The sequence below is a fragment of the Streptomyces sp. WZ-12 genome (assembly GCF_028898845.1).
Classification (GTDB): domain Bacteria; phylum Actinomycetota; class Actinomycetes; order Streptomycetales; family Streptomycetaceae; genus Streptomyces.
Genome location: NZ_CP118574.1, coordinates 8,912,142 through 8,969,812, shown reverse-complemented (window position 1 = coordinate 8,969,812; position 57,671 = coordinate 8,912,142). Strand labels below are relative to the sequence as shown.

Annotated in this window: 43 protein-coding genes, 2 pseudogenes and 2 riboswitches (2 of these 47 cut by a window edge); of the genes and pseudogenes, 25 read left to right on the top strand and 20 right to left on the bottom strand. The window is 71.9% G+C overall.

The features are described from left to right. The 5 genes from PV796_RS39410 to PV796_RS39390 all read left to right on the top strand — a co-directional run. Positions 1 to 94, top strand: partial view of a flavin reductase family protein gene (locus PV796_RS39410; protein WP_274918670.1) — the 3' portion only. 560 nt of this gene lie to the left of the window's left edge; only the last 94 of its 654 coding nucleotides appear in the window; its start codon lies off the left edge, out of view; the stop codon is at positions 92 to 94. A gap of 541 nt (positions 95 to 635) precedes the next feature. Further along, positions 636 to 1,163: a hypothetical protein gene (locus PV796_RS39405; RefSeq protein ID WP_274918669.1), complete on the top strand. Its 528-nt coding sequence runs from the start codon at positions 636 to 638 to the stop codon at positions 1,161 to 1,163. 104 nt (positions 1,164 to 1,267) lie between these two features. After that, positions 1,268 to 1,440, top strand: a riboswitch (M-box (ykoK) riboswitch). A 369-nt stretch (positions 1,441 to 1,809) separates the two neighbouring features. Further along, positions 1,810 to 2,262, top strand: a complete 453-nt coding sequence (locus PV796_RS39400) for a winged helix-turn-helix domain-containing protein (protein WP_274918668.1) — start codon at positions 1,810 to 1,812, stop codon at positions 2,260 to 2,262. Between the two features lie 106 nt (positions 2,263 to 2,368). Then, the gene (locus PV796_RS39395) at positions 2,369 to 2,758 is read left to right on the top strand and encodes a hypothetical protein (protein WP_274918667.1); all 390 of its coding nucleotides are present in this window, start codon (positions 2,369 to 2,371) and stop codon (positions 2,756 to 2,758) included. Beyond that, positions 2,742 to 3,143 carry an ArsR/SmtB family transcription factor gene (locus PV796_RS39390; protein WP_274918666.1) on the top strand — a complete coding sequence of 134 codons (402 nt, stop codon included), beginning with the start codon at positions 2,742 to 2,744 and terminating at the stop codon, positions 3,141 to 3,143. Before PV796_RS39395 ends, PV796_RS39390 begins: the two co-directional genes overlap by 17 nt. Before the next feature lie 71 nt (positions 3,144 to 3,214). On the opposite strand, the gene PV796_RS39385 is transcribed toward PV796_RS39390, so the two are convergent. The 4 genes from PV796_RS39385 to PV796_RS39370 all read right to left on the bottom strand — a co-directional run bounded on the left by PV796_RS39385 (position 3,215) and on the right by PV796_RS39370 (position 10,060). After that, a complete protein-coding gene (locus PV796_RS39385; protein ID WP_274918665.1) occupies positions 3,215 to 3,550 on the bottom strand; it encodes a hypothetical protein in 336 nt (111 codons plus the stop codon). A gap of 105 nt (positions 3,551 to 3,655) precedes the next feature. Continuing rightward, positions 3,656 to 5,305 carry an NRAMP family divalent metal transporter gene (locus tag PV796_RS39380; RefSeq protein WP_274918664.1) on the bottom strand — a complete coding sequence of 550 codons (1,650 nt, stop codon included), beginning with the start codon at positions 5,303 to 5,305 and terminating at the stop codon, positions 3,656 to 3,658. Between the two features lie 308 nt (positions 5,306 to 5,613). Continuing rightward, positions 5,614 to 5,787, bottom strand: a riboswitch (M-box (ykoK) riboswitch). Between the two features lie 391 nt (positions 5,788 to 6,178). Next, a complete protein-coding gene (locus PV796_RS39375; protein ID WP_274918663.1) occupies positions 6,179 to 8,980 on the bottom strand; it encodes a bifunctional acetate--CoA ligase family protein/GNAT family N-acetyltransferase in 2,802 nt (933 codons plus the stop codon). A 159-nt stretch (positions 8,981 to 9,139) separates the two neighbouring features. Beyond that, positions 9,140 to 10,060 carry a zinc-binding dehydrogenase gene (locus PV796_RS39370; protein WP_274918662.1) on the bottom strand — a complete coding sequence of 307 codons (921 nt, stop codon included), beginning with the start codon at positions 10,058 to 10,060 and terminating at the stop codon, positions 9,140 to 9,142. 119 nt (positions 10,061 to 10,179) lie between these two features. Here PV796_RS39370 and PV796_RS39365 point away from each other — a divergent pair, with 119 nt between their 5' ends. Then, complete coding sequence (locus tag PV796_RS39365) at positions 10,180 to 10,761, top strand: TetR/AcrR family transcriptional regulator (RefSeq protein WP_274918661.1); 582 nt, start codon at positions 10,180 to 10,182, stop codon at positions 10,759 to 10,761. Between the two features lie 62 nt (positions 10,762 to 10,823). On the opposite strand, the gene PV796_RS39360 is transcribed toward PV796_RS39365, so the two are convergent. Continuing rightward, entirely contained in the window at positions 10,824 to 11,528 is a 705-nt protein-coding gene (locus PV796_RS39360) for a TetR/AcrR family transcriptional regulator (RefSeq protein ID WP_446750660.1), read from the bottom strand. A 155-nt stretch (positions 11,529 to 11,683) separates the two neighbouring features. On the opposite strand from PV796_RS39360, the gene abc-f reads away from it, so the two are divergent. Together abc-f and PV796_RS39350 are read left to right on the top strand one after the other, a co-directional pair. Next, complete coding sequence (gene abc-f, locus PV796_RS39355; RefSeq protein ID WP_274918660.1) at positions 11,684 to 13,315, top strand: ribosomal protection-like ABC-F family protein; 1,632 nt, start codon at positions 11,684 to 11,686, stop codon at positions 13,313 to 13,315. A 99-nt stretch (positions 13,316 to 13,414) separates the two neighbouring features. After that, positions 13,415 to 14,026: a CatB-related O-acetyltransferase gene (locus tag PV796_RS39350; protein ID WP_446750711.1), complete on the top strand. Its 612-nt coding sequence runs from the start codon at positions 13,415 to 13,417 to the stop codon at positions 14,024 to 14,026. 324 nt (positions 14,027 to 14,350) lie between these two features. Here the strand turns inward: PV796_RS39350 and PV796_RS39345 are convergent, their stop codons facing one another. Together PV796_RS39345 and PV796_RS39340 are read right to left on the bottom strand one after the other, a co-directional pair. Then, positions 14,351 to 14,812, bottom strand: a complete 462-nt coding sequence (locus tag PV796_RS39345) for a GNAT family N-acetyltransferase (RefSeq protein ID WP_274918657.1) — start codon at positions 14,810 to 14,812, stop codon at positions 14,351 to 14,353. A gap of 42 nt (positions 14,813 to 14,854) precedes the next feature. Continuing rightward, positions 14,855 to 15,085 (bottom strand): hypothetical protein, encoded by a 231-nt coding sequence (locus PV796_RS39340; protein ID WP_274918656.1) that lies wholly within the window; start codon positions 15,083 to 15,085, stop codon positions 14,855 to 14,857. A 384-nt stretch (positions 15,086 to 15,469) separates the two neighbouring features. On the opposite strand from PV796_RS39340, the gene PV796_RS39335 reads away from it, so the two are divergent. From PV796_RS39335 to PV796_RS39305, 7 genes and pseudogenes are all read left to right on the top strand, one after another. Continuing rightward, positions 15,470 to 16,393, top strand: coding sequence for a hypothetical protein (locus PV796_RS39335; RefSeq protein WP_274918655.1), 924 nt, complete (start codon positions 15,470 to 15,472; stop codon positions 16,391 to 16,393). After that, positions 16,390 to 17,871, top strand: coding sequence for an NADH-ubiquinone oxidoreductase-F iron-sulfur binding region domain-containing protein (locus PV796_RS39330; RefSeq protein WP_274918654.1), 1,482 nt, complete (start codon positions 16,390 to 16,392; stop codon positions 17,869 to 17,871). Before PV796_RS39335 ends, PV796_RS39330 begins: the two co-directional genes overlap by 4 nt. Before the next feature lie 265 nt (positions 17,872 to 18,136). Next, a pseudogene (locus PV796_RS39325) lies at positions 18,137 to 18,262 on the top strand (thioredoxin-disulfide reductase); the annotation flags it as partial. A 198-nt stretch (positions 18,263 to 18,460) separates the two neighbouring features. Further along, positions 18,461 to 19,642, top strand: coding sequence for a CaiB/BaiF CoA transferase family protein (locus PV796_RS39320; RefSeq protein WP_274918652.1), 1,182 nt, complete (start codon positions 18,461 to 18,463; stop codon positions 19,640 to 19,642). 29 nt (positions 19,643 to 19,671) lie between these two features. Further along, on the top strand, positions 19,672 to 20,463 hold the full coding sequence (locus PV796_RS39315) for an enoyl-CoA hydratase/isomerase family protein (RefSeq protein WP_274918651.1): 792 nt from the start codon (positions 19,672 to 19,674) through the stop codon (positions 20,461 to 20,463). A gap of 56 nt (positions 20,464 to 20,519) precedes the next feature. After that, positions 20,520 to 21,683: an acyl-CoA dehydrogenase family protein gene (locus PV796_RS39310; RefSeq protein WP_274918650.1), complete on the top strand. Its 1,164-nt coding sequence runs from the start codon at positions 20,520 to 20,522 to the stop codon at positions 21,681 to 21,683. Continuing rightward, positions 21,680 to 22,807, top strand: a complete 1,128-nt coding sequence (locus PV796_RS39305; protein WP_274918649.1) for an acyl-CoA dehydrogenase family protein — start codon at positions 21,680 to 21,682, stop codon at positions 22,805 to 22,807. The genes PV796_RS39310 and PV796_RS39305 overlap by 4 nt, the downstream gene beginning before the upstream one ends. 148 nt (positions 22,808 to 22,955) lie before the next feature. Here the strand turns inward: PV796_RS39305 and PV796_RS39300 are convergent, their stop codons facing one another. Together PV796_RS39300 and PV796_RS39295 are read right to left on the bottom strand one after the other, a co-directional pair. Beyond that, a complete protein-coding gene (locus PV796_RS39300) occupies positions 22,956 to 24,209 on the bottom strand; it encodes a cytochrome P450 family protein (protein ID WP_274918648.1) in 1,254 nt (417 codons plus the stop codon). A 143-nt stretch (positions 24,210 to 24,352) separates the two neighbouring features. Next, positions 24,353 to 25,819, bottom strand: a complete 1,467-nt coding sequence (locus PV796_RS39295) for an AfsR/SARP family transcriptional regulator (RefSeq protein ID WP_274918647.1) — start codon at positions 25,817 to 25,819, stop codon at positions 24,353 to 24,355. Between the two features lie 249 nt (positions 25,820 to 26,068). Here PV796_RS39295 and PV796_RS39290 point away from each other — a divergent pair, with 249 nt between their 5' ends. Further along, positions 26,069 to 26,674, top strand: coding sequence for a hypothetical protein (locus tag PV796_RS39290; RefSeq protein WP_274918646.1), 606 nt, complete (start codon positions 26,069 to 26,071; stop codon positions 26,672 to 26,674). 154 nt (positions 26,675 to 26,828) lie between these two features. On the opposite strand, the gene PV796_RS39285 is transcribed toward PV796_RS39290, so the two are convergent. The 6 genes from PV796_RS39285 to PV796_RS39260 all read right to left on the bottom strand — a co-directional run bounded on the left by PV796_RS39285 (position 26,829) and on the right by PV796_RS39260 (position 41,687). Beyond that, positions 26,829 to 27,167, bottom strand: coding sequence for a nuclear transport factor 2 family protein (locus tag PV796_RS39285; RefSeq protein WP_274918645.1), 339 nt, complete (start codon positions 27,165 to 27,167; stop codon positions 26,829 to 26,831). Positions 27,168 to 27,180: 13 nt separating this feature from the next. Beyond that, entirely contained in the window at positions 27,181 to 28,374 is a 1,194-nt protein-coding gene (locus PV796_RS39280; protein ID WP_274918644.1) for a hypothetical protein, read from the bottom strand. 2 nt (positions 28,375 to 28,376) lie between these two features. Next, on the bottom strand, positions 28,377 to 35,708 hold the full coding sequence (locus tag PV796_RS39275) for a non-ribosomal peptide synthetase (RefSeq protein WP_274918643.1): 7,332 nt from the start codon (positions 35,706 to 35,708) through the stop codon (positions 28,377 to 28,379). A gap of 9 nt (positions 35,709 to 35,717) precedes the next feature. Beyond that, positions 35,718 to 38,885: an amino acid adenylation domain-containing protein gene (locus tag PV796_RS39270; RefSeq protein WP_274918642.1), complete on the bottom strand. Its 3,168-nt coding sequence runs from the start codon at positions 38,883 to 38,885 to the stop codon at positions 35,718 to 35,720. An 868-nt stretch (positions 38,886 to 39,753) separates the two neighbouring features. Next, positions 39,754 to 40,539, bottom strand: a complete 786-nt coding sequence (locus PV796_RS39265) for a sirohydrochlorin chelatase (protein ID WP_274918641.1) — start codon at positions 40,537 to 40,539, stop codon at positions 39,754 to 39,756. Next, positions 40,536 to 41,687: a uroporphyrinogen-III synthase gene (locus tag PV796_RS39260; protein ID WP_274918640.1), complete on the bottom strand. Its 1,152-nt coding sequence runs from the start codon at positions 41,685 to 41,687 to the stop codon at positions 40,536 to 40,538. The genes PV796_RS39265 and PV796_RS39260 overlap by 4 nt, the downstream gene beginning before the upstream one ends. 189 nt (positions 41,688 to 41,876) lie before the next feature. Here PV796_RS39260 and PV796_RS39255 point away from each other — a divergent pair. From PV796_RS39255 to PV796_RS39220, 7 genes and pseudogenes are all read left to right on the top strand, one after another. After that, positions 41,877 to 42,251, top strand: a pseudogene (locus PV796_RS39255) (molybdopterin-dependent oxidoreductase); the annotation flags it as partial. Between the two features lie 139 nt (positions 42,252 to 42,390). Beyond that, positions 42,391 to 45,009, top strand: coding sequence for a nitrite reductase large subunit NirB (nirB, locus tag PV796_RS39245; RefSeq protein ID WP_274918639.1), 2,619 nt, complete (start codon positions 42,391 to 42,393; stop codon positions 45,007 to 45,009). Beyond that, positions 45,006 to 45,404: a nitrite reductase small subunit NirD gene (nirD, locus tag PV796_RS39240; protein WP_274918638.1), complete on the top strand. Its 399-nt coding sequence runs from the start codon at positions 45,006 to 45,008 to the stop codon at positions 45,402 to 45,404. The genes nirB and nirD overlap by 4 nt, the downstream gene beginning before the upstream one ends. 123 nt (positions 45,405 to 45,527) lie before the next feature. Further along, positions 45,528 to 46,907 carry an MFS transporter gene (locus tag PV796_RS39235; protein ID WP_274918637.1) on the top strand — a complete coding sequence of 460 codons (1,380 nt, stop codon included), beginning with the start codon at positions 45,528 to 45,530 and terminating at the stop codon, positions 46,905 to 46,907. A gap of 377 nt (positions 46,908 to 47,284) precedes the next feature. After that, positions 47,285 to 48,061 (top strand): GNAT family N-acetyltransferase, encoded by a 777-nt coding sequence (locus PV796_RS39230; protein WP_274918636.1) that lies wholly within the window; start codon positions 47,285 to 47,287, stop codon positions 48,059 to 48,061. Positions 48,062 to 48,188: 127 nt separating this feature from the next. Continuing rightward, positions 48,189 to 49,832, top strand: a complete 1,644-nt coding sequence (gene qcrB, locus PV796_RS39225; RefSeq protein ID WP_274918635.1) for a cytochrome bc1 complex cytochrome b subunit — start codon at positions 48,189 to 48,191, stop codon at positions 49,830 to 49,832. A gap of 453 nt (positions 49,833 to 50,285) precedes the next feature. After that, on the top strand, positions 50,286 to 51,299 hold the full coding sequence (locus tag PV796_RS39220) for a carbohydrate-binding protein (RefSeq protein ID WP_274918634.1): 1,014 nt from the start codon (positions 50,286 to 50,288) through the stop codon (positions 51,297 to 51,299). A gap of 146 nt (positions 51,300 to 51,445) precedes the next feature. On the opposite strand, the gene PV796_RS39215 is transcribed toward PV796_RS39220, so the two are convergent. The 3 genes from PV796_RS39215 to ctaD form a co-directional block, all read right to left on the bottom strand. Further along, positions 51,446 to 51,970, bottom strand: coding sequence for a MepB family protein (locus PV796_RS39215; protein WP_274918633.1), 525 nt, complete (start codon positions 51,968 to 51,970; stop codon positions 51,446 to 51,448). A 141-nt stretch (positions 51,971 to 52,111) separates the two neighbouring features. Then, the gene (ctaF, locus tag PV796_RS39210) at positions 52,112 to 52,501 is read right to left on the bottom strand and encodes an aa3-type cytochrome oxidase subunit IV (protein ID WP_274918632.1); all 390 of its coding nucleotides are present in this window, start codon (positions 52,499 to 52,501) and stop codon (positions 52,112 to 52,114) included. After that, positions 52,498 to 54,216 carry an aa3-type cytochrome oxidase subunit I gene (gene ctaD / locus PV796_RS39205; protein WP_274918631.1) on the bottom strand — a complete coding sequence of 573 codons (1,719 nt, stop codon included), beginning with the start codon at positions 54,214 to 54,216 and terminating at the stop codon, positions 52,498 to 52,500. The genes ctaF and ctaD overlap by 4 nt, the downstream gene beginning before the upstream one ends. A gap of 301 nt (positions 54,217 to 54,517) precedes the next feature. Between ctaD and ligD the strand changes: the two genes are divergently transcribed. Both ligD and PV796_RS39195 read left to right on the top strand, forming a co-directional pair. Then, positions 54,518 to 55,012: a non-homologous end-joining DNA ligase LigD gene (ligD, locus tag PV796_RS39200; protein WP_274918630.1), complete on the top strand. Its 495-nt coding sequence runs from the start codon at positions 54,518 to 54,520 to the stop codon at positions 55,010 to 55,012. A gap of 76 nt (positions 55,013 to 55,088) precedes the next feature. Then, the gene (locus PV796_RS39195; RefSeq protein WP_274918629.1) at positions 55,089 to 55,727 is read left to right on the top strand and encodes an endonuclease; all 639 of its coding nucleotides are present in this window, start codon (positions 55,089 to 55,091) and stop codon (positions 55,725 to 55,727) included. Here the strand turns inward: PV796_RS39195 and PV796_RS39190 are convergent. Both PV796_RS39190 and PV796_RS39185 read right to left on the bottom strand, forming a co-directional pair. Continuing rightward, on the bottom strand, positions 55,705 to 56,973 hold the full coding sequence (locus PV796_RS39190; RefSeq protein ID WP_274918628.1) for an MFS transporter: 1,269 nt from the start codon (positions 56,971 to 56,973) through the stop codon (positions 55,705 to 55,707). The two genes, PV796_RS39195 and PV796_RS39190, sit on opposite strands and share 23 nt — an antisense overlap. After that, positions 56,970 to 57,671, bottom strand: partial view of an ATP-grasp domain-containing protein gene (locus PV796_RS39185; RefSeq protein ID WP_274918627.1) — the 3' portion only. The gene runs 456 nt beyond the window's last position; only the last 702 of its 1,158 coding nucleotides appear in the window; its start codon lies beyond the right edge, outside the window; its stop codon occupies positions 56,970 to 56,972. The genes PV796_RS39190 and PV796_RS39185 overlap by 4 nt, the downstream gene beginning before the upstream one ends.

The following is a 57,671-nucleotide window of genomic DNA, read 5'->3' as shown; positions in this document are numbered from 1 at the left end:
GAGCCCACTGATCTACAACTTCCGCCACTACTACGGACTCGGCCCGGAGCTCGGGCACACCTTCCGTTCCCAGACACCCCGACGACAGGACTGACCCGCCCCGCAGCCGACCAGGCGGGCGCCCGCCGCATCCGGCCGCTCCACTGCGCGGACCCGGCGACCCTGCGCGCCGCCAGCAAGAACGCCGTGGTGGCCGCGCCACGTTGGACGTCATGCGGCCAGCGGAAGCGGCGGTGGCGCAGGACCGGCTCTCCGCGGCCGTGCACACGCACGAGGTGGGCGGACCGTCGAAGGCGCACCGCATCAGGGTGCTGCGGCCGTTCTCGCGCAGAGGGGAGACGGGAGGCGGGCACCGGGGACCGTTGCGTTGCCGGCCGCAGCAGTGCCGTTGCCGGAATCCTTGCGCAGTCCTTACGCAACTCCCGCTCCAAGGCGTGGCGTTGTGGGTAAGGGGCAGAGTGCGGGCGGGCGGGGGCGTTCCCGTTGGGTTGCCGGGTTGCTGTGTGCCCGCTGAGACAGCGCCGAGGCGCCCGTGTCGACAGACCTCCCTCTTCTGTCACTCGCCTCGACCGCCGGCCTCATTTCACATGGCGGAACATCGGCCGGGGCAGCGCCCCTTGACGGAGAGACAGCGCATGACGGTCTACGAGCACCTGCCGCACCCACACATCGCTTCGCGGGACGCCCAGGGCCCGGTGAAGGTCACCGATCAGCTCCCGGCGGGCAATGCGGTCACCCGGTTCAACACGCGGATCGCGATCCTGATCACCCGGGCCGTGGGCAGCATGTGGTGTGCCTACGCGTTTGCGTTGTTCGACCTGATCAGCCTCCCGGACGCGATCAAGGGCGGGGCGTCGGCCATCGTGTCCTGGGTGGCGCAGACGTTCCTGCAGTTGGTGCTGTTGTCCGTCATCATGGTCGGCCAGAACGTGCAGGCCGCCGCGGCGGACAAGCGTGCCGCGGCGACCTTCCACGATGCGAGCGCGACCCTTCACGAGGTGGCGCACATGCAGGCCCATCTCGCCGCTCAGGACGCCCTGTTGAGCAGGATCGCCGAGCGGGTCGGCGTGGAACCCGGGCCCGTCGAGGGAACGCCCTCCGACGGCACGGCAAGCGAGGCGAATGGGGTGAATGAGGTGGCGGAGCAGGCCGCAGGCGACTGAACCGGGGGCCCCTCACACCGTCGGGTACGGAAGGGGACCGTCAAGGCTTGGTCAACAACTTGCGTTGATGTGCAAGTATCAGGCAGTCTTGTGGACGTTTGAAGAAGGCACCTCGTTCGGTGAGGCGTCTGCACGGACACAGGCCACTGACCCCACGACGTCGAGAGACGCCCAGGTTCAGGACAGGTCTCCCCGACCTAAGGGGTGACCCCAAGTGGCTTCCCCGTACGGGGATTACGCCGTGCAGTGCCAAAGCTCTGACGAGTAGGGGTGAACCGGCCGTCCGGGCCGGTCCGCTCGCTGCCGAGTCGTACGGCGCGCTCGCGCGCCCCGGCCGGAAGGAGGCGAGAAACATGGACGGCAGTAGTTGCAGTAGTTGCGATGGTTGCGGCGGTCCGGGGCACAGTAGGTCGTTTACCCATATGACTTTCTTGGCCTCCGGTATGCGGTAACCACTCCCGCTCCCGACGCGTTCGCGAACACTCCCCGCCAGCACCCGTGCGGCTTTCGCCGTCCCGGGTGGTCGGGCTGCGCGCTCGCAGGGCGGGCAGCTTCCGCACGCCCGCAACCTCTCTCCCAGACCAGGCACGTGGCGGGGTCTCGCCATGGCCTTCGCCACCACTACCCCGATCCGAGGGAAGCAGCCATGAACCTCCTGAACCTCCACCACCGACCGGTCCGTCACGCCTTGCTGGCCCGGACTTCCAACCTGCGCCGACGCCACACGACCGTTCCGCGCCCGCTGTCGTCGCCGCACGAGCCCGCGGACCTGCCCAGGGCGCCGATCCACCGCATTCGCGGCCTCATCGTCGACTGCGAGACCCGACGGGTTTCGGTCGGCGGGCAGCAACTGAAGCTCACCTGCATGGAGTTCGAGCTGCTGGCCCATCTGATGGCCAACCGGCGCCGGGTCTACAGCCGTGAGCAGCTGATGGCGCTGGTGTGGCAGCAGACCGCCGTAGGGGACATGCGCACGGTCGACGTTCACATCGCCCGTCTGCGTCGGAAGCTGGGCCCCGGGCATCGGGCGTTGATCCGCACCGTACGGCAGGTCGGCTACGCCTTCGAGCCGTCGGCCACGGCCAGGCCCCGCCCCTGACCGTCGGCCACAGACAGGGCCCCGCCCCTGATGAAGGAAGCCCGGCGACCGGCTCGTTGGGCTTCGCCGTCCCGTCACGCTGACCATGCAAGGGATACCCACCGTCATGCGATTCCTGCCCCGTACCCTCCTCAAGCAGACCAAGCGCCCCGGCACCGAGGCGACGGCCGTCCGGCCCCACGAGCTGGTCACCCTCCACGTCCATTGCGACCAGGGTGCCGAAACCCAGGTGCGCGCGCTGTGCGTGCTGGCCCTGAGCCGGCCCGGTGCGCGCGTCGAGGCCGTGCGCGTCGACCCGTCCGACGTGTTCACCACCCACCTGCAGATGTTGGTCACCCTGGACGGCACGGAGACCGGCCTGCTGGACCGACTCGTCGACATGCTCTCCGGCATGCCGCCCGTGCGCGACCTGCACTGGCACCGGGACCGGCACGACGATCCGCGTTCCCTCACCTCCGCCATGGAGAGGGGGTTGTCCGGTGCGTGCGCTCACTGAGTCCGACGTTGTCCTTCTTCCGGCGCGCACGACGACCACGGAGCTCACGGTCGCCGAAATCACCGCCGTGACGGCGTTGTTGAAGGCGGTGGCCGGCCCCATCCGGCTGCGGTTGCTACAGGCGCTGGCCGATGACCAGGAGCTCGCCGTCGGGGAGCTGACGGAATGCGTCGGCGCCCCCTACGCGGCCGTCTCCCAGCACCTCGGGCGCCTGCGGGCCGCGGGCCTGGTCGGGGTCCGCCGCAGCGGCCACCGCGTGCTCTACCGCACCACCAACCCGCACCTCCCGTCGCTGCTCGCCGCCGCCCGGCACCTGGCGGCCCGTCCGGCACCGACGGGGCCGGTCGGCGCGGTTGAGCACGCGGCGGAACGACAACACGCGTAGATACGGCAGCGAGGCGGTCGGCGACGCGGGGGCGGAGAGCCCGCGTCGCCGACCGCCTCGCTGTGTCGGCCCTATCTGCCCGGGGGTGTGGTGGCGGCGGCGGTGATGCGCTCGGCCGCGGATAGCGGCAGGTCGGCGTAGTGGGCGAGCCAGTGGGCGTCGTGGCCTTGCTGGGCGAGGAGGTAGGCAAGGTGGATGCGCGGTTCGTACCTGGCGCACGGCCCCGTGGGGCTGGGGCAGGTGTTGGGGCTGTCGAGCAGGTAGTCCCGCTCGGTGCCGTCGTGCAGGGTCAACTGGAGGTGTGGGCAAGAGTGGTGGGTGGTGTGCGGGGCGGGTCGGTCGTCGGTGGCGTGGTGCCGCCGGCGGGCCGGTGCGGTGAGCTTGGTGAGGTGCGGGAGAAGGCGCATGAGGGCCTCCCTCCTCCGTGAGGGGGCGGTGGGGGGTGGCGGCGGGTGGGGAGGGGTCCCGCCGCCACCCCGGTCGGGGGATGGTCAAGCGCCGGCGCGGGTGGGTCAGTTGCCGAGGGCGACCTGCACGATCTTGATGACGACGAGGACCATCGCGATCAGCAGGTAGGTGCGCAGGGCGCCCATGCCCAGCTTGCGGCCGGTGGACATGGCGGGTCGGGTCAGCGTGACGAGCGGCGGCATGCGCCATGACTCGCGGCCGGTGCGGTCGATCGGGTCTTCCTTGGTGGCGGTGCGCCGGCGGGTGAAGGCGTAGCCGGCGGCCAGTACCCCGGCGACGCCGCAGCCGGCCATGATGTCGAGGATCATGCTCGCGCTGATGTCGGGGAAGAGCACCGAGGCGGTCAGGATGATCGACAGTGACACCAGGACGCCGACGACCGCCGCGGTGAAGGCGTTGGTCTTGGGCCCGTTCACCCATGGTCCGAGGACCTGCTTGTCGTTGCAGAGCAGCAGCAGGAAGACCGTGGCGGAGGGCAGGAGCACGCCGGCGAGGGTCTGCACGCCCTGGGTGAGCAGGCCGAGCGGGGAGCCGGGGATCAGCACGATGGTGGCGGCCGCGGCGACCAGGCCGGCGTAGACGGCGTAGAAGCCCTTGGCTCCCTTGATGCCCCGGTGCAGGGAGTGCTTCATCCCGAACACGTCGCCGATCGCGTAGGCGGTGGACAGGGAGACGGCGAAGGCGCCGATGATCGCCGCGTCCAGCAGGGCGATGGCGAAGAGGACGCCTGCCACCTTTCCGGCCTTGGCCTCGATGCCGGTGATCAGGCCCGCGGTGTCGGTGAAGTTGCCGAAGCCCTTGGTGCCGGCGAAGGCGGCGGCGACCAGGCCCATCATGGCGGCGGCGCCGATGATCACGATGGCGATGCCGATCCACAGGTCGGCCTTCTCGTACTTCATGAAGCGCGGGGTGATGCGCTTGTCGATGACGTAGGACTGCTGGAAGAACAACTGCCAGGGCGCCACCGTAGTGCCCACGATGCCGATGATCAGCAGCATGACCGTGGCCAACTCGCCGCTGCCGCCGGGGATGACGGGGACGACGAAGCCGTGCGCCATCTGCGACGCCTTGGGGTGGAGCATGAAGTAGAGCGGGACCAGGAGCAGCGACCCGATGCACAGCGCGACGGCGATCCGCTCGAAGCGACGGAAGGAACCGGTGAACGCGGACGCGATGATGATCGCGGCGGCCAGGATCACCGAGCCGGTCTTGGGCAGGCCCAGGTAGTCGGCGGCCATGGTGATGCCGATGAACTCCGTGACCAGCGTCAGCGCGTTGAGCAGGAACAGGTCGATGACGGAGAACGCGCCCCAGAACTTGCCGAACCGCTCCAGGATCAGGCGCGCGTGCCCGACCCCGGTGACGGCGCCGAGTCGGAGCACCATCTCCTGGTTGACGTACAGGACGGGAACGAGCAGCAGCAGGGTCCACAGCAGGCTGGTGCCGTAGTTCTGGCCGGCCTGGCCGTAGGTGGCGAAGGCGCCGGCATCGTTGTCGCCGACCATCACGATCAGGCCGGGGCCGACGATCGCGAGCAGCGTCTTGAATTTGGCGGAGAGCCCCAGGCGCGGGGCGGTGTCGTCGACCCTGATGGTGCCAAGCGCACCGCGGATGTCTCCGATGTGGGCGTCGTCGAGCACCGCGCTGGACTGCGGCGGAGTCGATGGCGTGGCGGTGGTGGTCAGGTTGGTCATGAAAGCCTCCCGTCCCCCAACGGGGGAGGTTTGGGGCACGCAGCGGCGATCCCCCTGCGAACGCGCAGCACAGCGCCCCGGCACGGCCGGTGGCCGCACGGGTGCGTGGGGGGAGGGTGCTCTCGCGCAGGAGGTTGTTACTGCGTACCGGAGGTCGAAGAAGACATCGGAGATGACATACGCATATGGGGCCGACTGTGGCCCGGACTACTGCAATGGCCGTCCATGGTGTCTCTCGCCTCCTTCCGGCCGGGGCGCACGCGGGCGCCAAACGGACACGGCAAAGAGCGGACCAGTCCACGATGACTGGCTCACCCCAACTCGTCAGAGCTTTGGCACTCCACGGCGTAATCCCCGTACAGGGGAAGCCACTTGGGGTCACCCCTTAGGTCGGGGAGACCTGTCCTGAACCTGGGCGTCTCTCGACGTCGTGGGGTCAGTGGCCTGTGTCCGCGAAGACGCCTCACCGAACGAGGTGCCTCGATTCCTTCTCTTCGAACGGCTGAAATCCTACCCTCGTACTTGCGTGGGTACGCAAGTCTTTGACTCAACCTTGACCGGTGCCCGCACGGCGGGGCGGCCCCCACGGTGCCGTGCCTGGGAATTGCGGTGGGACGGGCGCGCGTGCATGGGCCGCCTGGCCGGCAGTGCGCGGCTCAACTCCTCCCATCAGAAGCCGGTCGCCGCACGACAGCCGGTGCCTATCGGGCTCGATCGAGGTCCAAGGGCGAACTCGGCCGCCCAGCGCGCCCATTCGACCCGGCGGCCACGCTCCGCCCAGCTGCCCGCGCAGCTCACCCGCACACCCCTTCCGCCAGTCAACGCGTCAACTCCCCTCCCCGCGAGGCGCGTTCAAAGACTCACCGTCCGCCTTCACGGGAGGCGGCGTAGATAGGGGTCGGTCGACCGGCGCGGCAGGAGGCGGACGCGTGCGTCGACGACGGTGCAGCCGTCGGGGCGGGCGATCACCGGGTTGCACTCGACCTCGGCCAGTTCGGGGAGGTCGCCGGCCATCTGGGAGAGGCGGACCAACAGGTCCTTGAGGGGGGCCGGATCGGCCGGTGGGGCGCCGCGGTGGCCGAAGAGGAGCGGAGCGCAGCGGGGCGTGGTGAGCAGGTCATGGACGTCGGTGTCGGCGAGCGGGGCGAGGCGGGCGGCGTGGTCGGCGAGCAGTTCGCTGGTGGTGCCGCCGGGGCCGAAGACGACCAGGGCGCCGAAGACCTCGTCCTGGACGACGCCGGCGAGGAGTTCGGCGCCGCGTTCCGCCATCGGTTGGACCAGTGCGCCGGTCATCGCCGTGCCGAGGCGGGCGGCCAGATCACGGAAGGCGGTCCGCACGGCGTGCCGGCCGCGCAGGTCGAGGAACCCGCCGCCCCGCTCGGCCTCGTGGACGAGGTCGGGTCCCTGGGCCTTGAGGGCCACCGTGCCGGAGCGGCTGGCCAGTCGGGCGGCGGCGTCGACGGCCGCCTCCTCGGTGGTGACGTATGCCTGGGGAAGGCGGGGGATGCCGTAGCAGTCCAGGAGGCGGGCGGTCCGGCGGGCGTCCAGCCAGCCGCCGGTCGGGGCCTCGGCGAGGAATGCGGCGACCAGTGCGCGGGCCCCGGTGGCGTCGGCGCCGACCGGTTCCACGGGGCGCCCCGGCGGTCGGGCCAACCACTGGGCGCGCGCCACGGCATGGCGTAGCGCGCGGGCCGCCGACTGTGCGTCGCCGTACGAGGGGACGGCCCGCCCGTCGTCCGCGTGCAGCAGTCGGACGCGTTCGGGCTGGTCGGGCCGGACGGCGAGGATCGGGCAGCGGCCGCCAGCGGGCATGAGGGCGGAGGGGGTGAGTGCGGTGTTCGGGTCGGTGCCCACCCCAGTGGTCAGGGCCGTGGGGACCAGCGCGACCAGGATGGCGTCGACCGCTCCGGAGGCGGCGAGGCGGTCCAGGCATCGGCGCAGCACCTCCGCGGTGACGGCCGGCGTGGCGTCGATCGGGTTTGCGGCGGTGGCGCCTTCCGGGAGCGCGTCGAGCAGTTCCTCCGTGAGGGCCAACGCCAGTTCCGGCACGGCGAGTTCGGCGTCGGTGCAGGCGTCGGCGGCCAGTACGCCGATCCCGGCCTCGTTGGAGAGCACGGCGATGCGCGGGCCGTTGGGCAGGGGTTGGGAGTGCAACAGGGCCGCGGTGTCGAGGAGTTCGCCGAGGGTGTCGGTGGCGGTGATGCCGGCCTGTCGGAACAGGGCGCGCCGGGTCATGGTCGGGACGGCCGCGGCCGCGGTGTGCGAGGCGGCGGCCCGGCGTCCGGCCGCCGAACGTCCCGTGTCGACGGTGAGCACCGGCATCCGCCGGGTGACCCGCCGCGCGGTACGGGAGAAGGCGCGGGGGTTGCCGAACGACTCCAGGTGCAGCAGGGCCAGTTCGGTCCGGCCGTCGCACTCCCACCACTGGAGGAGGTCGTTGCCGCTGACGTCCCGCTTGTCGCCGAGCGAGACGAAGCTGGAGACGCCGATGCCCAGGCGGGAGAGTCCGCCCAGGAGGGCGATGCCGACGCCGCCCGACTGGACGGCGACGCCGGCCGTGCCGGGCAGCGGTCGGTCCGCGGCGAAGGTCGCGTCCAGGCTGACGTCCGGTTCGGTGTTGGCGATGCCCAGGCAGTCGGGCCCCGCCATCCGCATGCCCCACCGGCGGCAGACCGCCGTCAACTCCGCGGTGCGGACGGCGTCGAGGCCGGCGGTCACCACCGCCAGGGCCCTCACCCCGGCCCGACCGCACTCTTCGGCGGCCCGGGGGACGGCGGCGGCCGGCACCGCCAGGACGGCGAGGTCCGGCGGGTGCGGAAGGTCGCCGACGGACGCGTACGCCGGGAGGTGCAGGACGGCGTGGGCGTGCGGGTTGACCGGGTGGAGGAGTCCGCGGAAGTGGCCCTCGCGCAGGTTGTGCAGGATGGCCCGTCCTACGGAACCGGGCTTGGTGCCGGCTCCGATGACGGCGACCGAACGGGGCCGAAGCAGCGGGCGCAGACTCGCGGTGCCGGCGGTGCGGCCCCGCAGGTCCACGGCGGAGCGGTACCTCTCGTCCGGTTCGAGGCGGATGACGCCGTGCACGGTGGTGTCCTCGTACCGCCGGGTGACGTGCAGGCCGAGGTCGGCGAGGATGCGGTGGATGGGGTGGTTGTCGGCGAGCACGTCGGCGGTGAAGGCGGTGACGCCGTTCTCCCTGGCGGTGTGCACGAGGTGTTCCAGCAGCAGGGTGCCCACGCCCCGGCGGTGGAAGTCGTCGGCGACGGCCAGCGAGATCTCGGCGGTGGTCGAGGTGCACGTGCTAGGGGTGGTCCGGGCCGTCTCCACGGTGGCCGGAACGCTCCCCCCAGCGGTCCGGGCGGTCTCCGCCGGGATCGGCGCATCGCCGGTTTCGTACTCGGCGACGCCGACCAACCGGTCGCCGTGCAGGGCGACGAGGGTGCGGTGCCCGGGGCCGCCGGGGGTGCAGAGCCGGTCTGCGGCCCGCTCGCCGGAGCGTCGGCTGACCATGAAGAACCGGTTGCGCAGGCTGTCCGCTGACATCTCTCCGTAGAGGCGCAGCACGTGCTCGCGGTCCGTCGGGTCCGCCGGCCGCAGTTGGACCGTGCTTCCGTCGGCGAGCAGCGCGCAGACCGTCGCGCACCCGGTGCGGACGGCGGTGGCCGTGTCCGTCATGGTGCCTTCCCCTCCCTGCGACCCGCTGTTCCGTCGCCACGGGCTGCGACCTCTTCAGCGTGCGGGCCCCGGCCCGGACTGCGGCAGGGGCCGTCCGACCCCAACTCCCGCCGGTCGGCCGGGGCCACCTGCCGTCGACGCGGGCCGGGCAGCCGTGGGTCAGGCAGCCGTCCCCGCCGTCACGTCGAGGACCACCTTGCCCGCAACGCGCCGGTCCAGCAGCGTCTGCGCGGCCTCGGTGACGCGCTCCCAGGAGTCGCGCCGGTCGACCTCCGGAGAGAGCCGGCCGGCCGCCACGAACTCCAACAGGGTGGCCAGGTCCGGGCCGGCCTCATGGACATCGCCGAACGTGCTCATCGTCTTGGCCGGTCCCACGAAGAACAGCGAGTACGGCGCGAACTCCGCCGGCTCGTTGGAAGCCCAGCCGATGGTCTGCACTCCCCCGCCCGGCGCGAGGAGTTCCCACGCGGCGGCGAGTTGGGGGCCACCGACGTTGTCGAGAACGAGGTCAACCGGCCGGTCGATGCCTTCCAGGCCGATCACCACCTCGTGGGCGCCCAGTTCGGCCAGGCCCTCGGCGCGTGCCGACGATCCCACCGAGGCGATCACGTGGGCGCCACCGAGGGCCGCCAGTTGGACGGCGTATCGGCCGACGCCGCCCGCCGCACCGGTGATCAGTACCCGCCGGCCCAGGATGGAACGGGAGCGCAGCGTGCGGAGCGCGGTGATGCCGGCCATCGGCAGCGCGGCCGCGTCGGCAAGGTCGACCTGGGCCGGGACTTCCGCCACGGCGGTGGTGTCGACGGCCATCCGCTGGGCCCATGCGCCGGCACCGAACGCCGCGACTCTGGTTCCTACGGTCGGTCCGGTCCCGTCCGCCGCGGCCCGCACGACGACTCCGGCGGCGTCGTAGCCGTGGATGGTCCCGGCCGGCCGTCGTCCGGCGAACGCGACCTCGCCGCGATTGAGGGAGATGTGACGGACGTCGAGCACCAACTGGCGTGGTTCCGGCCGGGGTTCCGCGACCGTTCCGAGGCGCAGAGCCCCGGGAACGTCGGGATCGACGACGAGTGCGCGCATGCCCATGAAGATGCCCTCCGGTAGCCGTGCGTCATCCGGACTTCCAGTCCGTTTGGTGCACGGTAATATCCGGACTGACAGTCCGTCTAGTGCGTCTTGTCTCTAGCTGTGAGGTGCAGATGACCGGAGAGCGCGCCCGCACCGAGCGTGCCGATGCGGCCCGCAACCGTCGCGCGGTACTCCATGCGACCGAGCAACTCCTAGCAGAAGGCGGCGGAGATCACGTGTCGCTTGACCGCGTGGCCGCGCTCGCCGGCGTCGGGAAGGGCACCGTGTTCCGGCGCTTCGGCAGTCGCGCCGGCCTGCTCAAAGCGCTGCTGGAAGAGCGGTCGCGCGAACTGCGCGAGGCCGTCACCAACGGGCCGCCGCCCCTGGGCCCCGGAGCGCCGGCCCGCGAACGGCTGCTCGCCTTCCTCGATGCCCTCGGCGCGATCGCCGAGGGCAACGCCACCCTGCTCTCCGCGCACGAGCGGGCCTGCGCCGAGGACAAGTACGGCGATCCCAGCTACCAGTTCTGGCACCATCATCTCAGCACCCTGTTCGCGGACGAACGCCCCGACCTCGACGCCGACTTCGTGGCCCATGCCCTACTCGCCGTCTTCGACGGCGACTTGATCCGCCGCCTGACGCCGGCGGACGACCCGGGTCGCTTCGTCCGCTCCCTCCAGCAGATGGCGTTGGCACTGCTCGACCGCGGCTGAACGGCGGCCCGCCCCCCTCCGGTGATCCATCAGCCGTAGGGATCGATCCGCTGAAGTGCCGCTCAGGCTCCGCCCGTTGGCGGGGGCTTGGTGAAGGCGCCGGCCGCTGCGGCGAGGGCCGCGGTTCTGGCGGCGCGGCCGGGGAGCTGCGGGTCGGGGGCCACGCGGAGCAGCAGCAGTTGGTGGTAGGGCGGGGCGGTGGCGGCGAGGAGGAGTTGCCTGGCGTCGGTGTCGGCTGGGAGTTCGCCGCGTTGGACGGCCCGGGCGACGATGACCTCGCAACGGGCGTACCGGTCCTCCCAGAGCCGCTGTTGGGCTTCGGCGGCCTTCTCGGAGCGGAACGAGGCGGCGATCAGCGCGGTCACGACCGGGGGTTGGGCCGTGAGGGCCGTCTGGATCTCCTCGTTCAGCGCCGTCAGGTCGCCTTCCAGTGAGCCGCTGTCCGGCGGCTGCCAGTCGTCGTCGCCCGCCGCGTCGAGGACGTCGGCGAGCAGGCCGCCGACATCTCCCCAGCGCCGGTAGACCGTGGTGCGGTGCACGCCGGCGCGGGCGGCGACGGTGTCCGTGGTGAGGCCGTCGTAGCCGTGTTCGCCGAGCTCCGCGAGGACCGCGTCAAGCACCTGCCTGCGAATACGGGCGGTGCGCCCCCCGGGGCGACGCCGGGGCGGCGTCCGGGCGCCTTCTGGCTCCGACGCTGGTCCGGGGGTTGGTTGTTGGGCTGGTTGTTGAGGCGGCTCTTGAGGTGGTGTGTTGCCTGTGGGAGTCATCACTGGTTATCCGATTGCTCAGGGGGCGGCGCTGTGCCAACATCTTAAAGCAGCAGTTGTCGCACTAGGAGAGTGACCGATGTTCCTTCAAAGCGTTCGCCCGGCCACGCGGCCCTTGATGACCGCCTCGTTCTCGAATGCTTTGGAGTCCTCTTATGCCTACCCAGATCACCGCGCTCGCCGTCAGCAAGTCCTTCCAGGGCAGGCTCGTTCTTGACTCGGTGACCTGCTCGCTCGCCGCGGGCGAACGGACCGGGATCATCGGCGAGAACGGATCGGGCAAGACCACCCTGCTGCGCCTGCTCGCCGGGCGTGAACGGCCCGATCAGGGCGAGGTCGTCGTCCAGGCCACCGGCGGCGTGGGCTATCTCGCCCAGGACGAACGGCTGGCGCCGCAGGCGACCGTCCAGCAGGTCATCGACCGGGCGTTGAGCGATCTGCGCGCCGTCGAGGAGCGCATGCGCCGCCTGGAGGCCGCGATGGCCGACGGCGACGAGTCGGTCCTGACCGAGTACGGCGAGCTCATGACCGTCTTCGAACTGCGCGGCGGTTACGACGCCGACGCCCGCGTGGAACGCGCCCTGCACGGTCTCGGCCTGGGACTGGTGGGCCGCGACCGCACCGTGGGCAGCCTGTCCGGCGGCGAACGCGTCAGGTTGCGGCTGGCGGCCGTCCTGGCGGCCGCACCGGAGGTGCTGCTGCTGGACGAGCCCACCAACCACCTCGACGACTCCGCCCTGCACTGGTTGGAAGACCATCTCCGCACCCGGCGGGGCACCACGGTGGCGGTCTCCCACGACCGGGCCTTCCTGGAGCGGGTCGCCACCAGCCTGTTGGAGGTGGACGCCGATCGGCGCCGCGTCGTCCGGTACGGCAATGGTTACGCCGGCTACCTCGCCGAGAAGGCGGCGGCCCGGCAGCGCTGGGCCCAGGCACACGACCAGTGGCGGGCCGACGTCGACCGGCTCCGCGAGACCGCGGCGACCACCGCCCGCCAAGTGGCCCCCGGCCGCCCGATGAAGGACGGCAACAAGATGGCCTACGACCGGGCGGGCGGTCGGGTGCAGCAGTCGCTGGCCAGCCGGGTGCGCAACGCCGAGGAACGGTTGCGCCGTCTTCTCGCCGACCCCGTTCCGCCCCCGCCGGAGCCGCTGCGCTTCACCCCCGTCCTGCGGGCCCGCCGCCTGGAAGGCGTCGTACTCGACGGCGCCGACCTCACCGTCACGGACCGGCTCGACCGCACGAGCCTCACCGTCAAGGCGGGCGAGCGCCTACTCATCACGGGGCCGAACGGAGCGGGCAAGAGCACCCTGCTCCGCGTCCTGGCCGGCGAAGTCGCCCCCGACGGCGGGAGCGTCACCCGCCACGGCAGGATCGGCCACCTCCCCCAGGAGCCGCGCCCGGGAAAACCGGACGAGACCGTGCTGACCGCTTTCGTCCGCGGCCGGGCCGGAGTCGGGACCGGGGAGACCGATGAGCATGCCGAACGGCTGCTGTCCCTGGGCCTGTTCGACCGCGAGCAACTCACCGTTCCCGTCGGCCGGTTGTCCACCGGGCAGTTGCAACGCCTGGCCCTGGCACGCCTGCTCAGCGAGCCGTCGGACGCCCTGTTGCTCGACGAACCCACCAACCATCTGTCGCCCGCCCTCGTCGAGGACCTGGAAACCGCACTGGACGGGTACGACGGCGCCCTCGTCATCGTCAGCCACGACCGACGGCTGCGACGGCGCTGGCGGGGCGACCGCCTGGACATACCGGCGACCGGGGCGTCCGCGACCGGGCGCTGAGCCCTCCGGCCCCGCAGACATCCCTCAGCCAGACACCCTTCAGAAAGGAAGCCCTCCGTGATGCCGCCTGTTCCCGCCGACCCCACCGTGCTGCACCCGATGCCCGACCAGCCGCGCGTGGTGCTGCTCAAGCCGCTGGTCACCTCGCCGCTGATCGAGGTCGGTGACTTCTCCTACTACGACGACCCCGACGACCCGACCGCCTTCGAGACCCGCAACGTGCTGTACCACTACGGACCGGAGAAGCTGGTCATCGGGAAGTTCTGCGCCCTGGGCGAGGGCGTGCGGTTCATCATGAACGGCGCCAACCACCGCATGGACGGCCCCTCCACGTTCCCCTTCCCCATCATGGGCGGTTCCTGGGCCGAGCACTTCGACCTCATCACCGGCCTGGAAGGGCGGGGCGACACCGTGGTGGGCCATGATGTCTGGTTCGGCTACCGGTCCATGGTGATGCCGGGCGTCCGTATCGGCCACGGGGCGATCATCGCCTCCGGCGCCGTGGTCGTCGACGACGTCCCCGACTACGGCATCGTCGGCGGCAACCCCGCCCGCCTCATTCGACGCCGCTACAGCGATCCGGACATCGAGCGCCTCCTGGCCCTCGCCTGGTGGGACTGGCCGCTCCAGCACCTCACCGCACACGTCCGCACCCTCATGTCCGGCAGCATCGACGACTTGGAGGCCGCGGCGGCCGAGCTCACGGAGTAGACGGCACAGACGGAATAGTCAACGCACGGCCCATCGTCCCAAGAGTCAACGCAAGGTTCACCGTCCCACTCCCCCAACCCTTCCCCGCGCAGAATCGAGCTGCCGCCAGCACGGCTGCTTCGCCCGTCCCCGCCCCGTTCACCGACTGGCTCCGAACCCATGCGGCCCCGCTCGCCCGTCTCGACCCCGAGGCACCGCTCGATGACTTGGCGCCGCTGCGCGCCATCATCGGCGACGCCCGGGTCGTCGCGATCGGTGAGAACTCCCACTTCATCAACGAGTTCGCTATGTGAGAGAGGTCAACGCGCAAGACGGTGCGGGGTATCACGTGACGGCCAGGCGATAGATCTGCCGTGAGCCGCCTTCCGGTCCGGGGTCGGCGGCCTCGGCCGGGCTGAAGCCGAGGCGCTCGTAGAAGACGCGGGCGCCGCTGGCGGTCGCGCCCGGATGGTCGGCCCCGAAGGTGACCACCTCAATGGTGCCCGGCCCCGGTACGAACCGGCGTACCGCGTCCGCCACCAGGGCACGGCCGACGCCCTCCCCGCGCGTCTCCTCCGAGACGACGAGCCAATGGACGTGATAGGTCGGGGCGTTGTCACCGAACAACAGGCCACCGACGACGTCCGAACCCGAGACGGCGACGAGCGCCGTGGACCGGCGCAGGTGCCTGTCCACGGCGCTGTGGAATCCCGGATCCTCAACCATCGGGCCGAACCAGTGCTCGACCTGAGCGGCCAACTCAAGAAGGCCGGGGAGGTCCTGCTCCCGCGCAAGTCTGACGATCACTCGGGCAGTCTCGCAGACCGGGCGCGCATCGTCACCGCCACGTCATGGAACGCCGGTCTGGGCCGTCGCCGGACGGCACCACCACGGCACCGGCCTCGTCGTCACCGCCGCAGCGCCGCTGATCTTCGGCGCGATCATCGCCGTCTCCGCCGTGCTGGTCACCGCCCTCACCTGACCTCGGGGGCCGACACCGCACCGGTGCCGCACACTCCGGATCGGATGCGGGCCGGACGCGCCGATCGACAGGTACGGATCGTCGAACTTCCGCTCCACACCGGGTAGTTGCGCGGGTGTCGCGCACGACGGGCGACCGGATCGAAGATCAACGCGAGGGAGAAACCCGCTCATTGATCACGACCGGTACGCGCCTGTGCAGCCGGCCAGGCGGTTCCCGGGCGGGCTTTCGTCGCGGCCCATGGTGCCGCAGCCGGCCCGGTGCGGGTGAGACCGGTCACATCGGTCTCGACGCTCCTACGCGCGGTAGTAGTGCCCAACTCGCGGGCGGCCCCTGAGGAAGCTCCGGGAAACCCGTGCCTCCGTCGGTTCTCGCTACGGTCGCGGGTCGTAGCGGGGTTCGTTGTCACCGGCTGGGGACGCGCTAACAATGTGCGAGTCGTGCAGGACGGCTGCGTCACACCCGCCGGTGTTCTCCTCGACATGAGCATGCGGGGGATCTCGATCCGGCCCCGCCGCGGTCTTCGCTGCGTGGTCCGAGTGCACGGAAGAAGGTGTCCCATTTCCAGCGTCGCCCTGCTCGCCCAGTCTTCGACGGGCGCCGCGACGGCCGCACTGGCCGGCCGGACGATGGCCTTCCTGGACTACTTCGCCGGCGTCTTCACCCTGCTCTCGCTGACCGCCGTGGTGGTGTGCGGGTTGGTCGCCACCGACCGGCTGGTGCTCAGTCCCAGGCTCCGGGTGGCGATGCAGTCCGTGCATCGGGCGGGCGCCGTCGGGGCGCTCGGCTTCCTGGGCATCCACATCGCCGTCAAGGTCATCGAGCGGCACACCGCCGTGCAGAACGCGGTGGTCCCGTTCACCGGTCGTGTCGCCCTCGCGGTGAGCCTGGGCACTCTCGCCGCCGATCTGCTCGTCCTGATCATGGCCACCGGTGTGTTCCGGGGGCGGTTCGCCGGTTGTCGCCGTCCGTGGCTGTGGCGGGTGCTGCATTCGACGGCGTATGCCTGTTGGCCGATCGCGTTGGTGCACGGGCTGGCGGCGGGGCGCCAGGCACATGTGTGGGTGCTGTGGGGGTACGGCCTGTGCGCGGCGTTGGTGGCGCTGGCCTTGCTGGTCCGCGGGCTTTCCTACCTGGGGCATCGTCGGTCCCTGGGCCGCCGGCGGCGAGGCGTCAAGGCATATCGGCCCGCTTCCGCCCGCCCGGCCGCGTTGGCCGCCTTGTCCACGCCGTCCGCCCGGCCCGTGACGAGCACCCGTCCCACTGCCTGGGCGGCCGAGTCCGCGGCGCCGGCGGTGCCCCTTCCGCGGTCCGCACGGAGCGTCGGTCCGGCCGGGCAGCCCAGGCACGCCGCGGGGCCGCGGCACCGGCCGTTCCGGCGGGCCCGACCGAGGAGCACCGAGTGAACGACGCCCCACTGGAACTGCCCGAGGTCGGCTGGATGGGATCGGCCCGGCTCACCGCCGGCCTGGATCGCCACCAGCGCCTGGATCTCGCCGCGCACACGCGGACCCATCAACCGTTGCGCCAACTCGATCGGGAGGGTCTGCTCGCACTGGCTGACGCCGTTGCGCTGCCCGGTCGCGGCGGTGCCGGCTTCCCGTTCGCCCGCAAGGCGCGGGCCGCGCTCGTTGCCGCCGACCGCACCGGTGCGCCGCCCGTGATCGTGGTCAACGGCGCCGAGGGCGAACCGGCCAGCGCCAAGGACAAGATGCTCCTCACCCGCGTTCCGCACCTGGTGTTGGACGGTGCCTGCCTGGCCGCGGTGGCGTTCGGCGCGGAGGAGATCGTGATCGCGGTCACCGCGGGCAGCCCCGGCGAGGTATCGGTCCCGGCCGCCCTCGCCGAACGTGAACTCCCCTGCCAGGCGCGGACGTTGTGCCTGCCCGAGCGCTTCGCCTCCGGTGAGTCGGGAGCCCTGATCCGTGGCGTCAACGGTCTGCCCGTGGTGCCGGCGCCGTTGAAGTCCCGCGCGGCCGACGGCGGAACAGGCGGGGTGCGCCGCCGCCCCACGTTGCTCTCCAACGCCGAGACCTGGGCGCAACTCGCCGTTGCGGCCCGGCTCGGCCCCGACGCCCATGCCGCCGTCGGCACCGCCGCCGAAGGCGGCACGGTCCTGCTCACCGTCCATCAACCGAGCGGCGATCCGCTGGTGGTCGAGGTTCCGGCCGGCATTCGGCTGGGTCTGGTGCTGGATGCCTGTGGGCTCCGGCCGGGCGCCGGGGTGCTGGTGGGTGGCTATCACGGTGCCTGGCTGCCGTCGGCGGACGTCGTCGACGCGCCGCTCTCCCGGGCCGGACTGGCCGATCGCGGCGGAACTCTCGGCGCGGGCGCGATCGTTGCGCTCCCGGACGACACCTGCCCGCTCGGCGAGGTCGCCCAGGTCGCCGCCTGGCTGGCGGCCGAGTCGGCCGGCCAGTGCGGGCCGTGCAAGCGCGGTCTGCCCGCGGCCGCAGAAGCCCTGGCCCTGCTGGCCGCCGGTGCCGCCGAGCCCTCGGTACTGGAGAACGCCCGGTCTGCGCTCGGGGCGGCCCAGGGCGGCGGCGCCTGCTCGCATCCCGACGGCACGGCCCGCTTCGTGCTCACCGCGCTTGACGTCTTCGCCGAGGACGTCGACGCGCACCTCGCCGGTCCCGGTTGCGGCCGTCCCGTGCGCGGCGCGCTGCCGCTGCCACGTGCCAACGGGGCCCGGCTGGAGGTGGATTGGTCCCGCTGCGCCGGCCATGGCCTGTGCGCCGTGTTGGCTCCCGACCTCGTCCGTCTCGGCCCGCACGGCTACCCCGCCTCCACGGCCCTGCCGGTCGCCTCCTGGCAGGAGCACGGCGCCCGTCGCGCGGTCAGCCAGTGCCCGGCCCTGGCGCTTCGGCTCCGGCACCGCGGGTGACCGGTCTGCTCGGGGAGGGAGCCGGCGGTGGTGGCGTCGGTCGGCCGTGCGGGACCGTGCGCCAAAACTTCGGGCGCGCGGATGACTTCGTGCGCCCGTAGCACACGTCCTTCCGGTGCGATGCGTTCTCACCGCTCCGGTTGACCTCAACGCCGAGCCCCTGCACATCCGTTCCGGCTCGCACCTCGGCAGAGGAATTTCTCGCCGGCTACGCCGCCCACTTGGCTGCGGCTTGGAATATTCGGCCGCCTGCTCGGCATCCGAGGGGGCGCCGCTGCGCAACGTCACCACCGGCCAGACCTCCGAACTCCCGGTCACCGGACCGTTCATCGCCATCGGCCACGACCCGCGGACCGAGCCGTTCAAGGGCCAACTCACCCTCGACGACGAGGCACCTTACCCAGCGCTCGCTTCGGCCATCCGCGGAGAAGGGGCGAGGGGGCAGTTGGACGCGCCCACCCCGTTTCATATGGAAGGGCATATGAGAAGTGGCAGCAGGAAGTATTGGACGATATGAGTTGCCTGGGCTTTGACTGGTCTCAACGGGCCGGCAGCCAGCGCCGGTTCCGAAGGAGATCGGAGGCTTGGCATGGCGGCAGGGCAGCAAGAGGCCGGTGGCGTGGGGCCGTTGAGCGGGGTGCGGGTGGTCGAGTTGGCCAGCGTGATCATGGCTCCGTACGCGGCGCAGCAGCTCGGGGACCTCGGGGCGGACGTGATCAAGGTCGAGCCGCCGGCCGGGGACATGACCCGCCACTACCCGCCGACCCGCAGTCCCGGGATGGGTGCGCTGACACTCAATCTCAACCGCAACAAGCGCAGCGTGGTGGTCGATCTCAAGGCACCGGGCGGCCGCGAGGCACTGCTCGATCTGCTCGCGACCGCGGATGTGTTCCTCACCAACGTCCGCCCGCAGGCACTGGCCCGACTCGGCCTGGGTTACGAGGAGGTGGCGGCCGTCAACTCCGGCCTGGTCTACCTCAACGCGCAGGGATTCCGCAGCGACTCCGCGCTCGGCGGGCACGCGGCCTACGACGACATCGTGCAGGCGGCCTCCGGCCTGGTGTGGCTGAACGAACAGGTCAGCGGGGTCCCGTACTTCGTCCCCACGGTCCTCGCGGACAAGATCTGCGGCCTGGTGATCGTGCAGTCGGCACTTGCCGCGCTGCACCACCGCGACCGTACCGGCCAGGGGCAGCACGTCGAGGTTCCGATGGCCGACACCATGGTGGCCTTCAACCTGGTCGAGCACCTGGCTGCGGCGACCCTGGATCCGCCGGAGGGCCCCATCGGCTATCGGCGGGCCCTCAGTTCGCAGCGCACCGCCTCCCGCACGGCGGACGGCTGGATGTGCATCCTGCCCTACAGCGACCGCAACTGGCGGGACTTCTTCGCCTTCGTCGGCCGCCCGGAACTGGCCGACGAGCCGCGCTTCGCCTCGCTCCCCGAGCGCGCCCGCAACGTCGACGAACTCTACGCGTTCGTAGGGGAATTGACCTCCCGTCACACCACCACGGAGTGGCAGTCGTTCTGCGATTCCGCCAGCATTCCGGCGGCCCCGGTGTTGAGCCTGGACGAGGCCGCCAACAGCGACTACGCCGTCGAGGGCGAGCTGCTGAAGACCGTCGAGCACCCCACCGAGGGCAGCTACCACCTCATCGGGCAGCCCGTGCGGTACTGGGCCACCCCGGCCGGTCTGCACCGGCACTGCCCGGCGCTCGGTGAGCACACCGAGGAAGTGTTCGCCGAGATCGGCCGCACCCCGGCCGCCTGAGTCCCCAACTCCCGGAATCGAGGCCCCTCGTGAGCGAGCAGGAACCGCTGCGCATCGCGCACCACCCGCACGGCATCACCGTGCTCACCTTCGACAATCCCGCCAAGCGCAACCCGATGACCAGTCGGCTGACCGAGGAGTGGCGGCGCGCCCTCCGGTCCCTGCGCGACTCCCCCGACCTGCGCGCCGTTGTGGTCACCGGCACCGGACCCGCGTTCTGCTCGGGCGCCGACCTCGGCGAACTCGGCGGCCAGCACGACCAGGGCCTCGCCGGCGCGCGGGCCCACCTGTCGGGCTTCTACCGGACCTGGTTGGCCGTCCGTGACCTGCCCGTTCCCACCATCGCGGCGGTCAACGGCCATGCGGTGGGGGCCGGACTGGCGCTGGCGCTCGCCTGCGACCTGCGCTACGCCGCCGAGGACGCGAAGCTGGGTGCGCCGTTCGTCCGGCTCGGGCTGCACGCGGGCATGGCCACCACCGCAACGCTGGCCGAGGCCGTCGGGCTGCCGCGGGCCCGTGAACTGCTGCTGACCGGGCGGCTGGTGAGCGGCGCCCAGGCCGCGGCCATGGGGATGGTGCAGTCCGCGGTCCCCGCCGCCCAGGTGCTCGACACCGCGCTCGGCGTGGCCGAGGAGATCGCCGCGGCGGCCCCCTTGGCGGTCCGACTGACCAAGAGCGGCCTGGCCCAGGGGCAACCCACCGTCGAACAGGCCCTTGCCTGGGAGGCACTCGCCCAGCCGGTGACGACCACCACGGACGACTTCCGCGAGGGCGTCCGGGCCCAACAGGAGCGCCGCCGCCCGCACTTCACGGGTGCCTGACCGCCGACCTCCGGTCCACCCCTACCCAACCACCCCTACCCGTGAGGAGTATCCGAATGGCTCTCTCCCCCCTTGCCACCGGGGCCGTGACGCTGCCCGTCGAGGCCCGGAAACTGCGGCAGGAGGTGCGCGACTTCCTCGCCGAGGAACGCGCCGCCGGCACCATCCTGGGCCGGCCCGACTCCTGGCTGACCGGTTGGGACCCCGCGTTCACCCGCCGCCTGGCCGAACGCGGCTGGGTCGGCATGGCCCTGCCGCAGGAGTACGGCGGTGGCGGGCGCGGCAACCTCGAACGCTATGTGGTCATCGAGGAACTGCTGGCCGCCGGCGCCCCGGTCTCGGCCCACTGGGTCGCCGACCGGCAGGCCGGGCCCTCCATCCTGCGCCACGGCACCGAGCATCAGCGGGAGTTCTACCTTCCCCGGATCGCCGCCGGCGAGTGCTTCTTCTCGATCGGCATGAGCGAGCAGAACAGCGGCTCGGACCTGGCCTCCGTGCAGACCCGGGCCGAACGGACCGCCGGTGGCTGGCGGTTGACCGGCACCAAGATGTGGACCGGTGGCGCGCACATCAACGACTACGCGATCGTGCTCGCCCGCACCGAGGACTCCGAGGACCGGCACGCCGGGCTCAGCCAGTTCATCGTCGACCTGCGCGCTCCGCGCATCCGGGTCGAGCCGATCCGCCTGCTCACCGGCGAGCACACCTTCAACTACTTCCATCTGGAGGGCGTCGAGGTCGGCGATGACGCGCTGCTCGGCCGTCCCGGTGACGGCTGGCGGCAGGTCACCGGCGAACTGGCCCTGGAGCGCAGCGGTCCCGAGCGCTTCCTGTCCACGCTGCCGCTGCTCACCGCGCTCGTCGGTCAGTTGCAGCGGGCCGCGTGCAGTCCCGAGCAGCACGGCCGGGTGGGCCGGCTGACCGCGCGGCTGGCCTCGATCCGGCAGCTCTCGCTGGGGGTGGCCGCCGCCCTGGAGGCCGGGCGCCCGGCCGATGTGCAGGCCGCACTCGTCAAGGACCTCGGCACGCGCTTCGAGGGCGAGCTCGTGGGCGAGGTCCGGGAGGTCCTCCCCGTCGCCGCCCGCTTCGACGCGACCCGCGGCACCTATCCCGAGTTGCTCGCCGCCGCGATCCTGCACTCCCCCGGCTACACCCTGCGCGGCGGCACCAACGAGATCCTGCGCGGCATCATCACCCGAGGTCTGGAGCTGAACTCATGAGCACGCAATCCCTCTTCGAACGCGCCGCCGCCGTCCTCGCCGCAGCGGACGAGACCGACGCGACCAGCGAGACCAACAAGGCTGACGGGACTGACGGGACTTTCGGGACCGGCGCCCTGGGGCGCCCCGCGGCGTCCGCCCCCTCGCTGTGGCGGGCACTGCGCGCCGCCGACGCCCTGCCGTCGCTCGACACCGACCCGGCCGTCCTGGTGGACCTGGTCTGCGAGGCCGGCCGCCGCGCCACCCCGGCGCCGCTCGCCGAGACGCTGCTGGTCGCCCGCCCACTGCTGGCCGCGGCCCAACTCCCCGTCCCCGACGGCCCGCTCACCGTCGCCTCCGGTCCGCTCGACGTGCGGTTCGCCCACGTGGACACCGGCAGCCGGGTCGGCCCGTTGGGCGCCGGCGGCACCGATGACGCCGTGCGGGTCAGCGGCACGCTGAGCCGGGTGCCGTGGGCCCGCGGCGCGGACGCGGTGGTGGTACTGACCGAGGGTCCGTCCAGCGGGCCGATGCTGCTGCTGTTGGACGCCGGCCAGTGCCGGCAGGTCGCGGGCACCAATCTGGCGGGCGAGCCCCGGGACGAGCTCGTGCTGATCGATGTGGCGGTGCCCGCCGAGCGGGTGCGCCGGGTTCCGGCGGCGCTGGTCGAGGAGGCGCGGTGGCGGGCCGGTCTGGCGCGGGCCGCGCTGATCGCCGGGGCGGCGCGCCGCTGTGTCGAGCTGACCGTGGCCCACACCTCGTCCCGGGTGCAGTTCGGCCGCCCGTTGAGCCACTTCCAGGCGGTCAAGCAGGAGGAGGCCAAGCTGGTCGAGGAGGCGGCGCTGATCGGCGCGGCCGTGGGCGCGGCGACCGCCGCCCTGGCCGAGCCGGGCGCGGCGGAGTTCCCCGCCTGGATCGCGGCCGCGCAGGCTTCCGCCTCGGTGGCCGAGATCGCCCGCATCGCCCACCAGCTCCACGGCGCGATCGGTTTCACCGAGCTCAGCCCGCTGCGTCTGGCCACCACCCGGATGTGGTCCTGGCGCGACGAGGACGGTGGGGAGCACGCCTGGCAGCGGAGGATCGGGCGGCGGGTGGTGGCGGCCGGCGGCGGCGACCGGTTGTGGCCCCTGGTGACCGGCAGTTGACCCGCGATCGACCCTCCGGTTGACCCCCTGTGCGACTTCGGCCGCCGCGATCACGACGCGATCCGTCCCGGATCCGTCAGTGGATCGCGGCGGCCGCGGTCGTGTGCGTCATGTACGGGACGCGCCGCGGAAGGGTCCCGGGCGACGCTCATCGCGCGGGTTCGAGGCGGACGGGAAGGGTGTCCGTGCTGTTGCCGACGAAGCTGCGGTGTCGGGGCAGTTCGGTGTCGGGGACGGCGAGGGTGAGCCCTGGGTGGCGGGTGAACAGCGCGCGGAGCGCGATCGTCGCCTCCATCCGGGCCAGGGGCGCCCCGAGGCAGTGGTGGGGGCCGTGGCCGAAGGAGAGGTGGCGGTGTGCGGGGCGGCGGGTCACGTCGAAGCGGGCGGCGTCCGGGCCGTAGGCGCGTTCGTCGCGGCCGGCGGAGAGGTAGGAGGCGAGGACCGCGGTGCCCTGCGGGACGACGGTGTCGCCGATCGTCAGGTCTCGGGTGGGGTAGCGGAAGGGGAAGTGGCCGACCGGGCTGTCGTGGCGCAGGGTCTCCTCGACGACGTCCGCCCAACCGGCCCGACCGGCGCGGACCAGGGCCAGTTGGTCGGGGTGCGTGCACAGTGCCCGTACGGCGTTGGTGAGGAGGTTGAGCGTGGTCTCGTGGCCGGCGACGATCAACAGCAGGAGCGTGCCGACCAGTTCGCCCGCGGTGAGCCGGTCGCCGTCCTCCTCTTGGGCGGCGAGCAGGGCGCTGGTGAGGTCGTCGCCGGGCCCGGAACGGCGGGCCGCGACGACGCGTTCGAGGGTGACTGCCGTCTCGTGGTGGGCGGCACGGGTCTCCTCCGGGGTGGCGCAGGTGCTGACGATCGTCTGCGAGCAGCGGTGGAGGGTGTCCCTCAGCTCGCCGTCGACGCCGAGGAGTTCGCCGATCACCTCCATGGGGAGCGGGTAGGCGAAGTGCGTGCGGAGGTCCACGGTGCCGTCGGGGTCCGCCAGTTCGGGAAGCCGGTCGAGGAGGTCGGCAGTCAGCTTCTCGACGCGCGGTCGCAGGGCCTCGACGCGGCGGGCGGTGAAGGCGCGGGTGACCAGGCCGCGCAGACGGCGGTGGTCGGGACCGTCGGCGGTGACCATGCCGCTGACGGTGGCGAAGACGGTCAGTGGCCAGTCGTCCGGGACGGCGCCCTGTTGGAGGGCCGCGAAATGGCGGGGGTCCCTGGCGACGTCGGGGTGGGCGAGGAACTCCCGCAACTCCTCGTAGCGGGTGACCGCGACGGCCGGCACTCCGCCCGGCAGCAGTACCGGAGCGGCCGGCCCGCGCTCCCGGAGGAGCCCCGCCTCCGTGTGCCCGCCGGCTCCCGTCGCGTCGAGTCGGTGCGGTGGTGCGGGCGGCGGTGACGGCCTGGTGCCTTCCAAAGCGGCTCCTTCCGCTGGCCGGCCCGCGGCCGAGCCGGCGTGGTCGCGTCAGCCGGCAGGCTACGCCCGCGCTCGGGCGGCCTTCCAGGGTGCAGTGCCGGGTGACCAGGACTGAACTGCCCCGGCACGGACGGCTCGTGGACTCACCGCGACACCCGCCGCGCCTCACCGGCCTCGACCATCTCGGCGCGGGCCAGTCGCACCTCCTCGATGGCTTGAAAGTGCCCGCCGGCCACCGCGCAGCGCCCGGCCCGTGTCAGCAGCCGTGCGGCCTCCCGTGGCGCGGACCCGCCCCGTACGCGGGCCAGTGCGGTCAGGGCGAAGGCCAGTGCCGTGCCGCCGAACGGCTCGGCCAGTTCGACCGAGGCGCGGGCCAGTCGCTCGGCGTCCGCCCGTTCGTCGCGCAGGAGATGGAGCTCGGCCAGGTTGGCGCGTTCGAAGGCGGTGGCGGTGGGGCGGCCCGCCTGTTCGGCCAGGGCGAGGGCGCGGTGCCCGTGGGCCAGCGCGTCCCCGAGCCGGCCCGCGCGGCGCTCGGTTTCCCGGAGTACGGAGAGCACGGTGGCCAGCAGCGCCCGGTCGCCGGACTCCTCGGCCGGTGCCAGTGCCGCGGCGGCGGGTCCGGCGGCCTGCTCGGCGAGGCCGGACAGGCCCAGGCAGACGGTCTGTTGGGCCAGTGAACGGGCCAGCAGCACCGGCCCGTCGGCCCCGCGGGCGGCCCCTGCGCAACGCTCCGCCGCCCGCGCGGCCGCCAGTCCGTCCGCGTACCGGCCGCGGTACGACAGCACCGCCGAACGCGCCATGTGGTGCGCGGCCCGGATGGCGTCGGGGGCGCCGGGATCGGGCGGGTGGGCGTCCAGGGCCGTCAGCGCCTGTGCCGCGCCCCGGCCGCGGCTGAGCACCTCCGCCAGTCGGGCGGCGGCCAATGTGCAGGCGTCGCGGAGCCCTTGGCGTTCGTACGCGTACAGGGCCTCGCGGACCACGGTGACGGCCTCGTCGTACTGCCCCGAGCGGTCCAGGTGCAGTGCCCAGTCCAGCCGTACCCGCGCCGCGTCCAGCTCGGGCCGCGCCGTTCGGTGACGCGTGGACCTGCGCTGCTCGGCGAGCGCGTCGCACAGCTCGGTCCGCCGGCGCGCCAGCCGCTCGCGGGCCGGCTCGGCCCATGGCGCATAGCGGTCCTCGGGCAACAGTTCGCCGCCCAACGCCTCCAGTGCGTCGGCCAGTTCGCGCCGCCGACCGCTTCGCAGGGCCCGCGCCGCGCGCGTCTGGGCCTCGTCGACGTCCACGCGTACCGTGTCGGGTGCCAGGCGCAGCAGTTCTCCGTCGCTGACGAGATAGGCGGAGGTGCCGCGCGGTGTCAGCTCGGGCTCCAGTGCGTGCCGCGCGGTGTGCAGTGCCACCCGTAGGCTGCCCAGTGCGGTCCGGAGTTCGGCGTGCGGCCAGCACACGGCCATGATCTGTTCGCGGTGCAGCGCGTGGTCCGGGGCGAGGGCCAGCAGCTTGACCAGGGTACGTGCGCCGGGCCGGGACCAGCGCGCCACCAGCGGTGCGCCGTCCTCGCGGGCGAGACGGAAGCCGCCGAGCAGCCGGATGCGCAGCAGTGGGGCGTTCATGAGGCGAAGACTCTATCCGTTCCCCAACACGCCTCATAGCCGCGGGAATTACGGCCCCGTTACTGGCCGGATCCGATCGCCGGTCCGGGCACGTCGTCGGGGGCGCACCCGCGTGATCGCGTCAATGTCCGCGGGCCTGTCGAAAGGCCGGGTGACGTGCGTTGACGGTGCGACGGGGGTTGCTGAGGATGGGCGTGTGCACCCCGCCGGCCGGCAACCACTTTCCGCGCAGCATTCTGAGGAGGAAGCGTGAAGCGCTCCCATGTCCTTGCCGTGTCCGTGCTCGCCCTGCTCTCCGGTACGGCCGTGGCGGCCAACGCGGCCACCGGCGCCGCCGGAACGCCCCGCGGTGGCCCGGCCGCCGGTCCGGCGCTCCGCTCCGTCTCCGCGGATGCGGCCTGGTGTGCGCAGCAGGGCGGCAAGGCGGAGACCCGCGTCCCCTACTTCACCAGCACCGGCAACAAGATCACGCCGCTGGGTGGTGAGCGGGAGATGTGTCTGTTCACCGCCGGCGACGGCAGTCAGATCATGATCGGTGCGGACACGTTGGCCGCGGACAAGCCGACGCTGGCCGCGCTCGCCTACGTCCGCAAGCCCAACGGTCCGAGCAGTCCCGGCAACCCCTCCATCGCCTACTGCCAGGGGATCAACGGCACCGCGATGTTCGGCAACCGACCTACGGACGGCGGTGGTTGGGGCCCCAGGAATCTCAAGGACCCGTCGAAGGCCATGTCCGCCTGCATGTTCGCGGACGGCTCGGTGATCGATGCCTGGGGGCTGAAATACCACAAGGGCGGGGTGATCCGCGGCGCCGACCTGACGAAGAAGTTCCGCGCCACCATCCCGACGGTGTGACGGCGGGCCGCCGGGAACGGTGGCCCGCCGTGCGCGAGCCCCGGCCGGCGCCTGCCCCGGAAACCGCGCCTCCCGCGGACGCCGTGCACGGGGCGTCCGCGAGAGGGAGGTCATGCATGGCGGGTTCATGCATGGTGAGGGTGAGGGTGGGGTGTCAGACGGCGAACCAGACGCGTTCGATGCGCTCCTCGCCGACCTCGTAGAGGGCGACGGCGGCGCGGACCTCGTCGCCCTGGAAGCCGGAGACCAGCTCCTGGTCGATGACGATGCGGCCGTGGGTGACCCGGGAGACGAGCTTGGCGTGCAGGTCGGGGCTGCCGTCGAAGAGGGCGCGGTAGCGCTCGCGGAAGGCCGGGCCGGAGCGGTCGGCGAGCACCTCGCCGGAGGGGAAGGCGTACACCGGGACGTCCTCGACGTAATAGCCGAGGAAGGCGTCGAGGTCGCGGGCGTTGTAGGCGGCGAGTTGGCCGTCGACGATCTCTTCGGGGGTCATGGGACTCCTTGGGTCAGGCGACCGGCACGAGGGCGCGGCGGCGGGTACGGGCACGGATGGTGAGCAGCGCGCCGGCCAGGGCGATGCCGCCCACCACGTGGGCCAGGCCGAGCAGCAGCAGTCCGGTCTTCAACTCCAGCAACAGGCCGACGACTTGTTCGCCGATGCCGAAGACCAGTCCGAGGTAGAAGATCATGCTCGCACGGATCTGGCCGAGGTGGGCGGCGGGGGCCGGTTCGAGGATGCGGGCGTTGGTGAAGTGGATCCAGTAGGCGTTGACGAAGGTCAGCGCCACGTAGAGGGCCATGTGGACGGGGAAGGCGGAGCGGCCGATCACGGTGCCCACTACGCCGCAGACGAGGAGGACGCCGGCGAAGGCCAGGGCCCAGCGGCGGGCCCGTTCGGGGTCGCGCAGCAGGGGGGCGGTCAGCCAGAAGGCCAGGCCGTAGAAGAACCAGCCGCCGGAGAAGGCGATGCCGGTGGGGACCAGCGTCTGGGCCTCGGCGATCGCGCTGGCGTAGACCATCATGCCGGAGAGGCTGACCAGGAAGGCGAGTTGGAGGAGGTTCCACGGCCACAGTTCGGGCAGCCAGTAGCTGCGCACGGCGGCGGCGCCGCGCCGCAGGACGTGGCGCCACTCGAAGCCGAACTCGCCCTCGCCTACCTCCGGGCGGGCCAGCAGCAGCCAGATCACCAGGAGCGAGGAGACGATGTCGAAGACCAGCGCGGTGAGCAGGGTGTGTGCGGTCCAGGCGGGTACCGCCGCGCAGATGACGGCGGCGAAGACCATGGCGCCCTGCGGGGAGGTCACCATCTGGAGCACCGCGCCCTGGGCGCTGGAGCCGGCGGCGTCGGCGAGCAGTCGGTAGGCGAGGACGGAGCTCGCGCCGACCAGCGTGAACCGCAGCGCGGTCCACACCAGGACGAAGTCCGGTCCTGCGGTGCCGAGCCAGGTCAGCAGGAGGAAGACCACCGCGAGGGCCAGTTGCATGCCCTGGAGCAGGGCGAACTTCCGGCCGATCCGGCCCCGGTCGGCCCAGACGCCGACCAGGAGCGCGCCGACCACGCCGAGTACCTGGCGTTCCATGCCGAGCAGGCCGACCAGTCCGTCGGAGTGGGTCTGTGCCTGGAAGTTGGGCACCAGCAGCAGCCACAGGACCGTGGAGCCCAGTGAGCTGAGGAGGATGGTGGAGAACGTCGCCTTCATGGTCACCGTCCCAGGGCGTTGGTCAGGGCGGTGCCGTCGAGCAGCTCCGGCAGCGGGATGTCGATGCCGTGGCGGTGGTTGAGGGCGTGGGCCAGGCGGAGGGTGGTCAGGGAGTCCAGGGCGGGGACGGTGCCGTCGGGGGCGGTGTCGCCGAGGAGCTCGGTCAGCAGCTCACGGAGGGCCGCCGGGTCGAGGGCGTCGAGGCCGGCGGGGTGCGCGGTCGGTGCCGGGCGGTCGTAGGGGTGACGCTCGCCGTCGGCTGGCGGCGGGAGTTGGGCGAGGAGCGCGGTGAGGTCCGGCTCCTCGGCCGGCTCGTCCAGCAGGTCGGCGAGGACGGCCCGGTAGACGGCGGCGAGGGTGCGGACCGCCTCGCTGCCGAGGACGTGCGCCGCGGCGTTGAAGTTGACCCGCATCTGGCGGGTGAACAGGTCGGCGCTGAAGGTCACCAGCAGGGCGAAGTCGGCGTGCTCGAACCACTTCAGGTCGCCGATGACTTGCCCGCCGTCCTCGCCCAACTGGTCCGCGTAGGCGGTGAAGTTGACGAAGTTGAAGGCGGTCTCGACCAGCCGGCGGCCGCCCGTGGCCTGCTGGATGCCGGCGTAGGCGTAGCGGCGGTGCGGGAGGTGTTCGTGGCCGACGCGGTTGACGGCGGCGATCAGTTCGTCCCACGGGCCGTCGGTGGCCGCGCGCAGCGGCACGATGTTGAGGAAGAGGCCCACCATGCGGTCGGCTTCCAGGTGTTCGGGGCGGCCGTGGCCGAAGACGCCGGTGGTCACGTCGGTGGTGCGGGTGATCAGTGACAGGGCGCGGAAGTGCGCGGCCAGGCACAGGTGCTTGACGGAGACGCCGTGCCGGGCGGCGAGCTCGGTCAGTCGGCCGTACTGCCCCTCGTCCAGCAGGAGTTCGGATTCCGCCCAGCGGTGTCCGGGCTCGGGCAGGCGGGGCAGCGTGGTGTCGGGGGCGCCGGCCAGCAGGTCGGTCCAGTAGTCCCGGGCCGCGGTGTCCTGTTGGGCGGCCTGGTCCAGGGCGACGTAGTCGCGGTAGGCCAGCGGTGCCGGGTGGTGCAGGGCCGGGGCGCGGCCGGCCAGGGCGTTGCGGTAGTCGCCCAGCAGTCGGGCCATCAGGCCGGAGAAGCTCCAGCCGTCGATGATCGCGTGGTGGAAGCTGACCGAGAGGTAGAAGGAGTCGTCGGTGGCCCGGTGTGCGAAGAACCGCATCTGGGTCGGCAGGTGCCAGTCGAAACCGGTGCTCTTCTCCTCCTCGAACCAGGCGTCGACGTGCGCGGTGCGCTGGGCGTCGTCGAGGTGGGTGAGGTCGTGCACGGTGAGCTCGACCCGGCCGTGCGGGTGGACCAGTTGGAGCGGGCGGCGGTGGCCGTCCAGGGCGAAGGAGGTGCGGAGGATCTCGTGGCCTTCGGCGTCGACCATGGCGGTCAGCAGGCCGGTCAGGGCCTCCTGGTCGAAGGGGAGGTCGATGCGGTAGCGGATCAGGTCGTGGAAGACCGCCTGGGCCGGTTCGAGGTCGGTGTGGAAGATCATGCCGAGCTGGAGCTGGGTGGCGGGGTAGGCGTCCACGACGTCCGCCGGGAGGCGGTCCCGGTCCTCGGTGTCGACGAGGTCGAAGGGCCGGCTCTCGGGGGCCTGGGCCGACGGGTCGCCGGTGCCGGTGATCATGTTCTGGTCGGTCAGGGCGCGGATGGTCTGCAGGCGGAACAGCTCGTGCAGCGGCACCTCGTAGCCGGCGCGCCGGAGGGCGCCGATGAGGCGGATGCCCTGGAGGGAGTCGCCGCCCAGGTCGTAGTAGGCGTCGTCGATGCCGACCCGTTCCAGGCCGAGGACGTCCTGCCAGACGGCGGTCAGGCGGGCCTCGGTGGCGGTGCGCGGCGCGGCGTGGGCGCGGTCGGTGCCGCCGGAGTGGTCCTCGGGGTGCGGCAGCGCGCGCCGGTCGGTCTTGCCGTTGATGGTCAGGGGCCAGCGCGCGACCTCGACGAGGAAGCTGGGCACCATGTAGCCGGGCAGCCGGTCGGTGAGGTGGGCGCGCAACTCCTGGCGGTCGATGGTCTCGCCGGGCAGCGGGACGTAGTAACCGGCCAGGGCCTTGCCGCCGGTGCGGCGGGTGAAGGCGATGACCAGGGCCGAGTCGATCCGGGGGTGGGCGACCAGCGCGGACTCGATGTCGCCGGTCTCGATGCGGTAGCCCTGGATCTTGACCTGGGCGTCGCCGCGGCCGAGGTATTCGACGTCGCCGCCGGGCAGTCGGCGGGCCACGTCGCCGGAGCGGTAGGCACGGGTCGGGCCGTGGCCGAGGTCGAGTTCGACGAAGCGCTTGGCGTTCTCCTCGGGCCGGTTGAGGTAGCCGTGGGCGACGCCGCCGCCGGTGACGGCGATCTCGCCGGGGGTGCCCAGGGGCACCGGTCGGCCCAGGTCGTCGACGAGGTAGAGGCCGAGGTCGGGGATGGGTTCGCCGATCATGCTGCCGGGGGCGCGGGTGTCGGCGGTGCGCACCGGGCGGTAGGTGACGTGCACGGTGGTCTCGGTGATGCCGTACATGTTGACCAACTCGGGGCGGGCGTCGCCGAAGTGGTCGAACCAGTCGGTGAGTCCGGCGAAGTCCAGCGCCTCGCCGCCGAAGACGACGTGGCGCAGGCGGACGTCGTCGGGGCCGACGCGGTCCATCAGGGCCTGCTTGACCTGCCCGAACGCGGAGGGGGTCTGGTTGAGGACGGTGACGCCCTCGGTGACGACGAGGTCGGCGAAGTCCTCGACGGACCGGCTGACCCAGTAGGGGACGACGACGAGGTGGCCGCCGTACAGCAGGGCGCCCCACAGCTCCCAGACGGAGAAGTCGAAGGCGAAGGAGTGGAACAGGGCCCAGGTGTCGTCCTCGGAGAAGCCGTACCAGTGCTCGGTGCGGGAGAACAGGCGCAGGACGTTGCCGTGGGTCACCAGGACGCCCTTGGGACGGCCGGTGGAGCCTGAGGTGTAGATGACGTAGGCCGGGGAGTCGGCGCTCAGTGCGTGCCCGGGGCCGTGCTCGGCGCCCTCGCCGATGAGGGCGTCCAGGACGTCGGCGGTGCCGGTGAGGGTGGCGCGGTCGGGGAAGAGGGCGCAGACCTCGGCGGTGGCCAGGACCAGGCGGACGTCGGCGTCCTCGACGGTGGTGCGGATGCGGTCCTCGGGGTAGCCGGGGTCGATCGGCACGTACACCGCGCCGGCCTTGAGGGTGGCCAGGATGCTGACGACCATCTCGACGTCGCGTTCCAGTGCCAGGGCGACGAGGTCTCCGGGGCGGACGCCGCGGGAGGCCAGGTGGTGTGCCAACGCGTTGGCGCGGCGGTCCAGTTCGCGGTAGGTCAGCCGGCGTCCGTCGCAGGAGACGGCGGTGGCTTCGCCGTGCTTGTCGGCCATGGCCGCGAAGCGGTCGACGAGGGTGGCGCTGCCGTCGAGTTCGGGGACGGTGGTGTGGGCGACGGCGGGCAGCAGCACGGCGCGTTCGTCGGCGGTGAGCGGGACGGTGTCGGCCCAGGGGCGTTCGCCGGCGGTGGCCAGTTCCGCGAAGCAGTTGCCGTAGTAGCCGAGGTAGCGGTCGATCTGCTCGGCGGTGAACTGTCCGGGGTCGTAGCCGATGCGGTATTCCCAGCCGCCCTCGTAGGCGTTGGCGCCGACGTAGACGACGAGGGGTGCGTTGGTCTGCTCGAAGTAGTCCACGGCGCGGACGGCGGGTCCGTCGGTCTGCGCGTCCTGTTGGTGGACGTGGAAGTTGGTGAAGTTGAACAGCACGTCGAAGACCGGGCCGCCGTGCAGCTTCTGGATGGCCGGCAGCGGGAACCAGCGGTGGGGTTGCAGTCGCTGCTCCAACGCGAAGCAGCGTTCGGCCAGTTCGCGCCAGGTGTGGTCGGTGTCGAGGTCGAGCCGGAACGGCAGGGTGTTGAGGAACATGCCCAGTGCGGTCTCGGCGCCGTCGACCTCGGGCCGGCCGTTGGCGACCAGGCCGGTGGTGACCTGGCGCCGGTTGGCGACGAACGCCTGCACCCGCAGGTGTGCGGCCAGGAAGACGCTCTTGAGCGGGACGGACCATTCCTGGGCGCGGTGACGGAGCGTCTCCAGCAGTTCGGGGTCCAGGGGGCGGGCGGCGATGACGACCTCGGAGGTGGCCCCGTGGCCGCGGTCGGTGCCCAGCCGCGGCACCTCGGTCAGGTCGGCACCGTCGAGTTCGGCGGCCCAGAAGTCCCGTTGGGCGGGGTCCTCTTCGGCCCGGCGTTCCAGGACGGCGTACTGGGACTGCAGGGTCACGGCGGGGGCGGGGGTCTCGTCCCGGCCCTGGAGCAGGTCGCCGTAGCCGCGGACCCACTCCTCGACCAGGGAGGCGACGCTCCAGCCGTCCAGGAGGGCGTGGTGGAAGCTGAGGCCGAGGGTGACCCGGTCGGGGGCGGTGACGAAGATCCGGACGCGGTAGACGGGCGCGGTGCCCGGGTCGATGGGGGTGCGCTTCTCCTGTTCGGCCCAGGCGGTGACGTCGGCGGCCGGGTCCGCGGCGGTGCGCAGGTCGATGACGTCCACCGGCAGCGCCGGGGCGTCCTCGACGACCATGTGGGGCCGGTCGAAGGTCTCCAGGTCGAAGCGGGCGCGCAGGACGGGGTGGCGTTCCGTCAGTCGGCGCCAGGCGGTCACCAGGGCGTCGTCGTCGACGCGGGGGACGTCCACGTGGTAGCGGAAGATGTCGTGGTAGACGGGCACGTCGGTGTCCACGCTGCTGTGGTAGATCATGCCCTGTTGGAGCGCGGAGGCGGGCCAGGAGCCGGTGTCCCCGGTCGCGGGCTCGGGCCTGGCCTCCTGCTGGACCGGGCGCACCACGGTCGCGAGGTCGGTCAGTCGCTGGTGGGCGAAGACCTCGCCGACGGTGACCTCGTAGCCGGCCTGGCGCAGTGCGGCGACCACGCGGATGCCGAGGATGGAGTCGCCGCCGAGGGCGAAGAAGCTGTCCTGTGCGCCGATGCGTTCGGCGCCCAGGACGTCCGCCCACACCGCGGCGATCAGGCGCTCGGTGTCGGTGGCCGGCTCGATGTGCTGTTCTTCGGCGGTCTGTTGGGCCGGGCGCGGCAGGGCGGCCAGGTCGCGCTTGCCGTTGTGGTTGGTGGGGATGGCGGGGACGGTGACGATGAACTGCGGGACCATGTAGGAGGGCAGTTCGGCGGCGAGCGCGGTGCGCAGTGCCGTCTCGTCGAAGTCGGGTCCGGTCACGACGTAGGCGCACAGCGCCTTCTCGCCGCGGTCGCCCTCGACGGCCGCGACCGCGCACTCCACGACTCCGGCCACGCCGCTCGCCAGGTGCTCGATCTCGCCCAGTTCGATGCGGTAGCCGCGGATCTTGACCTGGGTGTCGAGTCGGCCGAGGTATTCCAGGATTCCGCCGGGCAGCCAACGGGCCAGGTCGCCGGTGCGGTAGAGGCGGCCGAAGCCGTCCGGGCCGGCGACGAAGCGTTCCGCGGTCAGTTCCGGTGCGTGCAGGTAGCCGCGGGCCAGGCCGACGCCGGCGATGCACAGTTCGCCGGGGACTCCGATCGGGGCGGGGGCGCCGCTGCGGGTGCGCACCAGCAGCTTGATGTTGTCGATGGGGCGGCCGATGGGCACCGAGCGGGTGGTGTCGACGGTCTCGCAGTCGAAGTAGCTGACGTCGACGGCGGCCTCGGTGGGGCCGTAGAGGTTGCTGAGCCGCGCGTCGGGCAACGCGTCGCGGAACAGCTCGACATGGGCCGCGGCGAGCGCCTCGCCGCTGGCGAAGACCTGCCGCAGGGTGCGCAGGTGGGAGGTGGTGCCGGCGGCCCGGGTGAAGGTGAGGAAGGCGTGCAGCATGCTGGGCACGAAGTGCAGGGTGGTCGCCCCGCTCTCGGCGACCCGCTCGGCGATCCGCTCGGGGTCCTTCTCCGCGCCGTTGGGCAGGGTGGCGACCGACGCGCCGGCCAGCGACCACCAGAAGATCTCCCACACCGACACGTCGAAGGTGAACGGCGTCTTGTGCAGGATGACGTCGTCGGCGCCGAGCGGGTATTGGCGCTGCATCCACCACAGCCGGTTGACGATGGCGCGGTGCTCGACGACCACGCCCTTGGGGCGGCCGGTGGAGCCGGAGGTGTAGATGACGTAGCAGGCGTCGTCGGGCCCGGTGACGGGGTCGAGGTCGCCGGTCTCGGCCGACCAGTTGGCCGGGTCGTCGAGGTCGAGGGTGGGGTGCGTGCCGAGGACGTGGGCGGTGTCGCCGGTGGTGAGCGCCAGTTCGGTGCCGCTGTGCTCCAGCAGGTAGGCGATGCGGTTGTCGGGCAGGGTGGGGTCGATCGGGAGGTAGGCGCCGCCCGCCTTGAGCACGGCGTAGATGGCGGTGAGCATCGCGGCGGAGCGCGGGATGCAGACGCCGACGATGCTGCCGGCACTCACGCCGCGGGCGCGCAGGGTGCGGGCCAGGCGGTTGGCGTCCGCGTTGAGCTGGGCGTAGGTGGTTCCGCTGCCGTCGGCTACGGCGATTCGGTCACCGTGCTCGCGGGCCCGCTCCTCCAGGAAGCTGTGCAACAGCCGCCCGCCCGGGAAGTCGGCGTCCGTGTCGTTGAACTCGCCTTCAAGAAGGGCGAGTTCGTCATCGGACGGGGCGCGGAGGGCGTCGGTGGTGGTGTCCGGCGCGGTGGTGAGCGTGTGCAGCAGCGTGCGGTAGCCGTCCAGGAGGCGGTCCGCGGTGGCCTCGGTGAACAGCGTCGGGTCGTAGCGCAGGGCCAGGCGCGGGTCGGCGCCGGTGGTCAGGGTGAACAGCAGGGGGGCGCCGGCCTGGTCGGCGTCCTGAGGGCCGAGGTCGCCGTCGACCGCGATCATGAAGTCGGTCGGGCGGCTGCCGGCGCGCTCCAGCACGTGCCGTACGGGCACGTCGAGTTGGGCCGCCGCGTCGAGGTAGCCGGCGCGGACGGCGCCGAGGAGCTGCTTGGCCGCGGTCCCCGCCGGTATGCGCACGTCGAGCGGGACGGCGCGGTTGGGGGCGTCGAAGTGCTGCGGTGGCACGGGCAGGTGGACGACGATGTCGTCGCGGTCGGTGGTCCGCGCGGCGAGCAGCGCCAGCACGGTGGCGGCGACGGTGCGCAGCAGCACCGCGTCGCCCGAGGTGATCCGCGCCAGGGCGGCCGTGGTGGCCGCGTCCAACGAGGCGTCGGTGGTGCGGTGTTCGCCGGCGCCGGGGCGCAGGTGGTCGCGGATGACCTGGACCGGTTCGGTCCAGCCCTGGCTGCGGGTCTCCCAGAACTCCTGCTGGTCGGGGTGGTTGCGGAGGGCCTGCTGGACCTGGAGTGCGCTGGTCATGGGGTCCTTCTAGAAAGAGAAATCGGCGTAGGCGGGGGTGGCCGCGCTCGTGGACGCCGAGGAGTCGAACAGGGGGGTGTGCGGGGCGGCGTCGAGGTCGTCGATCAGCTCGGCCACGCGGTGGAGGAGGTATTCCGCCGAGGACGCGGTGAACAGCGCGGTGCTGTACTCCAATTCGAGCACCGTGCCGTCGGGCCGCTGGTACGCCTGGAGGTTCAGGTCGAAGCGGCAGGAGTCCGGGTGCAGCAGGGTGACGTCCACCCGCAGCCCGTCGCGGGCGAAGCCGTGGAAGTCGATGTTCTGCCAGGCGAAGAAGGCGTCCAGGAGGGGGAGCCGGGCGGTGTCCCGGGGCAGCCCCAACTGCCCGACGATCCGGTCGAAGGGGTACGCCTGGTGTTCCAGGGCTTCCTGGTGCCGTTGGTGGGCGGCGTCCAACAGGTCGGCGAGTGTGGCGGGTTCGTCGACGGTGAGCCGCAGCGGGGCGGTGTTGACGAACATCCCCACCACGGGCTCGAAGTCGGGGTGGATCCGCCCGCTCATCGGGCTGCCGACCACCACGTCGCGCTGTCCGGACAGTTGCATCAGCGCTGCGCCGTAGGCGCTGAGCAGCACGGCGAACGGTGTGCTGCCGGTCCGTTCGGCGCTCCGCCGGACCGCCGCGTCGCGCTCGGGCGTCAGCGCCAGCCGCACCACCGCTCCGCTCTCCGTGCGCACGGGCGGGCGGGGGTGGTCCGTGGGCAGCTCCAGCCGCGGCGGATCGGCCAGGACCTCCGTCCAGTACCGCTCGTCGGCCGCGAACGCGCCTTCGGCGAGCCGCTCGGCGTACCACTGCGCGGCATCGGCGTAGCCCCATTTGGGCTCCGGCAGGACGCCGCCGGAGAGCAGCTCGGTCAGCTCCTCCGCGACGATCCGCAACGACACCCCGTCGAACACCGCGTGGTGGACGTCGAGGTAGAGCCGGTGGCAACTGTCGTCCAGCCGGATCAGCAGCGCCCGGAACAGCGGCCCGCCCTCCAGGTCGAACGGCCGGACGAAGGAGGCCAGCAGCGACCGGTCGTCCTCGTCGGCGAAGACGTCGGAGTCGGGCGGCCCCACCATCTCCACCACCGCGTGCGGGTCCGCCAGTTGCCGCACTCCCTCGTCGGTGACGACGAGGCGGGTCCGCAACGCGTCGTGCCGGCGCACCAGTTCGCTCAGGGCGGACCTGACCGCCGATGCCGTCACCGGTCCGTCGAGGTCGATGCGGAGCGGGATGTGGTAGGCCAGCGAGGTCGGGGCCACCTGGGCGTGGGTGTGCAGCCCGTACTGCTGCGGGTGGAGGGCGGTGGGGACGCCGATCGGAGCCGGCGTGACCGGCGGCAGACCGGCTGACGGCGTCTGCCCGGCGCGCCCGACGGCCTCCGTCATCCGCGCCAGGGTGCGGCTCTCGAAGACCTCCCGGTACGAGAGCGCCACCCCGTCCCGCACGGCCAGTCGCCCGATGAGCGCCCCGGCGGCGAGGGAGTTGCCGCCCAGCGCGAAGAAGTCGTCCTCGGGCCGCACGGCACGGCCCTTCAACCGCAGCACCGCGTCCCACACCTCGGCGAGCCGCCGCTGCTCGTCGGACAACCCGGCGTACGCGTCCGCGGCCGTCGACGGGTGGTCAACTTCCGTCCCCGCCGCGGGAAGTGCGGCCTTGTCGACCTTGCCGTTGGCGTTCAGCGGGAGTCGGTCCAGCGTCACCAGGTCGTCCGGCCGCAGGTAGTCGGGAAGCCGTGCGGCCAGTGCCGCCTGGACCTGTGCGGCGTCCGTGCCCTCGTCGAGGACCGCGTAGCCGACGAGGTGTTTGCCGGCCCCGTCCGCCGCGACGGTCACGCAGCCGTCCAGGACACCGGGGCAGCCCAGCAGGACCGCCTCGACCTCCTTGACCTCCACCCGGTGTCCGCGGATCTTGACTTGGTCGTCGATCCTGCCGTGGAAGTGCAGCAGGCCGTCCGCGTCCCTCGTCACGCGGTCGCCGGTGCGGTAGCAGCGCTCGCCGTCGATCATGACGAAGCGCTCCGCGGTCAGGTCCGGCCGGCCCAGATAGCCACGGGCCAGTCCGCTCCCGCCGGTGTACAGCTCGCCGGGCGTGCCGGTGGGCACCGGTCGTCCGTCGTCGTCCAACACCCGCACGGTCGTGCCGTTCAGCGGGCGCCCGATGGGCACCGCGCCCGGCTCCTCGTCACGCACCTCGTGGGTGGTGGTGAAGGTGGTGTTCTCGGTCGGGCCGTAGCCGTTGATGATCCGCAACCCGGGGTACGCGGTCCGCAGTGCGTGTGCCTGGCGGGCGGGGAGCACATCGCCGCCCACGACAACCGCGCCCAGCCGGGCGAAGACCGCGGGGTCGGCGTCCGCGGTCTGGCTGAACAGTGGGGCGGTCAGCCACATCACGGTGATGGCGTGGTGATGCAGGAAGGTCTTGAGGGCGGAGGGGACCAGCAGCGTTTCCTTGCCGGTCACATACAGCGTCGCGCCGTTGAGCAGGCACCCCCAGATCTCGAAGGTCGCCGCGTCGAACTCCAGGGCGCCGGTCAGCAGCAGCCGCTCGCCCGCGGAGAAGTCGAAGAAGCCGTTGTCCTTGACCAGTCGGACGATGCCGGCCTGTTCCACGAGCACGCCCTTGGGGCGGCCGGTGGACCCGGAGGTGAACATCACGTAGGCCAGGGGGGACCGCTCCCCCGCGCTGGGCAGGGCCTCGGTGGGCGGGGAGATCCCGGCGCGCTCCCCTTCGGCGATCAGCGCCCCGAGCGTCATGGCCCGGGTCGTCCGCGGTAACGCGGGGGCCAGGGCTCCGGCCAGTCCTGGTGCGCAGACCAGCAGTTGGGCGCCGCTGTCGCCCAGCATGTGCGCCAGGCGCTCGCCGGGGAAGTCGGGGTTGACCGGGAGGTAGGCGCCGCCGGCCAGCACGATGGCCACGGTGCACACGATCGCGTCGGCCGAGCGCGGGAAGGCCATGGCCACCGGCGTCTCCCGGCCCACGCCCATCGCGATCAGTCCGGCCGCCACCCGGCCCGCACGGTCGTGGAGTTCGCGGTACGACAGCGTGGTCCCGCCGTCGATCACGGCCGGCGCGTCGGGGCGGCATGCCACCTGTTCCCGGAAGAGCTCTTCGAGTAATGGCTGCTGACTGGTGCCTGGCACAGGCGCCGTGTTCATCAACGGATGGGCCTTTCCCGTCGCGCGCCGGTCGGGCGCGCAGACGAACCGACGGGCAGCGGGGGTCTCCCGAGCGCCGTCGCGGTGGAACGGTATTGAAGTGATGCGAAGTGAAGTAATGGGGCGTCGTGGTGCTGGGATCGCGGACAGGGGCGAAGGGCGGTCATTCAGACCAGACCCGTCCCCCTGGCAACTGACGTGGCGTGGCACGTCGTTGCCGCCGGCTCACCGTCCGGCTTTCCGGTCTCTCCCGCTAGCAGATTCACCACACCGACAGGAACCTGATCCCGCAAAAATAGTGACGTGGCAAATGGTCGTGCGCCCCCTCGGTCGCCCTGCAACGCACTCAACGTAGCAGCAGCTACACAGCCTGATGCAACGTGACCCTGTTCACACGTATTACGCATCGCGAACCACGGAAAAGGCCCCGTGGCGCAATCTCCACCCCACGCGACCCTCGCCCGCCGGCAATTACCGCCGGGTAGACCCTTCGCCCTCGCACCACCGCCCTGAGCAGCGACTCCCGACCCAAACGCCGCCCTGACGCATCCTTTACTCCCTCATATCACTTACCACGCAAGGGAATTCACCTACGCATGTCACGGCACGGCTTCCGCACCCACCCGAGAACCCCTTCCCGGCACCCGATTCACGTCGCCTCGGCGCCCCTCTCTCGCCATGTTCCGGAAACCAAAAAAACACATACCGGCAAGAGAAGAGGGAAAGAGGAGGGCTCCGCACGGAGATGAATCTGACGAACCGTCACATCAATGCCGGATCAGCCCAGTTGTCGCACGGCTCCCCCGGCGAGCCGTGACCGGGACGGCCACAATGCGTGCGTCAACGCGCCCAATATTGCCGGCGCGTGTCAGGTATGCGGTGATCGTGCGCCAGGAGTGCGACTCCGCGCCGCCATTCCCTGATTCCGGGCGGAAACGGCCACCACCAGCTCCCCCACCGCCTCCTCGTAGCGCCGCGCGATGAGGTGGGCGACCGCGTCGTGGGTGCCCAGGGGAGCGGTGGTGAGGCAGGCGCCGGAGCGGGCCGCACGGCGGGCGAAGAGGCCGGGGCCCAGGAGGTATTCGGCGAGGGCGATGCGGGGGTGGCCGGCCGCGCGGAGGGCGGCGACCGCCTCGGCGGGGGTGGGGCCGGCGGCGCAGAGGTAGGCGGGCATCACGGGGCCGCCCTGCGGGAGTCGGGCGCGCAGCAGTTCTGCCATGGCCACGGTGTCGGCGTTGGCGCGCGGGTCGGTGGAGCCGGCGGCGGCCAGGACGAGGGCGCCGCCCTCCGCGTGGTCGTCGGGGCGCCAGCCGGCCTGGTGCAGGCGGTCCGTCAGGACGTCGGCGAGGAGGGGGTCCGGGCCGAGGGCGCGGGCGATCCGGGTGTGCAGGTGGGGTGCGTCGGCGAGGGCGGCGGGTATGTCGACGCGGATGTGGTAGCCGGTGCCGAGCAGGAGGGGGACCACGATCACCTCGCCGGTCAGGCCGGCCAGGGCCTCGGGGAGCGAGGGGGCGAGCAGGTCCAAGTAGCAGTGTCGTACGGGGATTTCGGGATGGAGTGCGCGGGTGCGGGCGATCAGGGCCTCGGTTGCGGCCGCGCCCCGGGGGTCGCGGGTGCCGTGGGCGACGGCCAGCAGGGTCGGGGTGGCGGTCATCCCGCCGCCAGCCGGTAGCCGCGCTTGGGGACGGTGCGGATCAGGTCGCCGTGCCTGCCGAGCGAGTGCCGCAGCCGGCCGACGGCGGCCTCGACGGCGTGTTCGTCGGCGTCCGAGCCGGCCCAGGCACGGCGCAGCAGTTCGGCGCGGCTGAGCACCCAGCCGGGGTGTTCGGCGAGGGCGCGCAGCACCGTGGCGCTCTTGGGCGAGAGCCAGTAACTCTCGTCGTCCACCAGGAGGGCGTTGCCCTGGAGCACCAGTTCGCGGCCGTCGACGCGGAGCGTGCGGCGGCTGCGGGGCGGGAGTTCCTCGGTGACGGTGCGTACCAGGGCGCCGAGGCGGCCGCGTTCGGGCCAGACGACCGGGAGGCCGGCGTCGAGGAGCGGGCGGGCGCAGACGGGGCCGACGCAGATGGCGAGCACGTCGGTGCGCAGCGCGGCCACCACCTGCTCGTGCAGGCCGTCGGCGGTGGCGGTGGCCAGGAAGGCGGCGATCGCGGGTGCGCTGGTGAAGGTCAGTGCGTGGATCTCCCGGCGGGCGGTCTGCTCGACCAGTCGTCGTACCGGGCCGGGGTCTTCGGGTGGTGCCCAGCGGTAGACGGGGACGGAGATCACCTCGGCGCCGCGTTCGCGCAGTGCGGCGGCGAAGTCGTCCAGCGGCAGGCCGTGTTCCTGGACGGCGATCCGGCGGCCGTCGAGCGGTCGGGCCAGGAGCCAGGTGAGGAGTTCGTCGGTGGCCTCGGTGTCCGGGGACCAGCTCTCGCCCACTCCGCTGGCCCGGACCGCGCCGGTCGCCTTGGGGCCGCGGGTGAGTACGACCGCGTCCCGGCAGGCGGCGGCGAGTTCGGCGCCCCGGCCCCAGCCGTCGGCGGCGCTCATCCAGCCGCGCCACCCGACGCCGGTGGTCGCCACCACGTAGTCCAGTGGTTGCGCCAGGCACTGTTGGGTGGCGCGGCGCAGCGCGAGGTCGTCCTCCAGCGGGAGGATGCGCAGCGCCGGCGCCTCGATCACCCGGGCTCCGCGCCTGGTCAGCAGGGCGACGAGCTCCTCGCGGCGGCGTGCGGCGGTGACGCCGACGGTGAAGCCGGTCAGCGGGAGGTGTGCGTCACCGGCGGGGCCGGTGGGGTTGGAGGCGGCGGCAGTTCCCATGTCGGCAGAGTCGGGGGCGTAAGTTACCCGCAGGTTGCCCAGCCATCACACCGGTGTTAGCGAACCGTTCGTTGTGTTACGGCATATGTCACTGACCGCACCACGTGGCGATGGTGGTGTGCGCGAGGCGTATCAACCGCGCAATACGCGCGGTGAGGGGATGTAACGCACTGCGGTCAGGGTCGAGTCATGACCGACACCGTCTCCACCGCCGCCCCCGCCACCACGGCGACGCGCTGTCCGTACCGTGCGTTGCGGTGCGGCATGCGGCTGAGCGCCGGGACGCCCCCGGAGGTGCGGGAGCGCGCCGACTTCCCGGTCAACCGGGGTGCGTTGTGCGGCAAGGGGCGGAGCCCGGCCGGGCTGCTGGCTCCCGGTGCGCGGCTGACGACGCCGTTGGTACGCGAACGGGGCGAACTGCCGGCCACGAGCTGGCCGGTGGCGCCGGACCGGGTGGCGGCCGACCTCGCCGCGGTGCGGGCGGAGCGCGGCGCGGGCGCGGTGGGTGTCGTCGGCGGCGGATTGACCAACGAGAAGGTCCACCAACTCGGCGAGTTCGCCCGGGTGGCGCTGGGGACCGCCTGGTCGGCGCGATCCTCCTCGGCGACCCGACCACCGTCGGCGACCTCGCCCGCGCACCGGAGCACGACGAGCCGCTGCCCGACCACCCCCTGCACCTGCTCACCACCCTCGGAGCCTCCTCATGACGCAGCGCCCCTCGAACAGCCCGCTCAAGGAATTGGTCCTGGTCGGCCACGGCATGGTCGGCCAGCGCTTCCTGGAGACCTTCGTCGAGCAGCCGGAGGCCGCGCGGTGGCGGATCACCGTGCTCGCCGAGGAACCCCGCGCCGCCTACGACCGGGTCCATCTGACCTCGTGGTTCTCCGGCACCAGTACGGAGGAACTCTCCCTGACCCCGGCCGGTTTCCTCGCCGGGCACGGCATCGACCTGCGCCTGGCCGACCCGGCGACCGCGATCGACCGCGCCGCCGGGACCGTCACCTGCGCCTCCGGCGCGACGCTGCGCTACGACGCGCTGGTGCTGGCCACCGGCTCGGTCCCGTTCGTGCCGCCGGTCCCCGGCCGGGACGCGGCCGGCTGCCACGTCTACCGCACCATCGAGGACCTGCAACGGATACGGGACGAGGCCCGGGCCGAGCGCACCCGGACCGGCGTGGTGGTCGGCGGCGGCCTGCTGGGCCTGGAGGCCGCCGGTGCGCTCACCGCCCTGGGCCTTGAGACCCATGTCGTGGAGTTCGCCCCACGCCTGATGGCGATTCAGATAGACGAGGGCGGTGGGCATCTGCTGCGCCGCAAGATCGAGGACCTCGGCGTCCGCGTGCACACCGGGGCCGGCACCCAGGAGATCGTCACCGACGGCGAGGGCCGAGTCCGCGCCATGGGCCTGTCCGACGGCCGCGAACTCCCCGCCGACCTGGTGGTGTTCTCCGCCGGCGTGCGGCCGCGCGACCAACTGGCCCGGGACTGCGGGTTGCCGGTCGGCGAGCGCGGCGGCATCGTCGTCGACGAGCGCTGCCGCACCACCGACCCGCGCATCCACGCCATCGGCGAGTGCGCGCGGGCCGCCGACGGCCGGGTCTACGGCCTGGTCGCCCCCGGCTATGCGATGGCCGAGGCCGCCGCCCGCTCGCTGGCCGCCGACCAGTCCGAGCAACTGCCCGCGGCGGAGCACCTGTTCACCGGCGCCGACACCGCCACCAAGCTCAAGCTGCTGGGCGTCGACGTCGCGAGCTTCGGCGACGCGCACGGCGCCACCGAGGGCGCGGCCGACATCCGGTACAGCGACAGCCGGGCCGGGATCTACAAGAAGCTGGTCGTCGGTCGCGAGGGCCAGCTCCTGGGCGGCGTGTTGGTCGGCGACACCGAGTCCTACGGCCTTCTGCGCCCGCTCGCGCTCGGCGGCAAGCCGCTGACGACCGCGCCCGAGCAACTGGTGCTGCCCACCGGGCTCGCGCCGGCCACCGGGTCGACCGCGCTGCCGGACGACGCGGTCGTCTGCTCCTGTCACAACGTCACCAAGGGCACCCTCCGCACGGCCGTGTCCGAGCAGGGCTGCACCACCGTCCCCGACGTCAAGAAGTGCACCAAGGCCGGGACCGGCTGCGGCAGTTGCGTGCCGCAGCTCGGCACGATCGTGGCCGAGGAGCTGGCGGCCGGCGGCGTCACCGTCGACACGAGCCTGTGCGAGCACTTCGGGCACACCCGCGCCGAGCTCTACGAGATCGTCCAGGCGGCCGGGATCGACTCCTTCGGCGAGCTGCTGGACCGGTACGGGCGCGGCGGTGAGGGCTGCGAGGTCTGCAAGCCGGTCGTCGCCTCGATCCTGGCCGGCCTGGCCGGCGGTCACGTCCTCGACGGGGAGCAGGGCGCGCTGCAGGACACCAACGACCACTTCCTCGCCAACTTGCAGCGCAACGGCTCCTATTCGGTCGTGCCGCGGGTCCCCGGCGGCGAGATCACCCCGCAGGGCCTGATCACCATCGGTGAGATCGCCCGTGACTACGGCCTCTACACCAAGATCACCGGGGGCCAGCGGATCGACCTGTTCGGCGCCACCGTCGACCAACTCCCCCGGATCTGGCGCCGCCTCGTCGACGCCGGCTTCGAGTCCGGCCACGCGTACGGCAAGTCGCTGCGCACGGTGAAGTCCTGTGTGGGCGAGACCTGGTGCCGCTACGGCGTACAGGACTCGGTCGGGCTGGCCATCGAACTGGAGCTGCGCTACCGGGGGTTGCGCTCGCCACACAAGATCAAGGCGGCGGTCTCCGGCTGCGCCCGCGAGTGCGCCGAGGCCCAGGGCAAGGACTTCGGCGTCATCGCCACCTCCGCGGGCTGGAACCTCTACATCGGCGGCAACGGCGGCATGACCCCGCGCCACGCCGACCTGCTCGCGGCCGACCTGGACAAGAAGACCCTGCTCCGGACGATCGACCGGTTCCTGATGTTCTACCTCCGCACCGCCGACCGGCTGGAGCGCACCTCGACCTGGCTGGAGCGCATCGACGGCGGCCTGGACCACGTCCGGGAGGTGGTGCTGGACGACTCGCTGGGCATCTGCGCCGAGCTGGAGTTGCAGATGGAGCGCCACATCGACCGCTACGAGGACGAGTGGGCCGCGGTGCTCGCCGACCCCGAACGGCTGCGCCGCTTCACCTCCTTCGTCAACGCCCCCGGAACCCCCGACCCGGCCGTGACCTTCGTCCCCGAGCGCGGCCAGATCCGACCCGCCCGTCCCGACGAGGACGGGCACGGCACCCCGGCGCTGATCGCCGGCCCCCAACTGGAGGTGCGTACCGCATGACCGACACCACGCTCGAAACCCGCCCCGCGGTCGAGACGTCCACCGCGATCGGAACCGTCGAGATCCTGGACGGCCGGAGGTGGACCCGGGTCTGCTCCTACGACGAGTTGACGCCCGGGCGCGGCGTCGCCGTGCTCAGCGCGAGCGGCCAGCAGGTCGCGGTCTTCCGGGACCGCGCCGGCGAGCTGTACGCGGTCGACAACCGCGATCCGTTCAGCGGCGCCTACGTCCTGTCCCGCGGCATCCTCGGCAGCCGTGCGGGCGTGCCGACGGTGGCCTCCCCGATGTACAAGCAGGCGTTCGACCTGCGCGACGGCCGCTGCCTCGACGAGGAGACCACCCCCGACGGGCGGCCCGCGGTCCTGCGCATCTGGCCGGTGCGCCTCGGGTCGTAGCCCGCCGACGGCCCGCACGCCGACGTGCGCGAGCCGTAACCTCTCACCACGCCCCGCCCCACCGTCACCTCACCACCCCCCACCGTCCGGATCCCCCCTCTCTCACCGAGCAGGTGACACGTCATGACGAGCACTGCCGTCGGCAGCGAAACCACCACCGCAACGGCCCCGGCCCGGGCCCGTACCCTCACCGACTGGCGGCCGGAGGACGAGGACTTCTGGGCCGAGGCAGGCGCCAGAGTGGCCCGCCGCAACCTGGTCTACTCGGTCCTCTCCGAGCACATCGGCTTCTCGGTGTGGAGCCTGTGGTCGGTGCTGGTGCTCTTCCTCGGCCCGGAGTACCACATCGACCCCGCGGGCAAGTTCACCCTCACCGCGCTGCCCACCGCGCTCGGCGCGGCGCTGCGGCTGCCCTACACCCATGCGGTGGCGCGCTTCGGCGGCCGCAACTGGACGGTCTTCAGCGCCTCGTTGCTGCTCCTCCCCACGGTGCTGGCCGGGGTCGTGCTGGAGCCGGGCGTCTCCTACGGCACGCTGCTCGCGGTCGCCTGCGTCGCGGGCGTCGGCGGCGGCAACTTCGCCTCCTCGATGGCGAACATCAACGCCTTCTACCCGCAGCGCCTCAAGGGCTGGGCCCTGGGCATGAACGCGGGCGGCGGCAACCTCGGCGTCCCGGTGGTGCAGTTGGTCGGCCTGGCCGTGCTGGCCACCGCCGGTGCCGCCCATCCGCGGCTGGTGCCGCTGGTCTATCTGCCGCTGATCGTGCTGGCGGCGCTCGGTGCCGCACTGCGGATGGACAACCTCCCCTCGCTGCGCAACGACCGGCGCGCGCTGCGCGAGATCGTCCGGGAGCCGCACAGTTGGGTCATCTCGCTGCTCTACATCGGCACCTTCGGCAGCTTCATCGGCTTCGGCTTCGCCTTCGGGCAGGTCCTCCAGGTGCAGTTCCAGCAGCAGTTCGACACTCCCGTGAAGGCCGCGTACCTCACCTTCCTCGGGCCCCTGCTGGGCTCGCTGGCCCGGCCGGTCGGCGGACGGCTCGCGGACCGCTACGGCGGCGCACGGATCACCGTGTTGACGTTCCTGCTGATGGCCCTCGGGACGGCCACCGTGCTCGTCGCCTCGGGCGCCGGTTCGCTGCCGCTGTTCCTGGCCGGCTTCGTCGCCCTCTTCACCTTGAGCGGTCTGGGCAACGGCTCCACGTACAAGATGATCCCCGCGGTCTTCCACGCCAGGGCGCGGGCGGCGGTGGCGGACGGCGATACCGATCCGGCCACCGCGGAGCAGGACGCGCGGCGCCGCGCCTCGGCGCTGATCGGACTCGCGGGCGCCATCGGGGCGTTCGGCGGCGTCCTGGTCAACTTCGCCTTCCGCCAGTCGTTCCTGACGGTCGGCGACGGCAACGCCGCCTACTGGGCGTTCCTGGCCGGCTACGCGCTCTGCTCGCTGGTGACCTGGGCCGTCTACCTCCGCCCCGGCGCCGGACGGATGTCCGGCATGTGAGCCGACGGCGGGCGTGGGCGCGCCGCCCGGAGCCGGAGCTGCGGAACCCGACCGCGACCGCGACCGCACCCGCGCAAGCCTCCCGTAAGCGGCGAAACCCCAGTTCATCAGGGGTACGTAAAGAGGCGCAGTCACCGCTTGCGGCGGGGTACGCCATGGCATTCGATAGGGACGTGAACAGCGCCCGGCTCGTGCTCGCCCACCCGCCTCATACGGCGGGCCGAGGTCACGCGCCGCGCTGCCCGGAGACGTCCACCGCCCGCTGACACGTCTCCGCACCCGGGGCGCCCGTGACCCGACCGGGCGCCCCTCTTCGCGTACCCGTAGGCCCGCACCGCGCAGGGCCGGCCCAGCGTACCCAGCCACTAGGAACCGCCGTGATCGAAATCCTGCCGCACCAACTCCCGGACCTCGCCTACTGGTTCGCCGATGGTCCGCCCGGCACGGTAGCCCTCACCCAGCACGCGCTGATCTCCGGCAACGGCCGCTGGTGGGTCGACCGCCCCGACGCGCCCCGCGCCGTGGTCGTCTCCTGCGCCAACCACGCGCTCTTCCGCGGCGATCCCACCGCGCTGGCGCCGCTCTCCCTGGCCGGCTTCGCCGGGCACTACGCCCAGGCGCCCGCCCGCTTCCTGCCCCTGTTGGGCAGCTCGTTCGACCTCCTGGTGCCCTGGGAGCGCATGGTGTACCTGCACCGCCAGTCCACCGCCGCCCCGCGTCCGCCGCACGGCGTGAAGGTGCGCCGCCTGCTGCCCCAGGACGCCGAGGCGTTGGGCGCGCTGGGTGCGGACGCCTCCTGGATCAACGCCAGTTGGGGCGGCCCGGCGGGCCTGGCCGCCTCCGGGCACGGCTGGGGCGCCTTCCACGCGGGCCGGGTGCTCGCCGTCGCCTGCACGTACTTCCGCGGCACCGGGTACGAGGACGTCGCCTGCGTGACCCTCCCCGAACACCGCCGACAGCGGCTGGCCCTCGCCTGCGTCACCGCCCTGTGCCGGGACATCGCCGCCCGGGGTCACACCCCGAGCTGGACCTGCTCCCGCGACAACCGCGCCAGTCGCCTGCTCGCCTGGACCGCCGGCTTCCGGTTGGCCGACGAATACGTCCACTACCTCACCGGTGAACCGGTCCGGCAGGACGTCGGCGTCGTGGCGTGAGGCCCCGGCCGCCCGGCGGTGCCCCCGATCTGCGTAATGCGCGCCGGGCGGCGATCGGCCAGGCAGGGTGCGGTGGGGCGGGCACCACGGGTGCCCGCGTGGACCACAGCGCCGAGGAGGGCCGGAGATGCTGTTCCGGAACGCAACGGAAGGGACGGTGGCGAGGGCCCGTCGGGTCGGCCGTTCCGCCTTCAGCGCGGCTGACGGCCGGCTGCCCGCCTCGGAGGCCGGACGGGCCCTGTTGCGCAAGGCGTTCCCGGACCACTGGTCCTTCCTCCTCGGCGAGATCGCGCTCTACAGCCTGCTGGTCCTGGTGCTGACCGGCGTCTATCTGACGCTGTTCTTCGAGCCGAGCATGGCCCACCGCACCTACGACGGTGCGTACGGCCCGCTGCGGGGGCTGTCGATGTCGGGCGCCTACGCCTCGACGTTGCGCATCAGCTTCGAGGTCCGGGGCGGCCTGTTGATCCGTCAGATCCACCACTGGGCGGCCCTGGTCTTCGTCTCCGCGCTCGGGGTGCATCTGCTGCGGGTCTTCTTCACCGGCGCGTTCCGCCGGCCGCGGGAGGTCAACTGGATGGTCGGCGTCACGCTGTTCATGCTGGCCATGTTGGAGGGCTTCGCCGGCTACTCGCTCCCCGACGACCTGCTGTCCGGCACCGGCCTGCGCACCGCGAACACCATCGTGCTGTCCCTGCCGTTGGTGGGGACGTACCTCAGCTACTTCATCTGGGGCGGCTCCTACCCCGGCCACATCCTGCTGTCCCGGCTCTACACCGTGCACATCCTCCTGGTCCCCGGACTGCTGCTCGCGCTGATCGGCCTCCACCTGCTCCTGGTCGTGTACCTCAAGCACACCCATTGGCCGGCCCGCGGGCGCACCAACCGCAACGCCGTCGGACAGCCGATGTTCCCCCAGTTCACCGCCAAGTCCTCCGGCCTGTTCTTCATGGTCTTCGCGGTGCTGACCCTGCTCGGCGGGCTGGCCCAGATCAACCCCGTCTGGGCCTACGGCCCGTACCTCACCGACACCGTCTCCACCGACGCCCAACCCGACTGGTACGTGGGCTTCCTCGAAGGCGCGCTGCGGCTGATGCCGGCCTGGGAGACCAACGTGGCGGGCCACACGTTGATGTGGAACGTGCTGCTCCCGGCCATCGTCCTGCCCGGCATCCTCTTCATGCTGCTGTACGCCTATCCGTTCTTCGAGCGCTGGGTGACCGGCGACCTGATGGAACATCACCTGTGCGACCGGCCGCGCAACGTCCCCACCCGCACGGCGCTCGGCGTCGCCGCCCTCGTCTGGTACGCCGTGCTGCTGGCGGCGGGCGGCAACGACGTCATCGCCACCCTCTTCCGGGTCTCGGTCGAGACCCTGACCTGGATCTTCCGGGTGCTGTTCGTCCTCGGCCCGGTCCTCGCCTTCCTCCTCACCAAGCGCATCTGCCTGGCCCTCCAGGACCGCGAACGCCAACTCCTCCTGGAGGGCCGCGAAACGGGCTACGTGCTGCAGAACGTCTACGGCGGGCTGCGCGAGACCCAGGAACCGGTGCCGACCACCGAGCGCTACCGCATGCTGGCCAGGGACATCCCCCAACCCCTGCCGCACCCCGGCGCCCGGGCCCCCCGTCTGGACCGCCTGCGCGCCGCCCTCAGCGCCTGGTACTTCCGCGACCGCGTGGAACTCCCCGTCACCGCCGAACAGCGCCGCCAGATCGCCGAAACGGTGGCCAGCCCGAAGGTCAGCGCCGGCGCGGAACGCAACGGCTAGGGCGCTTCTGACGGATCTCCGTGGAGGAAGGAGCGGCGTCTGGTGCGTGCGATCGCAAGGCGCCGGGATGTCTTCATAGCGGAGCTATGGGGACATGTCGGCAACGCCGCGACGCCGCGGAGATCCGTCAGAAGCGCCCTAGGGCTGGCTCGGGCGATCGTGTGCGGAGTGCGATGACGCGGGCTGCCGGCCTCCGCTCCTCAGATGAAGGCGGGGGCTTCAGGTCCACACGGAGCCGGATGGCGTCGTACTGCCGCTCCGTCGAATCCCTTGACACCCGATGCCCCGTCATGGACATTCCCTTAGGCCCTGGTTGGTCCAGGCCAGAGCAGGCCGGCACGGACGCGCTCAGGCAAGTACGGGTAAAGACGGGCACGTTCAGGTCGGCGCGGACACGTACGCGCACGCTCGGATCAGCTCAGGGAAACCCCCCACACGCCCTGGAGGTCAACCGTGAACAGCCCCGGACCCAGAACCGGTTCCAGAGCGAGACCTCGTTCGCCCCTCGCCGCCCTGGTCCTCGCCGCCTCCGCCCTCGCCACCCTGGTGACGCTGCCCCTGGCCGCTCCCGCCACCGCCACCACCCACCCGGCCACCGCCCGGGCCACTCCACCGCCCTCCCCCACGGCCCCGCACACCGGTGTCGTCGCCGGAGCGCGCACACCGGCCCGCAGCCCGGAACGCGCACAAGCCGTCCGTACGTTCCTGGCCGGGCGCCGTGCCGTATCCGGCCCGGCGTGGACGCACCACCCCCGGATCCCCGGCAGCCGGCCGGCCACATCGGCTCCTCCGGCGGGCCAAGTCACCCACAACTGGTGGGGCGTCTTCCCCCAGCCAGGCACGCATGACGGCATCATGGCCACCCATACCGTCGACCCGTCCTACACGGTCACCGACGCGGACAACGTCACCTATGCGCCCACCACCAAGGCACAGAAGTCCTGCATGGAAGTGGTGACCGCCTACACCAACACCGGCAACGAGATCTGGGCGTGGGACTGGTGCGGGACCATCGGTCCGGCCAAGACCGTCCCCATCGACGACAACTTCCTGAAGAACTACACCCCCGGCAGCGGCGAGCCGGCCGCGTACAGCGTGCAGATGGTGCAGGACGACGCCGCCACCAACCGCTGGTCGGCCTATCTCTACAACTACCGCACCGCCGCCTGGGACCTGTTGTTCCAGCAGTCGGGGACGGACCAGAGCGGGCTGGACCACGGATGGGACATGTTCGAGATCTATGCGAGCGTCAACCCGGCCACGCAAGAGGGGTATTACTGCACGGAGGCACGGAACACCACCTTCGACAGCAAGGCCGTGCAGTTGCGCAGCAACGGCGCCTGGAAGCCGGCGAGCCCGTCCGACTCACCGTGGACCGACACCAACCCCGATCCGAACGCCTTCCTGTGCCCGCCACTGAAGTTCGTCCAGGCAGGCGCCAATGACCACTGGACCGTCCACCAGTGACCCGCAAGTGACTCGGTAGCCCCGGCGAGGGTGTCCCCACACCGTGCGGCGAAACGGGGGCGCACCCAACAGTGCGCCCCCAAGGGCGTTGCCCACGGAGCTGCGTCGTCGCGCCTGGCGCCAGGCGGGACTGATGAAGGATGCGCCTACGGATGGTAGAGAGCGTGGGCGCGCGCCGCGTCGAGGGGTCCGTTCTCCGCGACATGGAGGAAGTAGTTGATCTGCCACGCCTGGGTGCTGCTCGCCTGGCGGCTGGTCGTGGTCACCCATGGCGGATAGACGCGGAACCCTCGCTTCCCTCCGGAGCGGTTCCTGGACATGATGCCGCGCTCGCACAGCACCTCCCGCGGGAACACGAACTGTCCGAAGTGGCCACCGTCCCGGCTGCTGATGGCGAAGAGATCGACCCCGTCCTCGGCGTCGAAGGGGCGGATCGGGCCCTCCGCGGATCGCTGCCACACGGTGACGAACTGACCGACCTTCGTCGGGGTGGTCTTGGCCACGCGGAACCTGACCGACGACCCGTCGATGGTGAATCCGTGCGCTGCGTACTCTGCGCCCTCCGGCTCGGGCACCGGCGGTGAGCAGGCGAAGCCGCTGGGGTCGTACACGAGTGTCTTCGCCGCCAGCAGGTCGCGGTGAAGCCCTGCCCAGGACTGGTCCGTCGTCATCCGCACATTCTGCCATCGCGCCCGCCAGGCACCCTCGGCCCCCGCTACCTGCTGAATCGTGCGCTACGCACGGCTTCGACGCCGGTCAACTGACGTGTGCGGGGCCGGAGTTCACTGGTCGGCATCCCGCGACGGGGCTCTTCAGTGGTCGCGCCGGGCGAATTGGAACACCGTCCCGAGGAGCGAGCCGCCGGTGACACCCACGCCGATCAGGAAGACCCACAGCCCGAAAACCAGGCCGAGGGCCAGCAGGGAGACGCCGAAGGCCACCGCCGCCGGGTATCCGCTCTCGGGTGGGAAGAAGTCGAGCTCTCCGGCGCGCTCCTGGATCTCCGAGCCCTGCCGGTCCTCCGGTCGGGCGCCCTTGCGGCGGTAGTTCATCGCGCAGAAGAAGGAGATGACCGAGGCCATGCCGAAGGAGACGGCGAGCGCGGCGCCGCCGGCGGGCTCGCGGGCCAGCCAGATGTAGATCGCGTCGGTGACGAGGAAGAAGGCGGCGACGCCGGCGAAGAGAAGTGCCTCCGTCTTCATGGGTTCTGCTCTCCGGGGGTGTCGGGGGTGGGTTCGGTGGTGCCGCGCCCGCCTTCCATCAGCAGGCGCACGTGGGGGTGGTGCAGGTCGAAGGCCGGGGAATCGGACCGGATGCGTGGCAGCGCCTCGAAGTTGTGCCGAGGTGGCGGGCAGGAGGTCGCCCACTCCAGGGAGCGGCCGAATCCCCAGGGGTCGTCCACCTCCACCATGGGCGCGTAGCGGGCGGTCCGCCACACGTTGTAGAGGAACGGCAGTGTGGAGGCGCCCAACAGGAACGCGCCGGCGGAGGAGACGGAGTTGAGCACGGTGAAGCCGTCGGCGGGGAGGTAGTCGGCGTAGCGGCGCGGCATGCCGCTCGCGCCCAACCAGTGCTGGACGAGGAAGGTCGTCTGGAATCCCACGAACAGGATCCAGAAGTGCACCTTTCCCAGGCGTTCGTCGAGCATCTTGCCGGTCCACTTCGGCCACCAGAAGTAGAAGCCGCCGAAGGTGGCGAAGACGATGGTGCCGAACAGGACGTAATGCAGATGCGCGACGATGAAATAGCTGTCGGTGACGTGGAAGTCGAGTGGTGGTGAGGCGATCAACACCCCACTCAGTCCGCCGAAGAGAAACGTCACCATGAATCCGATCGACCAGAGCATCGGCGTCTCGAAGGAGAGGCTGCCCTGCCACATGGTGCCGATCCAGTTGAAGAACTTCACGCCGGTCGGTGCCGCGATGAGGAAGGACATCAGCGAGAAGAACGGCAGCAGGACCCCGCCGGTGGCGAACATGTGGTGCGCCCACACCGTCGCCGACAACATCGTGATGGCGATCGTCGCGCCGACCATGCCCATGTATCCGAAGGTGGGTTTCCGGCTGAACACCGGGATGATCTCGCTCACCACCCCGAAGAACGGCAGGGCGACGATATAGACCTCCGGATGGCCGAAGAACCAGAAGAGGTGCTGCCAGAGCAACGCCCCGCCGTTCGCCGGGTCATAGACGTGGGAGCCGAGTTTCCGGTCCGCGAGCAGGGCGAGGAGCGCGGCGGTCAGGACCGGAAAGGCGAGCAGGGCCAGGATCGAGGTGAAGAGGATGTTCCAGGTGAAGATCGGCATCCGGAACATCGTCATGCCGGGGGCCCGGAGCGTGATGATGGTGGCGATGAAATTGACCGCGCCCAGCACGGTGCTGAGGCCGGCCACCACCAGCCCGGCCGCCCACAGGTCGCCGCCCGCGCCCGGCGTGTGGTCGGCGCGGTTCAGCGGGGCGTAGGCGAACCAGCCGAACGAGGCCGCCCCGCCGGGAACGACGAGGCCCGAGACGACCATCAGCCCGCCGAAGAGGAAGAACCAGTACGTCATCGCGTTCAGTCGGGGAAAGGCGACATCGGGTGCGCCGATCTGCAACGGCATGACGGCGTTGGCGAATCCGGCGAACGTGGGCGTCGCGAAGAGCAGCATCATCACCGTGCCATGGATGGTGAAGAGCTGGTTGTACTGCTCGTGGCTGAAGAACTGCATTCCGGGCTGCGCCAGTTCCGCGCGCATCATCATCGCCAGCAGCCCGGCGAATAGGAAGAAGCCGAAGGCGGTGACCAGATACATGTTGCCGATCGCCTTGTGATCGGTGGTCGTGAAGTATTTCCTGATCCGGCCGCCCGTGCGGACCCGTGGATTGGTGGGCGAATCCAACGGTGCGCGGTGAGGGGTGTGGCCCACTTGCGACATGGCTCCTCCGGGGCACGGTGACCGGGACTTCCTCCGGCGCGACAGCGCTTTTCGTGTGTAGCGGCTCGCCGACGCGACCGGCCCGACGCCACACCGGTATCACCCCCTTCTCCCTTTCCTTACGGCCAATCGGTGGCGGTGGGCGAGGGGGCGCCGGGGTACGGTGCGCGGTTGGTTCGTTCCGTTCCGCAGTCGACGTGGCCGCCGCCGGCCCCACCCCCTACGCTGAAATTCGGGGCCCCTCTCCCGCTCCGTCGAGCCGCCGCGGCCCAGTGGCACCGTTCTGGCCCAGGGAGGAGCGATGAGCGCCGTCGAGAAACTGCGGGCCGGCGGTAGGACCGTGGAGATCTACCGGCCGGAGAAGGTGCTGTTCCCCGGGGACGGCATCACCAAGGCCGAGCCGGCCGGGTACTACCGCACCGTGGCTGTCGTGCCGGCTTCGATGACGTCCGTGCCTTCGCCCGCGAGCTCGCCGAGGTCCTGGCGGCTCGCCATCCCGACCAAACTCACCACCGAGCAGAGCAAACGGGCCCGCCGGGGCCGCCTGTGTCTGGACCTCCAACGCAATGCCTACGCCCAGATCACCGTCGCCCCCTACGCCGTGCGGGCCCGGCCCGGCGCGCCCGTCGCCGCCCCGGTGGGCTGGGCCGAGGTGGACGATCCCGAGCTCACCCCCGGGCGTTGGACGCCGGCTTGCGCGGAGCAGCTCCTCAAGGCCGATGCCTGGCGGGGCGGCAACCTCCGTGGGCGTTCCCTCAAACCGGCCCGTCGACGCCTGGCGGGTCTGCGCAAGTAGCCGGGAAATGAGGTGAGTTGAGCTGTCGAGGAGTGGTTGGGCCCCGTGGAGGGGCCGGACGAGGGCGAGGTGCGGGATGAACTCCGATGAGACCGTGGCCGAGTTGTTGTCCGCGTACGGCCGGACGTACGCCGAGGAGGCCGGCATCGCGCTGCGGGACAAACCCGCGCCGCTGTACCAGTTGTTGGTGCTGACGGTGCTGTGCTCGATCCGGATCAAGGCGGAGATCGCCGCCGGTGCCGCCCGGGAGCTCTTCGCGGCCGGCTTGCGGACGCCGCGGGCGATGGCGGACTCCGGTTGGCAGGTGCGGGTGGACGCGCTGGGTCGGGCCCGTTACGTCCGCTACGACGAGAGCACGGCGACCGCCCTGGGCAGGGGGGCGGAGTTCGTGCTCGACCGCTGGCACGGCGATCTCCGGCGGATGCGGGAGGAAGTCGGCGGGGAGCGGGGGAAGTTGGCGGAGTTGGTGCAGGAGGTTCCTCGGATCGGGCCGGTCGGTGCGGGCATCTTCTGCCGGGAGGTGCAGGCCGTGTGGCCCGGGTTGCGTCCGTTCTTCGACGAGCGGAGCCGCGCGACGGCCAAGGAGCTGGGATTGCCGCATACGGCGCGCGGGTTGGGCGAGTTGGTGCGGCCGGAGGACGACGCCAGGTTGGCCGCTGCGCTGGTGCGGGTCGGTCTGTCGAGGGGTGCGGTCAGGGAGCTCCAGGTGGCGTGAGGGGGTCGGGTCGCCCAGAGGGGCGGGCGACGGGTGCGCGGTGGACCACCATCGGCATCAGCAGGCCGGCGGTGGCGAAGAGGGCGCCGAGGGCGAGCCAGCCGGCGGTGGTGTGACCGCCCAGGCAGAGGGCGGCCAGGAGGGAGGGGGCCACCGCCTGGGATGAGCCCTTGCCGAGTGAGTAGAAGCCCTGGTACTGGCCGTGGGCGGATTCGGGGGCGAGGTTGAAGCTCAGGCCGAAGCCGCCGGCGGAGGTCCAGAGTTCGCCGAGGGTGAGGAGTACCGCGAAGACCAGGAGCAGTCCGATGGTGGGCGCGGGGCCGCGGCCGCTGGTGAGGGTGACCACCGCGCAGGCGGCGAGCAGGGCGACGCCGGCGCGTCGGCAGAGGGCGGCGGCGCGGGCGTCGTCCTCGACTCCCCTGCTGGCGCGCATCTGGAAGAGCACCACCATGACCGCGTTGACCACGACGATCACCGAGGCCATCGCCTTCGGGGCGGAGGTGTGGTCGGCGACCCAGAGCGGAACGGCGAAGGAGATCACCTGGAGTTGGAGGTTGAGCACGCCGCAGAGGGCGGTGGTGCATACGTAGCGGGTGTCGCGGAGCACGTGCCAGCGGGAGACCGGTGGGGAGTGCGGAGCGTCGGTGGCGGGGTGGCGGCCGGTGTCCGGGGGCAGCCAGCGCAGTGGCACCGCGGCGCCGAGGAAGGTGGCCGCGTTCACCGCGATCAGGACGGTATACCAAAGAGGGCTGTTGGCCTGGATGGCGAGGGCGGCCAGGCCGGCGCCCGCGCCCATGCCGAGGTTGGTGACGACGCGGAGGTAGGCGCGGAGGCGGACGCGTTCGGCACCCTCGCCGGCCGCGGCGACCAGTGCGCCGCGGGCCGCGTTGCTGCCCTGGTCGGCGAGGGTGAACAGCAACGCGCAGGCCAGGAAGGCGGGGAAGGAGCGGACGACGGTGAAGGCGAGCATGGCCGCGGACTGCACCACCAGCACGCAGGCGAAGACCCGCCGGGGGCCGTGCCGGTCGGCGAGGTTGCCGATCGGCACGGCGCCGGCGAGGGCCACCAGCCCGGCGACGGTGAGGCCGATGCCGACCCGGGTGACGGGGAGGCCGACGACGCGGGTGAAGTACAGCGAGCTGGTGGGAAGGTACAGGCCGCTGCCGATGGTGTTGACGAGCCAGGAGGCGGCCAGCAGGCGCGGCGTCCCGGGGGCGGGCAGTGCGGTGGCGAGGAGGCGGCTCACGTGCGGGCCGCCTCCGCGAGCGCGTGCAGCCGGGCCTGGCGGAATCCGGCCTGTTCCGCGTCGGGCGCGGTGAACTGGACCTCGATGTGCGCGGAGCCGTTTTCGGCGGGCGGCAGTGCGGCGCGGACGCCGTCGGCTCGGATGAGCCAGTCCAGGAGTCCCGGGGTGTCGGGGAGGTGGGTCCAGGCGTGGATCCGGTCGGGTTGCCGGGGCGCCGTGCAGGCGGGTTCCTCGCCGAGCGCGGCGCGGATGAACTCCGCCCACAGGTCGATACCGAGGGCGCGTTGCCACAACCGGGGCACGCCGGAGCCGGGTGGCCGGGTGGTCACCTCGCCGATCACCGGGCCGTCGGCCGTCTCGAAGACCTCCAGGTGGAGGACGCCGTCCCGGATGCGGAGGGCCTGTGCCACCTCCTGGAGCAGGCCGGGCAGTTGGCGGGCGAGCGGGTGGGCGGGGTCGACGAGGTGGCCGCCGCGCAGCGGTGCCTGGACGGTCAGCAGCGGGGCGAAGTAGCGGGAGGTCGCGGCGAACGTGACCCCGCCGTCCCGCACGATGCCGTCGCAGTGGTATTCGCCGACGACGTCCACCAGGCGTTCCACCTGGACGGGTAGCCCGCGGTCCGCCAGGTCGTCGAGGGTGCCCGCGGCGCGTTGCCGGGCGAACTCCTCGGCGGAGTCGATGCGGTGGGTGCAGCGGGT

Excerpts from the sequence above, each read along its gene's own strand:
- PV796_RS39360 (WP_446750660.1), bottom strand. The coding sequence starts at position 11,528 with ATGACTCCCACAGGCAACACACCACCTCAAGAGCCGCCTCAACAACCA.
- PV796_RS39265 (WP_274918641.1), bottom strand. The coding sequence starts at position 40,539 with ATGACCGCCACCCCGACCCTGCTGGCCGTCGCCCACGGCACCCGCGAC.
- PV796_RS39310 (WP_274918650.1), top strand. The coding sequence starts at position 20,520 with ATGGCTCTCTCCCCCCTTGCCACCGGGGCCGTGACGCTGCCCGTCGAG.
- PV796_RS39260 (WP_274918640.1), bottom strand. The coding sequence starts at position 41,687 with ATGGGAACTGCCGCCGCCTCCAACCCCACCGGCCCCGCCGGTGACGCA.
- PV796_RS39335 (WP_274918655.1), top strand. The coding sequence starts at position 15,470 with ATGAGCATGCGGGGGATCTCGATCCGGCCCCGCCGCGGTCTTCGCTGC.
- PV796_RS39380 (WP_274918664.1), bottom strand. The coding sequence starts at position 5,305 with ATGACCAACCTGACCACCACCGCCACGCCATCGACTCCGCCGCAGTCC.
- PV796_RS39275 (WP_274918643.1), bottom strand. The coding sequence starts at position 35,708 with ATGACCAGCGCACTCCAGGTCCAGCAGGCCCTCCGCAACCACCCCGAC.
- PV796_RS39280 (WP_274918644.1), bottom strand. The coding sequence starts at position 28,374 with ATGAAGGCGACGTTCTCCACCATCCTCCTCAGCTCACTGGGCTCCACG.
- PV796_RS39285 (WP_274918645.1), bottom strand. The coding sequence starts at position 27,167 with ATGACCCCCGAAGAGATCGTCGACGGCCAACTCGCCGCCTACAACGCC.
- PV796_RS39350 (WP_446750711.1), top strand. The coding sequence starts at position 13,415 with ATGCCCGACCAGCCGCGCGTGGTGCTGCTCAAGCCGCTGGTCACCTCG.
- PV796_RS39375 (WP_274918663.1), bottom strand. The coding sequence starts at position 8,980 with ATGACGGACACGGCCACCGCCGTCCGCACCGGGTGCGCGACGGTCTGC.
- qcrB (WP_274918635.1), top strand. The coding sequence starts at position 48,189 with ATGCTGTTCCGGAACGCAACGGAAGGGACGGTGGCGAGGGCCCGTCGG.
- nirB (WP_274918639.1), top strand. The coding sequence starts at position 42,391 with ATGACGCAGCGCCCCTCGAACAGCCCGCTCAAGGAATTGGTCCTGGTC.
- PV796_RS39320 (WP_274918652.1), top strand. The coding sequence starts at position 18,461 with ATGGCGGCAGGGCAGCAAGAGGCCGGTGGCGTGGGGCCGTTGAGCGGG.
- PV796_RS39235 (WP_274918637.1), top strand. The coding sequence starts at position 45,528 with ATGACGAGCACTGCCGTCGGCAGCGAAACCACCACCGCAACGGCCCCG.
- PV796_RS39370 (WP_274918662.1), bottom strand. The coding sequence starts at position 10,060 with ATGCGCGCACTCGTCGTCGATCCCGACGTTCCCGGGGCTCTGCGCCTC.
- PV796_RS39215 (WP_274918633.1), bottom strand. The coding sequence starts at position 51,970 with ATGACGACGGACCAGTCCTGGGCAGGGCTTCACCGCGACCTGCTGGCG.
- PV796_RS39270 (WP_274918642.1), bottom strand. The coding sequence starts at position 38,885 with ATGAACACGGCGCCTGTGCCAGGCACCAGTCAGCAGCCATTACTCGAA.
- nirD (WP_274918638.1), top strand. The coding sequence starts at position 45,006 with ATGACCGACACCACGCTCGAAACCCGCCCCGCGGTCGAGACGTCCACC.
- PV796_RS39295 (WP_274918647.1), bottom strand. The coding sequence starts at position 25,819 with ATGAACGCCCCACTGCTGCGCATCCGGCTGCTCGGCGGCTTCCGTCTC.
- PV796_RS39405 (WP_274918669.1), top strand. The coding sequence starts at position 636 with ATGACGGTCTACGAGCACCTGCCGCACCCACACATCGCTTCGCGGGAC.
- PV796_RS39385 (WP_274918665.1), bottom strand. The coding sequence starts at position 3,550 with ATGCGCCTTCTCCCGCACCTCACCAAGCTCACCGCACCGGCCCGCCGG.
- PV796_RS39400 (WP_274918668.1), top strand. The coding sequence starts at position 1,810 with ATGAACCTCCTGAACCTCCACCACCGACCGGTCCGTCACGCCTTGCTG.
- abc-f (WP_274918660.1), top strand. The coding sequence starts at position 11,684 with ATGCCTACCCAGATCACCGCGCTCGCCGTCAGCAAGTCCTTCCAGGGC.
- ctaF (WP_274918632.1), bottom strand. The coding sequence starts at position 52,501 with ATGAAGACGGAGGCACTTCTCTTCGCCGGCGTCGCCGCCTTCTTCCTC.
- PV796_RS39395 (WP_274918667.1), top strand. The coding sequence starts at position 2,369 with ATGCGATTCCTGCCCCGTACCCTCCTCAAGCAGACCAAGCGCCCCGGC.
- PV796_RS39305 (WP_274918649.1), top strand. The coding sequence starts at position 21,680 with ATGAGCACGCAATCCCTCTTCGAACGCGCCGCCGCCGTCCTCGCCGCA.
- ligD (WP_274918630.1), top strand. The coding sequence starts at position 54,518 with ATGAGCGCCGTCGAGAAACTGCGGGCCGGCGGTAGGACCGTGGAGATC.
- PV796_RS39195 (WP_274918629.1), top strand. The coding sequence starts at position 55,089 with ATGAACTCCGATGAGACCGTGGCCGAGTTGTTGTCCGCGTACGGCCGG.
- PV796_RS39365 (WP_274918661.1), top strand. The coding sequence starts at position 10,180 with ATGACCGGAGAGCGCGCCCGCACCGAGCGTGCCGATGCGGCCCGCAAC.
- ctaD (WP_274918631.1), bottom strand. The coding sequence starts at position 54,216 with ATGTCGCAAGTGGGCCACACCCCTCACCGCGCACCGTTGGATTCGCCC.